At 68.0% G+C, this 57,129-nt stretch carries 45 protein-coding genes; 25 read left to right on the forward strand and 20 right to left on the reverse strand.

Translation table 11 applies throughout. The annotated features are described in order from the left end of the window. Positions 1-59: 59 nt before the first annotated feature. The 8 genes from AVMA1855_RS16020 to AVMA1855_RS16055 all read right to left on the reverse strand — a co-directional run bounded on the left by AVMA1855_RS16020 (position 60) and on the right by AVMA1855_RS16055 (position 14,498). The gene (locus AVMA1855_RS16020) at positions 60-2,153 is read right to left on the reverse strand and encodes an RHS repeat-associated core domain-containing protein (protein WP_284426472.1); all 2,094 of its coding nucleotides are present in this window, start codon (positions 2,151-2,153) and stop codon (positions 60-62) included. A gap of 309 nt (positions 2,154-2,462) precedes the next feature. Further along, positions 2,463-3,248 (reverse strand): hypothetical protein, encoded by a 786-nt coding sequence (locus AVMA1855_RS16025; protein ID WP_284426473.1) that lies wholly within the window; start codon positions 3,246-3,248, stop codon positions 2,463-2,465. Beyond that, positions 3,245-8,011, reverse strand: a complete 4,767-nt coding sequence (locus tag AVMA1855_RS16030) for an RHS repeat-associated core domain-containing protein (protein WP_284426474.1) — start codon at positions 8,009-8,011, stop codon at positions 3,245-3,247. The genes AVMA1855_RS16025 and AVMA1855_RS16030 overlap by 4 nt, the downstream gene beginning before the upstream one ends. 63 nt (positions 8,012-8,074) lie before the next feature. Further along, positions 8,075-9,187: a hypothetical protein gene (locus tag AVMA1855_RS16035; protein WP_284426475.1), complete on the reverse strand. Its 1,113-nt coding sequence runs from the start codon at positions 9,185-9,187 to the stop codon at positions 8,075-8,077. Positions 9,188-9,223: 36 nt separating this feature from the next. Beyond that, positions 9,224-10,255, reverse strand: coding sequence for a DUF2169 domain-containing protein (locus AVMA1855_RS16040; RefSeq protein ID WP_284426476.1), 1,032 nt, complete (start codon positions 10,253-10,255; stop codon positions 9,224-9,226). 2 nt (positions 10,256-10,257) lie between these two features. Then, entirely contained in the window at positions 10,258-11,490 is a 1,233-nt protein-coding gene (locus tag AVMA1855_RS16045) for a hypothetical protein (RefSeq protein WP_284426477.1), read from the reverse strand. A 130-nt stretch (positions 11,491-11,620) separates the two neighbouring features. Next, positions 11,621-12,103: a hypothetical protein gene (locus tag AVMA1855_RS16050; protein ID WP_284426478.1), complete on the reverse strand. Its 483-nt coding sequence runs from the start codon at positions 12,101-12,103 to the stop codon at positions 11,621-11,623. Positions 12,104-12,146: 43 nt separating this feature from the next. Beyond that, entirely contained in the window at positions 12,147-14,498 is a 2,352-nt protein-coding gene (locus AVMA1855_RS16055) for a type VI secretion system Vgr family protein (RefSeq protein ID WP_284426479.1), read from the reverse strand. Positions 14,499-14,720: 222 nt separating this feature from the next. On the opposite strand from AVMA1855_RS16055, the gene AVMA1855_RS16060 reads away from it, so the two are divergent. Beyond that, a complete protein-coding gene (locus AVMA1855_RS16060) occupies positions 14,721-15,377 on the forward strand; it encodes an SGNH/GDSL hydrolase family protein (protein ID WP_284426480.1) in 657 nt (218 codons plus the stop codon). 178 nt (positions 15,378-15,555) lie between these two features. Then, positions 15,556-16,374, forward strand: coding sequence for an HDOD domain-containing protein (locus AVMA1855_RS16065; RefSeq protein ID WP_284426481.1), 819 nt, complete (start codon positions 15,556-15,558; stop codon positions 16,372-16,374). Between the two features lie 109 nt (positions 16,375-16,483). On the opposite strand, the gene AVMA1855_RS16070 is transcribed toward AVMA1855_RS16065, so the two are convergent. Together AVMA1855_RS16070 and AVMA1855_RS16075 are read right to left on the reverse strand one after the other, a co-directional pair. Further along, positions 16,484-17,836 carry a dicarboxylate/amino acid:cation symporter gene (locus AVMA1855_RS16070; protein WP_284426482.1) on the reverse strand — a complete coding sequence of 451 codons (1,353 nt, stop codon included), beginning with the start codon at positions 17,834-17,836 and terminating at the stop codon, positions 16,484-16,486. Between the two features lie 286 nt (positions 17,837-18,122). Then, on the reverse strand, positions 18,123-18,731 hold the full coding sequence (locus AVMA1855_RS16075) for a glutathione S-transferase (RefSeq protein WP_284426483.1): 609 nt from the start codon (positions 18,729-18,731) through the stop codon (positions 18,123-18,125). Between the two features lie 187 nt (positions 18,732-18,918). Here AVMA1855_RS16075 and AVMA1855_RS16080 point away from each other — a divergent pair, with 187 nt between their 5' ends. From AVMA1855_RS16080 to urtE, 6 genes are all read left to right on the forward strand, one after another. Beyond that, positions 18,919-19,377, forward strand: coding sequence for an Lrp/AsnC family transcriptional regulator (locus tag AVMA1855_RS16080; protein WP_284395294.1), 459 nt, complete (start codon positions 18,919-18,921; stop codon positions 19,375-19,377). Between the two features lie 161 nt (positions 19,378-19,538). Beyond that, positions 19,539-20,807 carry an urea ABC transporter substrate-binding protein gene (gene urtA / locus AVMA1855_RS16085; protein WP_284395293.1) on the forward strand — a complete coding sequence of 423 codons (1,269 nt, stop codon included), beginning with the start codon at positions 19,539-19,541 and terminating at the stop codon, positions 20,805-20,807. Positions 20,808-21,006: 199 nt separating this feature from the next. Then, positions 21,007-22,584, forward strand: coding sequence for an urea ABC transporter permease subunit UrtB (urtB, locus tag AVMA1855_RS16090; RefSeq protein ID WP_284426484.1), 1,578 nt, complete (start codon positions 21,007-21,009; stop codon positions 22,582-22,584). Between the two features lie 65 nt (positions 22,585-22,649). Next, positions 22,650-23,810: an urea ABC transporter permease subunit UrtC gene (urtC, locus tag AVMA1855_RS16095; protein WP_284426485.1), complete on the forward strand. Its 1,161-nt coding sequence runs from the start codon at positions 22,650-22,652 to the stop codon at positions 23,808-23,810. Next, positions 23,807-24,682, forward strand: a complete 876-nt coding sequence (urtD, locus tag AVMA1855_RS16100) for an urea ABC transporter ATP-binding protein UrtD (RefSeq protein WP_284426486.1) — start codon at positions 23,807-23,809, stop codon at positions 24,680-24,682. Before urtC ends, urtD begins: the two co-directional genes overlap by 4 nt. Before the next feature lie 738 nt (positions 24,683-25,420). Next, positions 25,421-26,125 (forward strand): urea ABC transporter ATP-binding subunit UrtE, encoded by a 705-nt coding sequence (gene urtE, locus AVMA1855_RS16105; protein WP_284426487.1) that lies wholly within the window; start codon positions 25,421-25,423, stop codon positions 26,123-26,125. A gap of 49 nt (positions 26,126-26,174) precedes the next feature. Here urtE and AVMA1855_RS16110 read toward each other — a convergent pair whose 3' ends face one another. After that, positions 26,175-27,101, reverse strand: coding sequence for a LysR family transcriptional regulator (locus tag AVMA1855_RS16110; protein ID WP_284426488.1), 927 nt, complete (start codon positions 27,099-27,101; stop codon positions 26,175-26,177). A gap of 222 nt (positions 27,102-27,323) precedes the next feature. On the opposite strand from AVMA1855_RS16110, the gene AVMA1855_RS16115 reads away from it, so the two are divergent. From AVMA1855_RS16115 to AVMA1855_RS16130, 4 genes are all read left to right on the forward strand, one after another. Beyond that, entirely contained in the window at positions 27,324-28,337 is a 1,014-nt protein-coding gene (locus tag AVMA1855_RS16115; protein ID WP_284426489.1) for a porin, read from the forward strand. After that, entirely contained in the window at positions 28,327-29,358 is a 1,032-nt protein-coding gene (locus tag AVMA1855_RS16120; protein ID WP_284426490.1) for a Bug family tripartite tricarboxylate transporter substrate binding protein, read from the forward strand. Before AVMA1855_RS16115 ends, AVMA1855_RS16120 begins: the two co-directional genes overlap by 11 nt. Before the next feature lie 21 nt (positions 29,359-29,379). Next, complete coding sequence (locus tag AVMA1855_RS16125; RefSeq protein WP_284426534.1) at positions 29,380-31,296, forward strand: CocE/NonD family hydrolase; 1,917 nt, start codon at positions 29,380-29,382, stop codon at positions 31,294-31,296. A gap of 268 nt (positions 31,297-31,564) precedes the next feature. Continuing rightward, complete coding sequence (locus tag AVMA1855_RS16130; protein ID WP_284426491.1) at positions 31,565-32,560, forward strand: adenylate/guanylate cyclase domain-containing protein; 996 nt, start codon at positions 31,565-31,567, stop codon at positions 32,558-32,560. A gap of 37 nt (positions 32,561-32,597) precedes the next feature. Here AVMA1855_RS16130 and AVMA1855_RS16135 read toward each other — a convergent pair whose 3' ends face one another. Both AVMA1855_RS16135 and AVMA1855_RS16140 read right to left on the reverse strand, forming a co-directional pair. Continuing rightward, positions 32,598-32,774 (reverse strand): hypothetical protein, encoded by a 177-nt coding sequence (locus AVMA1855_RS16135; RefSeq protein WP_284395278.1) that lies wholly within the window; start codon positions 32,772-32,774, stop codon positions 32,598-32,600. 627 nt (positions 32,775-33,401) lie between these two features. Next, the gene (locus AVMA1855_RS16140) at positions 33,402-34,112 is read right to left on the reverse strand and encodes a haloacid dehalogenase type II (RefSeq protein WP_284426492.1); all 711 of its coding nucleotides are present in this window, start codon (positions 34,110-34,112) and stop codon (positions 33,402-33,404) included. A 172-nt stretch (positions 34,113-34,284) separates the two neighbouring features. Here AVMA1855_RS16140 and AVMA1855_RS16145 point away from each other — a divergent pair, with 172 nt between their 5' ends. Next, on the forward strand, positions 34,285-35,526 hold the full coding sequence (locus tag AVMA1855_RS16145; protein ID WP_284426493.1) for an MFS transporter: 1,242 nt from the start codon (positions 34,285-34,287) through the stop codon (positions 35,524-35,526). A gap of 8 nt (positions 35,527-35,534) precedes the next feature. On the opposite strand, the gene AVMA1855_RS16150 is transcribed toward AVMA1855_RS16145, so the two are convergent. Then, the gene (locus AVMA1855_RS16150) at positions 35,535-36,380 is read right to left on the reverse strand and encodes a phosphatase PAP2 family protein (protein ID WP_284426494.1); all 846 of its coding nucleotides are present in this window, start codon (positions 36,378-36,380) and stop codon (positions 35,535-35,537) included. A 353-nt stretch (positions 36,381-36,733) separates the two neighbouring features. Here AVMA1855_RS16150 and AVMA1855_RS16155 point away from each other — a divergent pair, with 353 nt between their 5' ends. The 5 genes from AVMA1855_RS16155 to AVMA1855_RS16175 all read left to right on the forward strand — a co-directional run bounded on the left by AVMA1855_RS16155 (position 36,734) and on the right by AVMA1855_RS16175 (position 43,665). Beyond that, complete coding sequence (locus tag AVMA1855_RS16155) at positions 36,734-37,822, forward strand: diacylglycerol/lipid kinase family protein (protein ID WP_272564678.1); 1,089 nt, start codon at positions 36,734-36,736, stop codon at positions 37,820-37,822. Positions 37,823-37,845: 23 nt separating this feature from the next. Next, on the forward strand, positions 37,846-38,655 hold the full coding sequence (locus AVMA1855_RS16160) for a metallophosphoesterase family protein (protein WP_284426495.1): 810 nt from the start codon (positions 37,846-37,848) through the stop codon (positions 38,653-38,655). A gap of 48 nt (positions 38,656-38,703) precedes the next feature. Continuing rightward, positions 38,704-39,675: a magnesium/cobalt transporter CorA gene (gene corA, locus AVMA1855_RS16165; RefSeq protein ID WP_272564676.1), complete on the forward strand. Its 972-nt coding sequence runs from the start codon at positions 38,704-38,706 to the stop codon at positions 39,673-39,675. Between the two features lie 199 nt (positions 39,676-39,874). Next, on the forward strand, positions 39,875-40,990 hold the full coding sequence (locus tag AVMA1855_RS16170; protein WP_502870341.1) for a TRAP transporter substrate-binding protein: 1,116 nt from the start codon (positions 39,875-39,877) through the stop codon (positions 40,988-40,990). Further along, positions 40,990-43,665 (forward strand): bifunctional diguanylate cyclase/phosphodiesterase, encoded by a 2,676-nt coding sequence (locus tag AVMA1855_RS16175; protein WP_284426496.1) that lies wholly within the window; start codon positions 40,990-40,992, stop codon positions 43,663-43,665. The genes AVMA1855_RS16170 and AVMA1855_RS16175 overlap by 1 nt, the downstream gene beginning before the upstream one ends. Positions 43,666-43,810: 145 nt before the next feature. Here AVMA1855_RS16175 and AVMA1855_RS16180 read toward each other — a convergent pair whose 3' ends face one another. Further along, positions 43,811-44,719, reverse strand: a complete 909-nt coding sequence (locus AVMA1855_RS16180; protein WP_284426497.1) for a DMT family transporter — start codon at positions 44,717-44,719, stop codon at positions 43,811-43,813. 134 nt (positions 44,720-44,853) lie between these two features. Between AVMA1855_RS16180 and AVMA1855_RS16185 the strand changes: the two genes are divergently transcribed. From AVMA1855_RS16185 to AVMA1855_RS16195, 3 genes are all read left to right on the forward strand, one after another. Continuing rightward, a complete protein-coding gene (locus AVMA1855_RS16185; protein ID WP_284426498.1) occupies positions 44,854-45,840 on the forward strand; it encodes a quinone oxidoreductase family protein in 987 nt (328 codons plus the stop codon). Next, positions 45,837-46,658 carry an NUDIX hydrolase gene (locus AVMA1855_RS16190; protein WP_284426499.1) on the forward strand — a complete coding sequence of 274 codons (822 nt, stop codon included), beginning with the start codon at positions 45,837-45,839 and terminating at the stop codon, positions 46,656-46,658. The genes AVMA1855_RS16185 and AVMA1855_RS16190 overlap by 4 nt, the downstream gene beginning before the upstream one ends. A 251-nt stretch (positions 46,659-46,909) precedes the next feature. Continuing rightward, complete coding sequence (locus tag AVMA1855_RS16195) at positions 46,910-47,230, forward strand: hypothetical protein (RefSeq protein ID WP_284426500.1); 321 nt, start codon at positions 46,910-46,912, stop codon at positions 47,228-47,230. Positions 47,231-47,283: 53 nt separating this feature from the next. On the opposite strand, the gene AVMA1855_RS16200 is transcribed toward AVMA1855_RS16195, so the two are convergent. Then, positions 47,284-48,228 carry a LysR family transcriptional regulator gene (locus tag AVMA1855_RS16200; RefSeq protein WP_284426501.1) on the reverse strand — a complete coding sequence of 315 codons (945 nt, stop codon included), beginning with the start codon at positions 48,226-48,228 and terminating at the stop codon, positions 47,284-47,286. Positions 48,229-48,324: 96 nt separating this feature from the next. On the opposite strand from AVMA1855_RS16200, the gene AVMA1855_RS16205 reads away from it, so the two are divergent. Further along, positions 48,325-49,395: a bile acid:sodium symporter family protein gene (locus tag AVMA1855_RS16205; protein ID WP_284426502.1), complete on the forward strand. Its 1,071-nt coding sequence runs from the start codon at positions 48,325-48,327 to the stop codon at positions 49,393-49,395. Positions 49,396-49,758: 363 nt separating this feature from the next. Next, positions 49,759-51,222 carry a YopJ family acetyltransferase gene (locus AVMA1855_RS16210; protein ID WP_284426503.1) on the forward strand — a complete coding sequence of 488 codons (1,464 nt, stop codon included), beginning with the start codon at positions 49,759-49,761 and terminating at the stop codon, positions 51,220-51,222. A gap of 54 nt (positions 51,223-51,276) precedes the next feature. Here AVMA1855_RS16210 and AVMA1855_RS16215 read toward each other — a convergent pair whose 3' ends face one another. Beyond that, a complete protein-coding gene (locus tag AVMA1855_RS16215) occupies positions 51,277-51,432 on the reverse strand; it encodes a hypothetical protein (protein ID WP_284407664.1) in 156 nt (51 codons plus the stop codon). An 83-nt stretch (positions 51,433-51,515) separates the two neighbouring features. Further along, complete coding sequence (locus tag AVMA1855_RS16220; RefSeq protein WP_284395245.1) at positions 51,516-51,875, reverse strand: HPF/RaiA family ribosome-associated protein; 360 nt, start codon at positions 51,873-51,875, stop codon at positions 51,516-51,518. Positions 51,876-52,423: 548 nt separating this feature from the next. Here AVMA1855_RS16220 and AVMA1855_RS16225 point away from each other — a divergent pair. Beyond that, entirely contained in the window at positions 52,424-53,260 is an 837-nt protein-coding gene (locus AVMA1855_RS16225) for a BclA C-terminal domain-containing protein (protein WP_284426504.1), read from the forward strand. Positions 53,261-53,305: 45 nt separating this feature from the next. Here AVMA1855_RS16225 and arsC read toward each other — a convergent pair whose 3' ends face one another. Together arsC and AVMA1855_RS16235 are read right to left on the reverse strand one after the other, a co-directional pair. Continuing rightward, the gene (gene arsC, locus AVMA1855_RS16230) at positions 53,306-53,698 is read right to left on the reverse strand and encodes an arsenate reductase (glutaredoxin) (protein ID WP_284426505.1); all 393 of its coding nucleotides are present in this window, start codon (positions 53,696-53,698) and stop codon (positions 53,306-53,308) included. A gap of 80 nt (positions 53,699-53,778) precedes the next feature. Beyond that, positions 53,779-55,449: a Na/Pi cotransporter family protein gene (locus AVMA1855_RS16235; RefSeq protein ID WP_284426506.1), complete on the reverse strand. Its 1,671-nt coding sequence runs from the start codon at positions 55,447-55,449 to the stop codon at positions 53,779-53,781. A gap of 266 nt (positions 55,450-55,715) precedes the next feature. Between AVMA1855_RS16235 and AVMA1855_RS16240 the strand changes: the two genes are divergently transcribed. Continuing rightward, positions 55,716-57,113 (forward strand): hypothetical protein, encoded by a 1,398-nt coding sequence (locus AVMA1855_RS16240; RefSeq protein ID WP_284426507.1) that lies wholly within the window; start codon positions 55,716-55,718, stop codon positions 57,111-57,113. The last annotated feature ends 16 nt before the right edge of the window (positions 57,114-57,129 follow it).

Below are 57,129 nucleotides of genomic sequence, written 5' to 3' on the forward strand. Positions count from 1 at the left end.
CTTGTGTTGGCGCGAGGCCTCAGCGAACAGGTCGAACTTCAGGGCGCTACGGGGAGTGATCATGGCAAAGGATGGAGCACGCGTTCTCGATCAACAAGGGACCGGATGGGTTTTGAGAGGTTCCCAATAGGATCTTGGCTAACAAACCGTCCAACCACCGGGTCGTAGTACCGGAACCGGTTGTAATGCAGCCCGGTTTCCTCATCGAACTGCTGGCCCTGGAAGCGGAGGGGTTGATCGATGGCAGGGCTTGGAGTGGGGTCCGCCGCTTTCCCTCTATGCCACTGGCTGGTACTGCCCACCGATGCGCCATCCGTCCCGGTACGAAACAGCGTCTCCCTGACCCGTGCCTCGCCCCAGACCTTGTAATCCGCAGCCCAGGCAATGCGCCCCTCTTCATCGGTCAACTCCTGCGGCGTTCCGATCTGGTCGCATTGATACCAGTAGGTGCGGGTGTCGCCCAGCGTGCCCTGCACGGTCGCCAGCGGCACGAAGCTGCCCGGCTCGTAGATGAACAGGCTGCTTTTGCTACCGCGCTGGCTGTTCACCATGAGGTCGCCATCCCACAGATACCGCGTGGTGCCAAAGGCATCGGCCTTGGCCACCCTGCGGCCCAATGCATCGTAGGCGTAGCGGGTTGCCTGGATCACCCCGTGGCGTTCGGTGACGGCTTCGACCAACTGATGGTCGGCGTTCCAGCGAAGCTCGGTGACCTCCTGATGGCCCGCACGCTGATTGCCCCGGGTGCGCTTCGTCACATTGCCGTGCACGTCGTACTCGAAGTGCAGGTCCTGGTAGAAGCGCAGGCGGTTGTCCTGGAGGGCGCCCAGTGTTTGGGATGCGCGGTTTTCCTGCTGGCGCTCTATCTGCGCCGGGCTGGCCTCCAGCAGGTTGCCGGCCGGGTCGAAGGCGAACAGCTCGCTCGGTTGGTGACTGCCCTGGCCGGGCAGGGCGGCGAGGATGCGGCCTACGGGGTCGTAGCGGAAGTCCTGGCGGCCGCGCAGCGTGTCGGCCCGGGCGATGAGCTGGCCCAGGGCGTCATAGGCGTAGGCGCGCTCCAGCACCGGGCCTGCTGCGGGCTGGCCCCGCGTGGTGACGGCGGCAGCCGAGGGTGAGTCCATCGCTGCCCGGTGGCGCACCAGCCGCCCGGCCGGGTCGTAGTCGTAGCGGCTTTGCAGCGCCCCCTGGCTGCGCTGCGTCTCGCGGTGCAGCGCATCGCGCTCGATGTCGGCGATGACGGCGCGGGTGCCTTGCGTACCAGCGGCTGCTCCTGTTTGCGCAGGCTCGGTCAGCCCGATCTGGTGCAGGTGGCCCGAGCCGTAATGCAGCAAGTCGAGCGCCCGACCATCGGGCAGGGTGGTGCGGGTGCGGTGGCCCAACTCGTCGTACTGGTGCGACAGCGTGCGCTCCAGGGGCTGTCCGTCCTCTCTGGCCTTCGCCGCGCCCGCATCCAGGCCCCAGGGCTTGAGCGTCTGCACCTCCTGCAGGATCTGCCCGACCGGGTCATAGCGCCAGGCGATCTGCGCGGCCGGGTTGGTGGCCGCCGTCAGCCGGCCCAGCGGGTCGTAGGTGTAGGTGGCCGTGCTGGTGGCCGCGCCATCGTCGGCAGAACCATCGCCCCGCGCCCGCTTGCCCACCAGCCGCCCCAGCACATCGCGCTCCAGGTGGGTGACCTTGCCCGGCCCGGCATCGCTGCCCCCGGCCTCGATCACATGGGTCAACTCGCCCGCCGCGTTGTATACGTAGCGCTGGTGGCGGCCGTCAAAGCCGATCTCGTCGGTGAGGCGGTCGGCCGCATCGTAGGCAAAGCGCGTCTGCGCGCGGTTCTCGTTGTCCAGGGCGATCAGCCGCTCGGCGCGGTCGTAGTGGTAGCGCAGCACGCCGCCGCGTGCATCGGTGCGCTCGGCCGGCTGTCCCGAGCCGTGGTAACGGTAGCGTGTGGTGCCCGCCAGCGGATCGGTGTAGGCCAGCAACTGGCCCTCGCCGCCCCACTCGTAGCGGTGGGTGGCGCCCGTGGGCTCGGTGACCTCGCGCAGGCGGCCCAGGGCATCGTGGTGGTAGCGCGTGGTCTGGCCCAGGGCATCGACGCTGGCGGCCAGGTGGCCCAGCGCATCGTAGGCGTGGGTCCAAGTCTGGCCCAGGGCATCGGTCACGCCTTGAAAGCGAGAAAGGGCAGATTCAATTAGCGTTTAGAGTCAAATCAAGCGGCAGTGCAATAAAAACTAAGGTATTGTGCTATGAAAAATATAGCGAATTTGTTTAAAAAAATTTGCGATGTTTTCATTTGGGAAAGCAGTTCAAACCAAATCGGGCTCCAGCGCAATTGATACTATGGCAGTGCGCTATAAAAGAAGGAGCGCTTTCTTGTGGACCAAGTGTTGGCACTTCACTTTTGAATTCGCTAAGTGCGTCTGCGCGCGGTTATCGTTCATCGCCGCCTGAGTTCTGAAAGAATGTGCTCTTCAGATTTGAGGCCGCCCCTGCCGTCCTCTATTTTTTTGCTGAGATTTCGATGGTAACTTGATGTATCTTTCTAGATGTGTCTTGGCTATTTCGTTGAGTTCATTAGGTTTAATTTTTTCTTGAGCTTCAATTTCTAAAATTACGAAATTTATTATTTTGAAGAATTCTGTTTCTTGCAAATTTTCATGGCATTTTTCAATGAATTTTAAAGTGGGATTTATTTTTAATGCTCTGTATAAAATCAAACAGGGGAAATTATCAATATCTTCAAACATTGATTTTTTTTTCATGAAGAGATCCCACTCGGAATCTGCCCTTGTCCAATCACGTTTTATTTCTTCTCTGTCTATTTCTGTTTCTTGAATTGAAATGCCGAGCGAGTCTATTTTTGATATTATTTCTAATAATTCATAATCAATGGGCTGGGAGAACTCTTCGTGTGTCAACCATAGTAGATCTGATAATATTGATGTTATTATGAAATCGATATTTGATGAGGATTTTTCTTCAATTTTATTTTGAATTTCTTTTATGTAATATGTTTTGATTTCTCCTAGGGATTCTGATATTTTTTCATAAAAATCATCTTGAGTTTTTTTTAAGCGAGTAGGGGAGAAGTCCGCATTCATAAAGTAGTTATCTTCTCCATCAAGTATTATTTTGAATTCTTGCCTGGCGGTACTTTTTATAAATGCAATTTCCGACTCTTTTTCTCCCTCCCAAAGATATTTGGTAAAACAATCAAGACTTAAAATAATTAAGAGTTCGTCAATGCTGTGTCTCACGATTTGCCTCTAGGTGCTTGCGGTATTGGGGTGCTTGCAATTATTTTAACTGCGCCGGGTATTTTTTTGAATCTATTGCATCCACCTATTTCGTAGCTAATAATGTCGCTTCTAATGCTTTCTTGTAGACCTTCTGCTTGATATATATGCCCGTCATATGAACCCTTGCCCGCCAACGGTCCTACAGTGCGTTTTGATGCCTTATCCTTTGCCCAATCAAAAAGATTAAATTTGTCTTCTAGTAATTCTTCAATTCTTTCTTGTAGTCCGCGAGTCCCTGTGTTTGATTTTCTCTGGTAAGTTTTGTTGTGAATGTCTTTCCACAGTTCATCGCATTCGGATGCACATTTTGGACATACTTCCTTTTTTAAGCCAGTGGGATCAATCCATTTTTGCGGGTTAGGCGCATACAAGAAAGGATTATTTCCCCCAGCTAATCCAATAGGATCTTGGCTAACAAACCGTCCAACCACCGGGTCGTAGTACCGGAACCGGTTGTAATGCAGCCCGGTTTCCTCATCGAACTGCTGGCCCTGGAAGCGGAAGGGTTGATCGATGGGCGGCGGTGCAGAGCGGCGCTCTGTCTCGCCGTTGGCCTGCCAATCCACCCCCGGCCCATGCCCGATGCGCCGCTGGCTGGGCAGGCCATCGGTCCCTGTCCCCGCCACGGCCCGCAGCGTGGCCTCCCCCCAGACCTTGTAATCCGCCGCCCAGGCAATGCGCCCCTCTTCATCGGTCAACTCCTGCGGCGTGCCGATCTGGTCGCATTGATACCAGTAGGTGCGGGTGTCGCCCAGCGTGCCCTGCACGGTCGCCAGCGGCACGAAGCTGCCCGGCTCGTAGATGAACAGGCTGTTGTTGCCCCCGCGCTGGCTGATGACCATCAGATCGCCATCCCACAGATACCGTGTGGTGCCGAAGGCATCGGCCTTGGCCACCCGGCGGCCCAACGCATCGTAGGCGTAGCGGGTTGCCTGGGTCACCCCGCGGCGCGTCGTGGTGGCCTCGACCAGTTGATGGTCGGCGTTCCAGCGAAGTTCGGTGACATCCTGATGGCCTGCACGCTGGTTGCCCCGGGTGCGCTTCGCCACATTGCCATGCACGTCGTACTCGAAGTGCAGGTCTTGGTAGAACCGCAGGCGGTTGTCGCCCACGACACCCAGGCCTTGCGATGTTCCCTGTGCTGATCGATCTTCCTGCTGGCGCTGCATCTGCGCCTGGCTGGCATCCAGCAGGTTGCCCGCCGGATCGAAGGCGAACAACTCCTTGGGCATGTATCCGCCCTCGCCGCCGTGGCCGGGCAGGGCGGCGAGGATGCGGCCTACGGGGTCGTAGCGGAAGTCCTGGCGGCCGCGCAGTGTGTCGGCGCGGGCGATGAGCTGGCCCATGGCGTCATAGGCGTAGGCGCGCTCCAGCACCGGGCCTGCTGCGGGCTGACCCCGCGTGGTGACAGCGGCAGCCGAGGGTGAGTCCATCGCTGCCCGGTGGCGCACCAGCCGCCCGGCCGGGTCGTAGTCGTAGCGGCTTTGCAGCGCCCCCTGGCTGCGCTGCGTCTCGCGGTGCAGCGCATCGCGCTCGATGTCGGCGATGACGGCGCGGGTGCCTTGCGTACCAGCGGCTGCTCCTGTTTGCGCAGGCTCGGTCAGCCCGATCTGGTGCAGGTGGCCCGAGCCGTAATGCAGCCAGTCGAGCGCCCGCCCATCGGGCAGGGTGGTGCGAGTGCGGTGGCCCAACTCGTCGTACTGGTGGGACAGCGTGCGCTCCAAGGGGTCTGCCTTCGCTGCTCCAGCGTCCGGCCCCCAGGGCTTGAGGGTTTGAACCTCCTGCACGATCTGCCCGACCGGGTCGTAGCGGTAGGCGATCTGCGCGGCCGGGTTGGTGGCCGCCGTCAGCCGGCCCAGCGGGTCGTAGTTGTAGGTGGCCGTGCTGGTGGCCGCGCCATCGTCGGCAGAACCATCGCCCCCCTCTCCCCTTGCCCGCTTGCCCACCAGCCGCCCCAGCACATCGCGCTCCAGGTGCGTGACCTTGCCCGGCCCGGCATCGCTGCCGCCGGCCTCGACCACATGGGTCAACTCGCCCGCGGCGTTGTATGCGTAGCGCTGGTGGCGGCCGTCAAAGCCGATCTCGTCGGTGAGGCGGTCGGCCGCATCGTAGGCAAAGCGCGTCTGCGCGCGGTTCTCGTTGTCCAGGGCGATCAGCCGCTCGGCGCGGTCGTAGTGGTAGCGCAGCACGCCGCCGCGCGCATCGGTGCGCTCGGCCGGCTGTCCCGAGCCGTGGTAACGGTAGCGCGTGGTGCCGGCCAGCGGATCGGTGTAGGCCAGCAACTGGCCCTCGCCGCCCCACTCGTAGCAGTGCGTGGCGCCGGTGGGTTCGACCACCTCGCGCAGGCGGCCCAGGGCATCGTGGCGCAAGCGTGTGGCCTGGCCCAGGGCATCGACGCTGGCGGCCAGGTGGCCCAGCGCGTCGTAGGCATAGCGGCTGGTGTGGCCCGAGCAGTCGGTGTAGGCCACCAACAGGGCGGCGGCATCCCACTGCAGGCGCCGGGTGCGGCCTGCGGCATCGGTCACCGCCACGGGCAGGCCCCGGCTGTCGTAGTCGGTGCGGGTGGTGCGGCCCAGCGGGTCGGTGGAGCGGATGCGGTTGCCACGCGTGTCGTAGGCATGGGTCCAGACGTGGCCCAGGGCATCGGTCACACGCACGGGGCGGTCCCGGGCACCGCCTTCGGTGCCGTACTCGATGCGTGTGGCGTTGCCGGCGGCATCCAGGTGCAGCGTGAGATTGCCCCGACGGTCGAACACGGTCCGCGTCTCGCGGCCCAGGGCATCCACGGTCGCCTCGGGGTGGCCGTTGGCATCGAAGGGCGTGCGGCTCACATGCCCCAGCGCATCGCGCACGGCCACGATATCGCGGCGCTCGTCGAAGGCAAAGCCCAGGGTGCGGCCCAGCGCATCGTGCATCCAGGTGCGGTGCCGCTCGTAGGTGAACTGTTGCGCCGCGCCGCTGTCGATGTTGTGCGACAGGGTGACGCGGCCTTGGGGGCTGGGTTCGTCGTACTCGTTGCGGTGGCGCGCGCCGCCCGCCAGCGTGTAGCCCACCAGCAGGTGATGGCTCCACTCGAAGCGGCGCACCTGGCCCTCGGCGTTGGTGTGGGCCACCAGGTTGGGTGGGGCTTGTTCGCTGCGTGGGTCTTGGGCGTCGGGGGCGTAGTGGTAGCGCGCCAGCAGGGTCTCCTGGCCCTCCGCATGCAGGGCGTGCACGGTTTCCAGTTGGCCGTCCGCGCTCCAGCCCAGCCGCAACCAGCGGCCCGCGCTGTCGGTGATGCGTTGCGGGCGCGGCGGGATGCCGAAGGGGTCGAAGCCTGCGGCTGCGCTCTGGGCGGCGTTCCCCAAGCCGTTTGCAGCGCGCTCTGCGAAGTCGCTTGCCTCAAAGTGCAGTTTAAGGCGGTTGCCGTTGCGGTCGGTGAGCGCCAGTAGCGGCAACCGCCATTGGCCTGCCGCCTGCCGCGCGAAGTGGTGCGTTCGACCGTCGGTGTGAACCAGCTGCCAAGTGTGTGGGCCGGCGCGGCGCACGGTGAATTGTTCGTAGGCCTCGAAGTGCTCTTGCCCTTCGGCCAACAGCGGCAGGCGCACCGCACGCCCCTGCGCGTCGTGGTACAGCAACTGGTCGGCCTGCAGCCACAGTTCGGTGGCCAGCGGGTGGCTCCAGCCCTGGCCGAACCAGCCGCCGGTGCGCGCGTCGCCGCTGCGGTATTGGCGTATCCAGGCCAGCGCGATGGGGCCGGAGAGGCGCAGGTCGGTCTGCGTCAGGGACTTCTCGCCGGTGGCGATGACCACTGGGTGCTTGCTGGCGCAGGGGCACTGCGTGGGCTTGTCGCCGGGTTTCTCCGATGTCTTGACTTTGTCCTTGTCGTTTTCTTTCTTTTTTGCGTTTCGCGAGATTTTGCGTTTGGCCAGCAGCGAGGCGATCAGACCAGCCCCGGCGCCTGCCAAGAACCTTGCAGCGCGCTTGGCCAGCTCCCTTTGCTCCTCGGCCGTCAGGTCGGGCCGAGAAAGTTCGGCGATCAGACCCCCCAGTTCCTGCCGGAGTTCTGCGGCGGTCTCCACCGCAGATTGGGCGCGCTGGCCCACGCGCGCGGCGGTGGCCGCACCGGCCGCGACGGCGCCTGCACCTGTGCCGCCCAGCGTGGCGGGCGTGGCCGCCGTCAGCACCGCGGTGCCCAGGGCCATGCCGCCGTCGATGGCCAGCTCTTTGAGGGTTTCCAGCGTGAAGAGTGCCTTGGCCGCCTCCACGACTTCCTCGCCCGCTTCTTCCGCCATCTCGCGGCCCAAGTCGCCATCGAGCTGGCCTGCGATGCCCTTGACGTTTTTGGCGATGTTCTCCAGTGCAGGAAAGTAGCTGAAGACCGCTGTCGTTCCTACGTCGGTCAGGTGGCGCACCGTCTGCTTGGTTTCGATCCAGACCTGCTTGCCCCACTCGCCGGTGAAGATCCCGGGGCCGTCGCGCACCATGGTGTTCACGCCGCCTTTGTCGGACACCTGCGGTGCGTGCTGGCCGTTCATGAGCGCGCTCTCGGCTGTCGCCACGTCGGTGCCCGAGTGGAAGGTGGAGCCTGCCGGGTTGCCGATGGCGCCACTGTCGTTGCGGTAGGGCGCGGTGCCCGGCGTGTCCTTCTTGCGCAGGAACACGAAGTCGTCCGGCTTGTTCACCGTGCCGGCCGCAGCTTGCGACACCACCTCTTTACCGTCGATATAGACCTTGCCCACGCTGTGCTTCCCTTGAATTGTCTGGTCGTGCCGTTCTGATGCCGTCTGGCTGCCCCGTGCGCGTCAGGCGCTGGTGCCGCATTCCATGGTGCCGGCGCTGCAGCGCCCGGCGATGTCCTGTGTGGTGCAAAGCGCTTTGCCCATGCGGATCAGGCCGTGGCGCCGCAAGCCTTCCGCCAGCGCCCATTGCACCGCTCCCCAGGCCGCGCCGAGCTGTCCGAGCAGTTCTGCGGGCTGCAGCGATTCGGCGTTCCATTGCGCGGGTGGCACGGCGGTAAGGCGGGCGAGGGCGGCGGTTTCGTCTTCCATGCGCCAGCGGCTACCGTCGCTGTCGCTCAGGTGCCGATCGATGTGTTCCGGGCGCAGGCCAGCGGCGCCGAGCGCGCCTTCCATGGCCTGTTGCAGTGCCCGGCCGTCGCCCTGCCAATCGCTGGGCCAGCGAGGCGACTGCACGGGCGTATCGCTGATGCAGGGCGCGTGCAGCGCCAGGGCGTTGCGCGCTACCGCGTGCACGCCCGCCGATGGCCTAAGGAGCAGGCAGGCGGCGGCCTCGCCAGGCACCCAGCCGCTGCCGTGGTCACGGTCGTAAATACGGCCGGCCCGGTGGTCGCGCAGCAGGATGTCGCGGTCGCACAGCGAGTCCGCGGCGATGAGGACGATCTGCGCGGGCGGCAGGTCGTGGCCGAGTGTCCGGAAGGCGCGGGCCAGGGCGGTGTGGCAGGTTTCGGCGCCGCCCGAGAAGGCATGCACTGCCAGCACGGGCAGCCCGGCACGCCTGCATTGCGCCCCGAATGCATCGATGGCGCCTTGCAGTGGATCGGGTCCGGGTGGCTGCCCCGTTGCCGACGATGCGGTGGTGTGCGCGGGCGGGGCGGCCATCCAGTCGGGCAGGGCGAGCAGGTACAGCGTCTGGACGGACGGCAGCGTCTGGAGCCACGCTGCCATGGGGTTCCACGCGGCGCGCAGGAGTTCTCGCAGGCGCGCAGGCCCCCGGGATTCGCCGGCCACGTCGCGCGCGGGCGCGGTCAGCAGCTTGGTGCCATCCAGCTCCGCGTACCGGAAGTTCTTGCGCCGCGCCGTGAAGGCGGCCACGCTGGTCAGCCAGTCGTCCCCAAGGCTGGTGACCAATGTGGCGTGCTCGATCTGCAGAACGGGGCTGGGGCTGTGGAGGGACATTGGAGGGGGGCGGGAAAGGGCTGCGGTGTGGCCGCCTCAGGCGTTGGAGGCGCGCACGGTGATGGCCCCGGCGGGTGGCAGGATGCTGCGCCAGACGATGGCGAAGCGGCCCTCTTGCGGGGCCACGACACAGGTGTCCGCCACCAGCGGCGGTGCGGACTGGCGACCGACGGTGGCGTGGGGGCGCACGCTGGGCCAGATGGCGCGCGTGAGCCCCTCGGGCGTGAACTGGTGCAGGGCGATGGTGTCGCCCGGGGTCGGGGCGCGGCTCCATTGCAAGCGGGGCTCGGCCTGGTTGTGGAACAGCGCATGAAAGTCTTTGGGGCGGTGGGGCGCGCGCTCGCGCTGCCATGGCAGGTCCCGGGTGCCCATGTGGGGCAGTCGGAATCCTGCGTTTTCCGGCCAGGGGCCGAAGCCGGCGGCCAGGGGGTGGCGGGTGAGGTCGGTCACCGGATGGTCCGGATGCTCGACCCACGGCAGCGCGACGCGTTCGATGCCTGCGCCGCTGTGGCCTGCCGCGCTGCCCATGCCCTGGGGGTTGTAGAGCGTTTCGCCCCCGGCGCTTTCCCCACCATAGGCAAAGCAAGGATGTACGGGCACGCGGCGCACAGCAGCCAAGTATTCGCCGGGCATTCCACCCCCGCCCTGGAGCAGGGTTCTGCGCCAGAAACGGGGCGCGCACAGCGTAAGGCCCACGATCCGAGACCCATGCGCCACGGCGGCCATGAACCGATGCTCGGTTTTTCCTGCCGCAGCGTGGGCATAGCCGCTGACGATGAGGTCGAAGCGGGGTTTGGGCGGCACGGCGTCGGATGGCATCCAGTCGATCTCTTGCGCCTCGCGTTCGCCGAGCGCTTCCCGCTGTACAGGTTCCAGGTCCAGGTCGCCGATGGGCAGGGTCAGTGCCCGGTCACGCAAGCCCAACAGGCCGGGTCCATCGGCCAGCCGGTCGGCTCGGTCCAGGTCCCAGACGCCTTTGACGATCAGCAGCCGGGCATGGCGGCCCTGGTCGTCCACGTGGGGATAAACGGCCGTGGCGAACGGGGTGAGATTGAACAGGTCGGCCATGTTCAAAGCGGTGCGGCTTGCGCCTCGCCGAGCCATTCGGACAGCCCGATCACATGCATCTGGTGGCGCGTGCTGGCGTATGCCGACAGAGCTGCGCCAACGGGCTGGCGAGCCTGCACCGATTGCTCGATGTAGAGCGCCTGCCGCATCAGGGATCCGAGTTGCTGCACCGGGGCCTGCAGGGCGCAGCCTCTGTCTTCCCGAGGCCGAGCGGCGCGGCCGAAGCGAAGGCGGCGATTGCGGGCAGGGTCCGGCTCGGCCGGCATGCGGGTCGCCTCCCATGCGCAGGTCTTGGCGTTGTTGGAGACCGCAATGTGTGCGTCACGGAACACCTGCAGCACGCGCTGCCGCAGGGCTTGTTCCCGCTCTTGTGGCAACACGTCGTTGGCGCGCACCTGCATCGGCACGTCACCCAGTAGCACGGACAATGCATCCATTTGAGAGGCGGTGACCGGACCGGTTTGGGATGTCACTTCGCGCGCCACGGCGATGAGTGCGTGTGGAAATCCTGCCAGGGCCAGCACCTGCAAACGTAACCCGGGGTCCATGGCGGCGTGTGCTTCGGCCCGATGGTGGGCCTGAACGGGGTCGCAAAGCGTGGCCAAGCACCATCCCAGGCGCTGTAGCGCGGGGTGCGGCATCTGCGCGCACCGCAGATAGCCTTCCAACTGTGCCAAGTCCAGATGACCGCTCGCGGCGATCAGGCGCAGCGCGTGCAACAGATCCTCCGCTGTGCCACTGCCGCGCCGCTGAATGCGCGCCGCCAGGTCACCGGGCGCTTGTCCCAAGCGGCACAGGGCCAGTTCGCTCGCGCGCAGCAGGGGGCCATCGGGAGCGGCGCCGGCGATGGGAGAAATCAAGGGAAGGCATGCTTGCATGCCGCATCGCCCCGCCAGTTCGATGCCGAGCGTGCGGGCAGGCTCGTGCGTGCTGCGCAGCAGCGCCGCCACGCGTGCCGGGTGGCGCGCGGCGCTGGCTCGGTCCAGGGGGTAGAACCACCATGCGTCGCGCAGCGCGGTGCGATGGGCTGCGCCGTAGCGCTCAAACCATTGCGCCAGCAGTACAGCATCGTCTTGCGGGGCCGCTGTCTGCACCGCGCAGGCTGCGGCCACATGGATCAGTGCGTTGGTCGTCGGAGCGTGGTTGGACGCTGCAATGGCTTGCTCGGCGGCCTGGAGCGCATCTTGGCCGAAGACCGACATCGCGCGCAGGTTGCGATCGATCTTGTCGTCCACCGTTTGCAGCGCGAGCAGTCGAAAGTTCATTGCCCCGGTGATGTGAAGGCGCCGCCGGCGCGCCCGCGTGGTGTCTTCCAGAAGCTCGGCAATGAGTGTTTCGCGTCGGGGCATGAAGGGATGGCGCGGCTCAGTTCAAGTCGATGGACGCACCTTCGATCTGGTAAGGACCGATGGCGGACTGCGTGATGGCTTGGGCGTGCAAGGCCACGTTGCCCTGCGCGGTGAAGCGCAGCACGGCCTCGCCGCAGCGGATTTCTACCGAACCCAGGGCCTGCAGATTCAATTGCTTGGCCTGGATGTTGAGCGTGCCGGTTGACGGGTCGAAACCGATGGCCGCCTCCATGCGCTCGCCCGAACCCTGCTGGGCGCTCACCCCGGCCGCCAGTGGGTACGCCGCCGTGATGAGCGGAGACTCGTCCTCGGGCAGCATCACCGCCACACGCTGCCCAGGCAGCAAGGGGGGCAGATGGGTGGCGGCTTCGGCGGCGACGGGCTTTCCGTCGAGCTGCACGGTCACTTGGCCCTTGGTGTCGGTAGACAACACCTTGGCGATGCGGATCAGGGGCTGTCCGTGTGTTTGGGTCAGTGCGTTGCGTTGGGGGATGGCCATGGGGGTTTCCTGAAAGAGGCAGCGGGAAGGCGTGTGTACGCCTTCAATCGTTGTCGCGGACCTGTGGGCTGACCGAAAGAATCTTGTTCTCGCCGAAGAACGTGATGTCTTTGCCGTTCAGCGTGATGGTGCCGTCTTCCTTCAGCACCAAGCTGCTGCTACCGACGGAAATGGACACGCTTTGGGCATCCATGGTGATGTTGGAGCCCCCGGAACCCCCTCCCGATTCACCACCCGACGGGGCGACGATGTTCTTGGCACCACCCGCGCCTGCGGGCGCACTGCCACCGCCTGCGCCGCCCACGGTCAAGGTGTATTTGGTGCCGACGGTGGTGGACTGGTCGCTGCCTACCTGGGTGCTTTGCGTGCTGCCGACCACCGTGGCCATGATGGCGCCCACGTTGAGGTTGTAGGCCACGCCCACGTTCTCCATGCGGCCGACGCCCACGTTCTGCATGTAGGCGATGCCGATGGTTTCGGTCTTGAATTTGCCGACCTTGATCGACCAATTGCTGCCGATCTTGTCCTTCTCGTTCTTGCCGATGGTCTTGGTTCGGTTCTTGCCGATGCTCACCGTTTCGTCGATGCCGACGTCTTCGCGCCGGTTATCGCCGATGCTGATTTTTTCGTTATGGTCCACCCGCTCGGTACGGTTGGAGTGGATGGTGATGGTTTCGTCGCCATCCACTTCCTCGGCGCGCCAGCCGTGCACGGTGATCTTTTCGTTGCGGTCCACCGTCTCGGTGCGGTCGCGGTGAATGACGTTGGTCTCGTCCCGGTCGATGGTCTTGCGCCGGTCGTTGCCGACCCACTTGTCCTCGTCGTTCTCGACTTCGGTGAGCTGGTCCTTCTGCGCATGCAGCCACAGCTGCTCGGCCCCGGCCTTGTCTTCGAAGCGCAGCGCGTTCGCGTCGCCGGCGCCGTTCTTGAGGCCCGGGCCGAAGGCGCCGCCCTTGCTCGATTTGGTCTTGATGCCCGACTGCGTCGCGTTGCCGGGCAGGCCCCAGGGGGGCATGTTGTCGGCGTTGTAGACGCAGCCCAGGATGATGGGGTAGTCCGGGTCGCCGTTCAGGAAGTCGACGATCACCTCCATGCCGATGCGCGGGATGAACACGTTGCCGAACTGCGGCCCCGCCCAGGTGGAGGACACGCGCACCCAGCAGCTGGAGTTCTCGTCCATGGCCCCGATGCGGTCCCAGTGGAACTGCACTTTCACCCGGCCGTACTGGTCGGTCCAGATCTCCTCGCCCGGCGGGCCCACCACCACGGCCGTCTGCGGGCCCGTGGTGCGAGGGCGGGGCGTGGCGACGACGGGGCGGTAGGGCATGGCGGTGGGGTGCACCTCCATCGAAAAGCGCTGGATCGAGCCGCCCTGGGTCTGGCCCACGCCGTTCAGGCCCAGGCTGGCCTGGGCGTTTTCTTCCAGGTAGTACTCGACCGACACCACCAGGTACTGCTGGTTCTGGTCTTCGCGTGGGTAGTTGTCCAGCACGATGGTGTAGCCGGGGGCGATGCTGCGCTTGTTCAACTTCGCTTGGGCGCGGTGGTGGCTGGCCAGGCCGGTTTCCATCTGCAGCCGGGTGTAGGTTTCCCCGTCGGAAAACTCGGTGTAGCCCCCGGGCCATTCGTACCTCTCGTAGCTGTCTTGGGCATGCCCCGGCGGGGACTGGCGCATGTCGGACAGGTCGGCGCGCGGCTTCTTGAAATCGTAGTCGTCCAGGTAGGCCCGGCCGGGCTGCACCTGCTGGCCCATGTGCCAGGAAAAGATGTGTTCCCGGTCGGCCAGGGCGGCCTTGCCCGGCGGGTGGAAGGGAATCACGTGGCCGCCCGGCAGCGGGCTGTGCGAGCCCATCACGTCGTCGGCGAACACCAGCGTGTGGCTGCCGGGCTGGTGCTCGAAATACCAGTAAATGCCTTCGGATTCGCACAGCCGCGCGATGAAGGCGAAATCGGTCTCGTGGTATTGCACGGTATAGGGCCGCACGCGATAAGCCCGGGAGAGCTTTTTCTGCATCGGCTGGCCATATTTCTGCAGCACGCTCTCCACGATATCCGGGACGGCCATTTCCTGGAAGATCTTGAAATCGCTGCGCCGCGTGGCCAGCCACAGCCAGGGGCGCAGCACCATGCGGTAGGCGTAATTGGCCGAGGTGTCCTGGCCTTGCATGCCAAAGCCCGTGGCAATACCGTCAAGGTAACGCCGGCCCAGTCCCTCGGTCTCCACCACGACCGTGCTGGCGAGGCCCAGCAAGGCTTTCGGGTCGATGCCCTTGTTCTTGGAGATCAAGTCGATCTCGAATTCAAACAACGCGGACAGCGCCTCGCTTCCCTTCAATTGCCTGAATTGCAACGCCTCTCCCAAAGGCGTTTGAATTGTTACGCGGCGATTAGTCATGCGAGAAATTGTTTCTTAGCTTTGAATCGGGTCCGCATTATGCTGGCGAGGCCTGCCCATCAGCACCGCGCGTTTGTGCGGCGCAACAGCCTAAATTGCATCCAGATGTTCGTGGGGTTATCTGCCACTGCGTCCGTTGTGGTTTCAGCGGGGTTGTGGTGGACTGCGAAGTGATCCGGCAGCAGTCGCCGGGTGCTACGCAACCAGATAAAAAGGGAATCCATGGGAGATGCAGTTTTCGGCCCGCAGCGGCCATGCTCGGTGGAGCTTGACGGCGACAGCATTCTGTTCGGCTTCGACCCCGCGTCCACGACCTGGCGGCACGCGCAAACGCCAGCGCAGCGCATTTTGGCCAGGCGCCCGCGCTGGGTGATCGACGACCGCACGGCGGCCGGCCTCCAGGCGTACGACCTGGTGCGGGGCTACGACGCGCCTTTCGACAGCGCGCCGCCCGAGCTTTTCCCCCGCGGGCCGCAGGGCCCGTTCGATACCGAGCCGCACCCGTCGCGCATCGTGGTCCTGCAGGTGGGGGTGAACGACCACGCACGCCCCGGCTTCGACATCGAGGCGTTCGAGGACGATTACCGCGGCCTCATCGGCTTCGTGCATTCGCTGGGGCATGCCGCCGTGGTCACCGGGATCACCCCGGTCTCCGACAAGATCTTCGGCCCCGCGGCGCTCGCCACCATGCAGGCGATCAATGCGGCCATCCGCCGGGTGGCGGCCGACACGCGCACGGTGCATGCGCACTGGGATTCGATGCCGTTCTCGGTGGACAGGGACACGACCGACGGCATCCACCCCACGCAGGCCGCCTCGAACCGCCTGGCCGACCGCCTGACGGTGGCGCTGGAGCGCACCTTCCGGCTGGGCGCATAGCGCAGGCGGCCATGGCCTGCAAGGGCGTGGGCAGGGCTGCGGGGTCCGCCGTTGCCAGGGCAGCACAAACCCGCGGGCTGGTGAATTCCCTGCCCGGCGGGCGCCGAGACGGTGATACAAAAACACCAGCGGGCTGGAAGGCCGGCCTGCACACCCCCTTCAAGAAAAGGTCGTCCGCATGCCCGCACTCGCCGCTTTCCTCCAGGAGGTCAAGCTGCCCACCATGCCCGAGGTGGCCCACAGCCTGATCCAGACCCTGCACGACGACGACATCCCCTTCGAGAAGGTGCGCACCGCCATCTCCAAGGACCCTTCGCTCGCCGCCAAGCTGGTCCGCATGGCCAACAGCGCGCGGTTCGGGCTGCCGCGCCAAGTCTCCTCGCTCGACGACGCCATCAACATGGTGGGGCTCAACCAGGTGCGCACGCTGGCCCTGGCGGCGTGCATGACGGGCTCGTTCGCCGACGCGCCGGGCGTGGACCGGCAGGAGTTCTGGAAGGAAAGCATGGCCTGCGCCGGCTACGCGCAGTGGCTGGCACGGGCGCTGGGCACCGATGTGCAGCAATCGTGGCTCACGGGCTTCATGGTGCGGCTGGGCGAGCTGATCATCGCCCAGAAGGCGCCGAGCGAAATCGTGGAGATCGAACGCCTGCCGCATCTGCCCGGCGGCCGCTGGCAGCGCGAGCAGAGCCTGCTGGGCTTCACCGAAGGGCAGATCACGGCCGAATTGGCGCGGCAGTGGAAATTCCCCGACGAGGTGGTGCGTGCGCTGGAGACGGCCTCCGACCCGCTGGCCAGCCCCTCGTTCTGCCGCCTGGGCGCCATCGTGCACGTGGCCACGCTGCTGGCGGAGATCGCCGTCGGCCCCAAGGCGAGCGTGGCGGAGACGATCGGCGCGTTGCCGGACGAACTGCTGCAGGCGCTGCAGCTCGATCCCGGCTGGCTCGCCGACCACCTGCCGGACCCGACCGTGTTCACCGACACGTCGGCGCTGTAAACCGATCCATCCATCCACCCGTCAGCGGCGCCCACGGAGACGCCAATGAAAAGGCCGGCGAAAGCCGGCCTGACGGGGTGGGGCGCAAGGCCCCATGGAGCCTGCCGCCTCAGCGGTGGCCGCTCGTGTCCATGCGTTCGGTCTTCGCGTCCAGCAGCACCTCGGGCTCCTGGGCGTCCACCCAGTTCGGGTCGTTCAGGCGCTGCTTGAGCTTGTTCTCGTCGAGGTCACCGGTCCACTTGGCGACCACGATGGTGGCCACGCCGTTGCCCACCAGGTTGGTGAGCGCGCGCGCTTCGGACATGAACCGGTCGATGCCCAGGATGAGCGCCAGGCCCGCCACCGGCACGTGGCCCACCGCCGACAGTGAGGCCGCCAGCACGATGAAGCCGCTGCCCGTGATACCGGCCGCGCCCTTGGAGGTGAGCAGCAGCACCAGCAGCAGCGTGATCTGGTGCGTGATGTCCAGCGGCGTGTTGGTGGCCTGCGCGATGAACACGGCGGCCATGGTCAGGTAGATGGAGGTGCCGTCCAGGTTGAACGAGTAGCCGGTGGGAATCACCAGGCCCACGGTGGTCTTCTTGGCGCCCAGGTTCTCCATCTTTTCCATCATGCGCGGCAGCACGGATTCGCTGGAGGACGTGCCCAGCACGATCAGCAGCTCTTCCTTGATGTACTTGATGAACTTCCAGATCGAGAAGCCGTGGAAGCGCGCGATGGCGCCCAGCACGATGAAGATGAACAGCAGGCAGGTCAGGTAGAACGAGCCCATCAGCTTGCCCAGCGACAGCAGCGAGCCCACACCGTACTTGCCGATGGTGAACGACATGGCGCCGAAGGCACCGATGGGCGCCACCTTCATGATGTAGCCGACGATGGTGAACAGCACGTGCGAGGTCTTCTCGATGAAGTCGAACACCAGCGTGCCGCGGCCGCCGAAGCGGTGCAGGGCGAAGCCGAACATCACCGCGATCAGCAGCACCTGCAGGATCTCGCCCTTGGCGAACGCATCGACCACCGTGGTGGGGATGATGTTCATCAGGAAGTCGGTGGTGGTGCCCATCTTGCCGGGCGCGGTGTAGGCGGCGATCGACTTGGTGTCGATGGTGGAGGCATCCACGTTCATGCCGGCGCCGGGCTGCAGCACGTTGACCACGATCAGGCCGATGATCAGCGCGACCGTGCTCACGATCTCGAAATACAGCAGGGCCAGGCCGCCGGTGCGGCCGACCTTCTTCATGTCTTCCATGCCCGCGATGCCGATCACCACCGTGCAGAAGATGATGGGCGCGATGATCATCTTGATCAGCTTGATGAAGCCATCGCCCAGCGGCTTCATCTGCTCGCCCAGTGCGGGGTAGAAGTGCCCCAGCAGCACGCCGACGACGACGGCGAAGAGCACCTGGATGTACAGCGAGCGGTAAAGGGGTCTCTTGGGGGGGGGCGTGCGTGTCTCTTGCATAGGTCTGCGCGTACCGTCGCCAGCAGCGCTCATTTTGGAGGTGCGTGAATGTATGCCTCCGCCATGGCCTGCGCGATTGTGGAAATCCACATGGTGGGAAATACGTACACGCAGCGCGCGCTGGGGTGGCGGGAGGCCGCGCGCACCCTGCCACCGTGGCGGAATGCGCCGGTTTTCGGGGGCGATCCGGTCCATGCCGACCGCGCGGGCGGGGCCGCCGGATCGCCGAGATGTCAGCCAGGTGACAGACTTTGCAGCCGGTGGCGCGTGCGCCGGCGCGCGGCCCTCAACGGGCCGGACAGGCGAGAAACGCCGGCAGCCGCTCCGCCTGTTTCGCATACGCGGCCAGGGCGGGGTGGTCGGCGGCCAGGACGGTATCGGCGACCATGCTCTGCATGAAGTCCCACGCCACGGCGATGGTGACGCCCGCATCGGTGATGGCCTGCTCGGGCGCCGGCAGGGGTGTACGGGCCAGTTCGGCTTCGAGCTGCCCGCAGGCCGCCAGCAACTGACCGCTCACGCGGTCGATCCAGGGGGCATGCTGCTTGTCCGCAGGACGCAGGTTCTGTTCGTACACCCGCTGCACGGCCTTCTCGCAGGCGGCCAGCGCCAGGCCGGTGAGGCGCAGATCGCGCAGCAGCGCGGGCCCACCGAGCGGCTGAAGGCGGTGGCGCGACAGGGTGCCGGCCCACTGCAGGATCAGCCCCGAATCCATCAGCACCGTGCCGTCGTCGGCCACCAGCGTCGGGGCCTTCACCACCGGGTTGATGCGGCCGAAGGCCTCGAAGGTGCTGAACACCGAGAGGGGCAGGTGCTCGAAGGGCAATTCCAGCAGCCGCAGCGATACGGCGACACGGCGCACATAGGGGGAGTCCAGCATTCCAACCAGCTGCATGGGAAGGGTTCCTTGAGAAAAGGGGCCGAAGAAAGCCAGGGCGCGGTCCGCGAGGACGCCGGTGGCACGGCCTTGCACGATAGGCGCGCAGCCCCTGCCGGCGAAGGGCAGGGCATCGGAAATGCCGCCTCCAAACCGATGGATGATCGGAACCTCCCTTCCCGACCCCGCAACCCGGAGCGCTGGCATGACCCTCGACAAGAAAGACTGGCTGATCCTGGAGGCCCTGCAGACCGATGCCCGCCAGAGCCTGGCCGCGCTGGGCAAGCGCATCGGCCTGTCCCAGCCCGCCATGAGCGAGCGGGTGCGCAAGCTGGAGGACGCGGGCGTGATCGAGGGCTATGGGGCGCGGGTCAACCTGCGCGCCATCGGCGTGCGGCTGCAGGCCATCATCCGAGTGCAGACCGACCACGCCGGCATCGCGCCCTACGTGAAGCTCTTCGAGTCCATGCCCGAGGTCCTCGAGGCCGATCGCGTGACGGGCGAGGACTGCTTCATCGTGCGCTGCGCCATCGCCGAGCCCGAAGACCTGCAGTCCGTGGTCGACGCGCTGGCCCAGCACGGCGCGGTGACCACGTCGCTGGTGCTGTCGAGCCCCGTGCGAAAGACCACCACGGTGCACGCCCTGCGGTCCCCGCGGCGCTGAGCGGGCCAGTCGGGCCAGCCCCGCGGCATCGGGGCCGTGTACGCCACTTGGCGTATTGGCGGCCCGGGGGGCAGTCTCCAGAATCCATTCCATCGACCGAACACAGCCCCTATCCGGGGCCCCGGGCGAGCGGTTTGAACCCCATTCATCGGAGCTGCACCATGCAACGTCGTTACTCTCTCAAGGCCCTCGCGGCCATCGCCACGCTGGCCGGCCTGTCGGCGCTGCCGGCCCATGCCGCCGACACCATCAAGGTGGGCGTGCTGCACAGCCTGTCGGGCACCATGGCCATCTCGGAGACGGTGCTGAAAGACACCGTGCTCATGGCCATCGACGAGATCAACGCCAAGGGCGGCGTGCTCGGCAAGAAGCTCGAGCCCGTGGTGGTGGACCCGGCCTCCAACTGGCCCCTGTTCGCCGAGAAGACCAAGCAGCTGCTGGGGCAGGACAAGGTCTCGGTCATCTTCGGCTGCTGGACCTCGGTGAGCCGCAAGTCCGTGCTGCCCGTGGTCGAGGAAATGAACGGCCTGCTGTTCTACCCCGTGCAATACGAAGGCGAAGAGCTGTCCAAGAACGTGTTCTACACCGGCGCGGCGCCCAACCAGCAGGCCATTCCCGCGGTGGACTACCTGATGAGCAAGGACGGCGGCGGTGCCAAGCGCTGGGTGCTGCTGGGCACCGACTACGTGTACCCCCGCACCACGAACAAGATCCTGCGCGCCTACCTGAAGTCCAAGGGCGTGAAGGACAGCGACATCGACGAAAAGTACACGCCCTTCGGCCATGCCGACTATCAGACCATCGTGGCCGACATCAAGAAGTTCAGCCAGGGCGGCAAGACGGCGGTGGTCTCCACCATCAACGGCGACTCCAACGTGCCCTTCTACAAGGAACTGGGCAACGCGGGCCTCAAGGCCAAGGACGTGCCGGTGGTGGCCTTCTCGGTGGGCGAGGAGGAACTGCGCGGCGTGGACACCAAGCCGCTCGTGGGCCACCTGGCGGCATGGAACTACTTCATGTCCATCAAGAACCCCACCAACACCGCCTTCATCAAGCAGTGGAGCGACTACGCCCGCGCCAAGAAAATCCCCGGCCACATGGACAAGCCGCTCACCAACGACCCGATGGAGGCCACCTACATCGGCATCCACATGTGGAAGCAGGCCGTCGAGAAGGCCAAGAGCACCGATGTGGACAAGGTCATCGCCGCGATGGCCGGCCAGACCTTCCAGGCGCCCAGCGGCATCGTGAGCAAGATGGACGAGAAGAACCACCACCTGCACAAGAGCGTGTTCATCGGCGAGATCAAGGCCGACGGCCAGTTCAACGTGGTGTGGAAGACGCCCGGCCCGGTCAAGGCCAAGCCTTGGAGCCCGTACATCGAAGGCAACGACAAGAAGAAGGACGAACCGGACGGCAAGTCGAAGTGACACCCCCCTGAGGCGCTGCGCGCCTTCACCCCCTCTCTCGCTTCGCTGCGCTGCGCTGCGCGGGAGGGGGGACGACGCCAGCGGCCCGGCAAAGCCGGTTCCGCGGCGTCTGCTGGCTTGGGCCGCGCTGGTGCACGTGGCATGACGAAGCAGTCCGTGATCGCAATCCTTTCTTGTTCGTGACGACCTTCCCCTCACCATGCTTCCCACCTTCTTTCACCGCCTGATCGCCTGCCTGCTGCTCTGCGCGGCGGTGCAGGCGCACGCGCTCACGCCGCAGGCCGCGCGTGCCATGGCGGCGGGCGAGACCGACGAGCGCATCGCCGCGCTGCAGCAGGCCATCGCCACGCCCGACGATGCGACGCTGGCCTTCATCCGCGCGATGGCTGACGATGCGGTCAAGATCGCGGGCGACCGTGCCATCACCATCAAGGACGGCAAGGGGCTGGACCCCGCCATCGGCGCCGAGGTGCCGGTGCCCGACGATGCGGAGGACATCGTCAACAACAACCGCATGCGCGGCGAGTTCGACGCCGCGCTGGCCTCGCTGCAACTGCTGTCGCCCGACGCAGCCCAGCGCCGCGCCGCCATCGAGTCGCTCAAGGAAGAGACCGACGCCGCGCGCCTGCCCCTGATCGAAAAGGCCCTCGCCGCCGAGAAAGATGCCGGCCTGCGCGGGCGGCTCGAAGCCATCCGCGCGCGCATGCTGCTGGCCGACAGCGACGCGGCCCACCGCCTGGAGGCCGCGCAGTACCTGGCCGCCAGCGGCACCCCCGCCACGCGCACCGTGCTGCTGGAGCAACTGCGCCAGGAGGCCGACCCCAAGGTGAAGGCGGCCATCCAGTCCGCGCTGGCCTCGGTGGAAGGCCGGCTGCAGTGGGGCGAGAAGCTCGCCGCACTGTTCTCGGGTGTGAGCCTGGGGTCCATCCTGCTGCTGGTGGCGCTGGGGCTGGCCATCACCTACGGGCTGATGGGCGTCATCAACATGGCGCACGGCGAGCTGATGATGATCGGTGCCTACGCCACCTACGTGGTGCAGGGCCTGTTCCAGAAATACCTGCCCGGCGCCTTCGACTGGTACCTGGTGGCCGCTGTGCCGGCCGCGTTCTGCGCCTCCGCCCTCATGGGCGCGGCGCTGGAGCGCAGCGTGATCCGCTTTCTCTACGGCCGGCCACTGGAGACGCTGCTGGCCACCTGGGGCATCAGCCTGATGCTTCAGCAGCTCGTGCGCACCGTGTTCGGCGCGCAGAACGTGGGCGTGGAAAACCCCGCGTGGATGAGCGGCGGCGTGCAGCTCATGGACAACCTGCAACTGCCCTGGAACCGCGTGATCATCGTGGCCTTCGCGTTCGCCGTGCTGGGTGGCGTGGCCTATCTCATCGGCCGCACGCGGCTGGGCCTGTTCGTGCGCGGCGTCACGCAGAACCGGCCCATCGCGTCGTGCATGGGCGTCAACACCGCCCGCGTGGACACCTATGCCTTCGCCCTCGGCTCCGGCATCGCCGGCCTGGCCGGCTGCGCCCTGAGCCAGGTCGGCAACGTGGGGCCCGACCTGGGGCAGGGCTACATCGTCGATTCGTTCATGGTCGTGGTGCTGGGCGGCGTGGGCCAACTGGCGGGCACCGTGTACGCGGCGCTGGGCCTGGGCGTGCTCAACAAGTTCCTCGAAGGCTGGACGGGCGCCGTGCTGGCCAAGATCGCCGTGCTGGTCTTCATCATCGTGTTCATCCAGAAGCGGCCGCAGGGCATCTTCGCGATGAAGGGGAGGGAGGCATGAGCGCCCGTCGTCGTCTTCATCGCCGCCTGCCGCGCCACCTGCCTCTGCCTGCCTAGAAGAAGCCCATGCCCCATCGAGACATCTCCCTTCCTGCGCCAGCGCCGCTGCTCACGCGGTCCGGCTGGTCGGCGTTCATCGTCGCGCTCATCGCCGTGTGCGCGGTGGCGCCCGTGCTCAACCTGTGGCTGCCCGCCGGCAGCCCGCTGCACCTGTCCGACTACGCGGTGGCGCTGCTGGGCAAGATCATGTGCTACGCCATTTGCGCGCTGGCCATGGACCTCATCTGGGGCTACACCGGCATCCTGAGCCTGGGCCACGGCCTGTTCTTCGCCCTGGGCGGCTACGTGATGGGCATGTACCTCATGCGCCAGATCGGCCGCGACGGCAACTACCAGAGCGACCTGCCGGACTTCATGGTGTTCCTGGACTGGAAGGAGCTGCCCTGGCATTGGGCGCTGTCGGACAGCTTCGCCGCCACCTTGGTCCTCGTCGTGGCCGTGCCGGGGCTGGTCGCCTTCGTGTTCGGGTACTTCGCCTTCCGCTCGCGCATCAAGGGCGTGTATTTCTCGATCATCACGCAGGCCATGACGTATGCCGCCATGCTGCTGTTCTTTCGCAACGAGACGGGCTTCGGCGGCAACAACGGATTCACCGATTTCAAGCGCATCCTGGGGCAGCCGATCGCCACGCAGAACATGCGCATGCTGCTCTTCGTGCTCACGGGGCTGGCGCTGCTGGGCTCGTTCCTGCTCGGGCGCTGGCTGGTGCGCAGCAAATTCGGCCGCGTGCTGCAGGCGGTGCGCGATGCGGAGACGCGCGTCATGTTCTCGGGCTACTCGCCGCTGCCCTACAAGCTCACCATCTGGACCATCAGCGCCATGATGTGCGGTGTGGCCGGCGCGCTGTACGTGCCGCAGGTCGGCATCATCAATCCCGGCGAGATGAGCGCCGCCAACTCCATCGAGATCGCCGTGTGGGCGGCCGTGGGCGGGCGCGCCACGCTCATCGGCCCCATCGTGGGCGCCTTCCTGGTGAACGGCGCCAAGAGCTGGCTCACCGTGACCGCACCGGAGTTCTGGCTGTACTTCCTGGGGGCGCTGTTCATCGCCGTCACCCTGTTCCTGCCCAATGGCATCGTGGGCCTGCTGCGGCGCCCGCGCAAGGTGGTGGACGACGCGCGCCAGCCACTGCGCGGCAGCGCGAAGCCAAAGGAGGGCGCGCAATGACCCCCGATCTGATGGAAGAAGGCGCGCGCCGCATCGCGGGCGACGCCCCGGCGGCACGCACGGGGCAGACCGAGTCCGGGGGCCGCTCGGCCGGCTTCTCGCGCGTGGCCGTGCCCGGCGAGGTGGACGTGGCCCACGGCCGCATCCTGTACCTGGAAGACGTGCACGTGAGCTTCGACGGCTTCAAGGCCATCAACGGCCTGAACCTGGACATCGCGCCGGGCGAGCTGCGCTGCGTGATCGGCCCCAACGGCGCGGGCAAGACCACGATGATGGACATCATCACCGGCAAGACCCGCCCGGACCGCGGCACCGTGTTCTTCGGCAGCACGATCGACTTGCTGCGGCACAACGAGCCGGAGATCGCTGGCCTGGGAATCGGCCGCAAGTTCCAGAAGCCCACGGTGTTCGAGCAGCTCACCGTGTTCGAGAACCTGGAGCTGGCCTTGAAGACGCACAAGGGCGTGGCCTCGAGCCTGTTCTTTCGCCTGGATTCCGCGCAGGCGGACCGGCTGGCCGAGGTGCTGCACACCATCCACCTGGCCGGCAGCGTGACGCGCATGGCGGGCAATCTGAGCCATGGGCAAAAGCAGTGGCTGGAGATCGGGATGCTGCTGATGCAGGACCCGAAGCTGCTTCTGCTGGACGAGCCGGTGGCGGGGATGACGGACGAGGAGACGGCGCGGACGGCGGAGCTGTTCCTGACCTTGAAGGGGCGGCACTCGCTGATGGTGGTGGAGCATGACATGTCGTTCATCCGGACGATTTCGGAGAAGGTGACGGTGTTGTGCGAGGGGGCGGTGTTGGCGGAGGGGACGCTGGATCAGGTGCAGGGGGATGAGAGGGTGATTGAGGTTTATCTGGGGCGGTGATGGGTCGGGTTGTTTTTTTCGTTTGCTGTTCAGTTACGTTCCGGGGCCGGGAGTTGCGCCCGGCGGCGCACTCACTTTCTTTTGCTTCGCCAAAAGAAAGTAAGCAAAGAAAAGGCGACCCTGCTGGCTGCGTCCCTGCGCTTCGCTCCGGGCAACCTGCGGTGCTCGTGCACGGGGTGCGCCGTGGAACTCGCTTCGCGCTGCGCGCTGCGCTCGGACAACCACGGCGAGTCAGATCACGAAGCAGGTGTGTCCTGCGGCACACCTGCCACCCCGCGCCCTGCGCGCCGCAGGCGCATCCAGAAGGGAACCCGCCATCCGGGCCATCGCTGCGCTCGGCCCAGTGTGCGCGGCGCACAGCGCCTGCGCACCGGAGGCCGAGCGAAGCAATGGCCCGTGTGGGCAGTTCGGCTGTCGGGTTCCCTTCTGGCCGTGCCGAGGAGCGCAGCGGCTGGCGGAAAAAGGGCCGCGCGCTGTTTGAGCGCAACGCAGTGGAGCGAGTTTGCGCGGACCCCGCCAGCCGCGAGCACCGCAGGTTGCCCCGGAGCGCAGCGCAGGGGACACGGACAGTAGGGTCGCCTTTCTTTTGGGTACGTTTCTTTGGCGAAGCAAAGAAAAGTACCTCGGCCGCCGGGCCGAGACCCGGCCCCGAAACCCAAACCAGCAAGCTACTATAAAAACAATAGCATCCAGACCAATGAACACTAGGGCATCAAGCCCAAAAGACATCAAAAACCCATGCTCACCGTCCAAAACCTCCACCAGTACTACGGCGGCTCCCACATCCTGCGCGACGTGAGCCTCACCGCCCCCCCCGGCAAAGTCACCGTCCTCCTCGGCCGCAACGGCGTCGGCAAGACCACCCTGCTCAAGAGCCTCATGGGCCTCGTCCCCATCCAAAGCGGCACCATCACCTGGGAAGGCCAACCCATTCAGGCCAAAACCCCCTACGACCGCGCCCGCGCCGGCATCGGCTTCGTCCCGCAGGGCCGCGAGATCTTCGGCCGCCTCACGGTCGAAGAAAACCTGCGCATGGGCCTGGCCTACAAGAGCGGCGCCACCCCCGTGCCGCCCCATCTGTACGAACTCTTTCCGGTGCTCAAGCAGATGCTCGGCCGCCGCGGCGGCGACCTGTCGGGCGGGCAGCAGCAGCAGCTCGCCATCGCGCGGGCGCTGGCGCCCAGCCCGCGCCTGCTGATCCTGGACGAGCCCACCGAAGGCATCCAGCCCAGCATCATCAAGGACATCGGCCGGGTCATCCGCCAGCTGGCCGACCACGGGCTGGACGGGCACCCCGTGTCCATCCTGCTGTGCGAGCAGTACTACGACTTCGCCGAGGAACTGGCCGACGAATACCTCGTGATGGAGCGCGGCGAAGTCATCGCCCGGGGCCCGGGCAGCGAGATGCAGGCCAAGGGCATCCGCCACCTCGTGGCGATCTGAACCGGAGCGCTGGCGGGCGATCGCCGCTGCCAGCGCGTGAACCCGCGCCCTAGGCCGGCTGCGCCGTGGCCGCCCCGGCATCCCCCGGGGGCGAAACCAGCCCCTCCACCAGGAGCTGCGTGAACGTGTCGTGCAGGGGCGATGCCGCCGCCTGGGCCACCGTGGCGATGCCCAGCTGGTAGGCGATGCGGGGGCGGAACGGGCGCGAGGCGATCGCAGCGTGCGGGCAGTGCTGTGCGAGCAGGGCGTTCACGATGGAAACGCCCAGCCCCTGGGCCACGTGGGCGCAGGCCTCGCTGATGGAGTGCACCTCCAGGGCCACGCGCGGCTGCACCCGCCGCTGGCGAAACGCCATGTCGATGTCGTGGCGTATCTGCCGCTGCCGGCCCAGCAGGATCAGGCTGGCGTCGATCAGGTCGGTGGCGCCGACCTCGTTCAGGTTTTCCAGCGGGTGGCCCTTGGGCATGATGCACACGGCCTCGGAGTCGAGGCGGGCGCGGGTGGCGAGCCCGGGCATTTCCATGGGCAGCCGCACCAGCCCGATGTCCGCGTCGCGGCTGAGCAGTGCGCGCTCCGCGTCGTTGTACGAGCCCGACAGCACTTCCAGCACCACATCGGGATGGGCCTGCATGAAGCGCCGGGCCAGCACGGGCATGAGCGTGGTCGCCAGGGTGCTGGGCACGGCCACCTTGAGCAGCCGGCGCTTGAAGCCGCCCAGGCGCAACTGCTCGGCATGGCGGCGAAAGCACTGGGCCGAATCCATCAGGCCCTGGGCGTCGTGCAGCAGCGCGTGGGCTTCGGCGGTGGGGCTCAGGCGGCCTTTCTCGCGCACGAACAGGCGCAGGGCCAAGTCCTCCTCCAGCTGGGCCAGCAGCCGGCTGATGGCGGGCTGCGACAGGCCCAGGCGCTCGGCCGCGCCGGTGGTGGAGCCGCTGAGCATGATGGCGTGGAAGGCTTCGAGTTGCTTGAAGTTCATGGGCATGGACGGTGCGCCGGCCCCCGGGATGCGCGCGCCAGCCAACGGGCGCGTGGGGCCGTCCCGCATCTTTGCACCGGTCGCGGCGCGGCGCAAACATGCGACCGGATGCATAGGGTCATCCGCCTTTGTCATAGCGTTGTGGCGAAGGACCCCGCTCCACAGAATCAGCAGCGTCATCCGCCAACACCGGCACGACGCCACCCCAAGGAGCAAGACGTTATGAGGCCCCCATTTCCCTTCGCACTGGCTGCCAGCGGCCTGTTCTTATCGGCCGCGCCGCCCGCTTGGGCGCAGGACCTGCAGGCGTACGGCCAGGTGCGACTGAGCATCAACCATGTCAAGACCGGCAATGCGGGCTCGGTGACGGAGGAGCGCGACAACGCGTCGCGCCTGGGCTTTCGGGGCAAGGAGGACCTGGGCGACGGCATGGCCGCCCTGTTCGGCGTGGAGATGGGGCTGGACGCGGACACCGGAGCCGCCACCACGCCCGCCTACCGCAACAGCTACGTGGCAGTGCGCGGCAGCGCGGGGACGGTGGCGCTGGGCCGGCTGGATTCCGCCAATCCGACCGGATCGCCCCTGTATTCGCAGGTCACGCGCATCACCTCGTTCGCCGCCAACGACGCCGGGGCCACGGCCATCGGCACGTCCATTCTTAATGCACGCAACCGTACCTCCAACGCGGTGGGCTACCAGAGCCCCACCTGGGGCGGCGTCAACGTGCGGGCCCGCTACTACCTGCGCGGCGACACCCGGACGCCCGATCAGGAAAACGGCGCCAAGTCGCTCGACCTGGGGCTGAACTACGCGGCCGGGCCCTGGTCGGCGGGCATCGGCTACGGCCGGGACACGCGCCCGGGCGGCCTGCTGGCCAACGAGTTTTCGAGCAAGTGGCAGGTGGGGGTGCGCTACGACTTCGGTGCCATCGAGCCCTATGTGCTGCTGGGCCGCGATGCGTATGCGAAGGCCTCGGCCACCGCGCGCACCGATGTCGATTACTGGCTGGTGGGCAGCCGGTTCTCCGCCGGCCCGCACGCGCTGGTGGTCAACGTGATGCAGCGGGACGTGCAGGCCTCCGTGCGAGGCCTTCGCAAGCGCCAGCAGGTGGCGTATACGTATGCGCTGTCCAAGCGCACGGAGTTGCAGGCGTTCTTCGACCGCGACGGAATCGATTCGAGCCGCAGCAATGTGGCGGTACGCGCCGTGGGCGCAGGAGTGCGACATGATTTCTAAGGCCAGCTGTGCGGCCCTGCGGGCCTTCCTTTCGCGCCCCGTTTCCGGGCACCGGGCCCGGCCGTTGCTGGCGGCCGGTCTGGCGGGCCTGGCCCTGTGGGGGGCGGGCGCCCATGCGGCGCCGGCCGCCGAGTTTCCCGACAAGCCGGTGCGCATCGTGATTCCGTTCCCGGCGGGTGCCGCGGCCGACACGGCCATGCGGGTGGTGGCACGCAAGATGTCGGAGCAGTGGCGCCAGCCGGTCATCATCGACAACCGGCCCGGGGCGGCCGGCTTCCAGGCGGTCGCATCGGCACCGCCCGACGGCCACACGCTGCTGATGGGGGCGGGCTCGGGCATGGTGACGGCACCGCTGCTGTCCAGCAAGCTCACGTACAACCCGTCGCGCGACTTCGTGCCCGTGGGGCGGGTGGTGGTCAACGTGCCCATCCTCACCACGCACCCGAGCCTCAAGGTCCGCACGGTGCAGGAACTCATCGCGCTGGCCCGCAAGGACCCCGGCGCGCTCAACTACAGCACCAGCGGCAACGGCAGCCCGGGGCACCTGTCGATGGAGTTGTTCCAGGCCGCCACGGGCACGCGCATGGTGCAGATCCCGTACAAGGGGGGTGGCCCGGCGGTGAACGAGCTGGCGGGCGGGTACGTGCAGCTGGGCATCAACGCCGTTCCCAGCGTGGCGGCGCAGATCAAGGCCGGCAAGCTCGTGCCGCTGGCGGTGGCCAGCGCCAAGCGTTCGCGCGCCTTCCCCGAAGTGCCGACCATGGCCGAGGCCGGTTTGAAGAACTTCGAATACGACATCTGGTATGCGCTGTTCGCCCCCGCGGGCACGCCGGCGGACCGGGTGCAGAACATCAGCAAGGTGCTCGGCGCAGCGCTGAATGACGCCGAGGTGACCGCCCTGCTCGTGGCGCAGGGGGCCGAGCCCGCACCCACCACGCCGCAGGAGCTGGCGCGCTTCATGCAGGAAGACACGGCCCGCTGGGCCAGGCTGGTCAAGGACCGCAACCTCAAACTCGACTGAGGCGAGCCGTCCATGAACACGATGACGATTCCGTCGGCGGACGCCGCCGCCAGCGCCACCACCACTACCGCCGCAGCCAGCGGCGTGACCCGGCACACCTGCTGGGTCCCCATGCGCGACGGGGTGCGCCTGGCCACCGACGTGTACCTGCCGGCCCCCGGCGCCGGCCCGCTGCCGGTGTTGCTGGAGCGCACGCCCTACGGCAAGGATGCCGAAACCCGGCGCGAGCGCACGGCGGCCGACCCCCGGCCGATGCGGCGCGGCGAAGTGGCCGAGCGGTTCGCACGGGAGGGCTACGCGGTGGTGGTGCAGGACTGCCGCGGCCGCTTTGGCTCCGAAGGGCAGTTCACCAAATACCTGGGCGAGGCCCACGACGGCGCCGACACCATGGCGTGGATCACGGCGCAGCCCTGGTGCAACGGCGCGGTGGGCACCTACGGGCTGTCGTATGCCGCCCACACCCAGACCGCGCTGGCCAGCCAGCGGCCGGCGGGGCTCAAGGCGATGTTCCTCGAATGCGGCGGCTTCGCCAACGCCTACCGCGGCGGCATCCGCCATGGGGGCGCGTTCGAGATGAAGCAGGCGGTCTGGGCGCTGCGCAATGCCCTCAGCGGCAGCAACCGCATCGGGGAAGCGGCACGCCAGGCGCTGGAGCAGGCCGACATCGGCGAATGGTTCCTGCGCCTTCCCTGGACGCGGGGCGACTCGCCCCTGCAGTGGGCGCCCGAGTACGAGGACTATCTTTTCGGGCAATGGGAGCGCGGCCGCTTCGACGACCACTGGCGCCAGCCCGAGCTGTATGCGGCAGGGCACTATGGCGCGTTCGAGGGCGTGGCCGTGCTGCTGATGTGCGGCTGGTGGGACCCGTACGCCCAGACCACCACCGACAACTATCTCGGCCTTTCGCAGCGCAAGCACGGCGACGTGCGCATGGTGCTGGGCCCCTGGACCCACGGCGAGCGCAGCGTGCCGTATGCGGGCGACGTGGACTTCGGGCCCGATGCGGTGCTCGACGGCACGCTGGCACCCGACTATGTGCAGATGCGGCTCGCCTGGTTCAACCACTGGCTGCGCGGGCAGCCCCTGCCCGAGGGACAGGCCGGTGCCGTGCGCTACTTCCGCATGGGCGGGGGATCGGGGCGGCGCACGCCCGAAGGCCGGCTCGACCACGGCGGGGCCTGGCGCCGTGCCGCCGACTGGCCCCTGCCGGGCACCACCCTGGCGCCGTGGTACCTCGCGCCGGGCGGGCTGCTGACCCGGGCCATACCGGAGCGCGCGGGTGAGGCGACCTTCCGCTTCGACCCCGCGAACCCGGTGCCCACCATCGGCGGCTCGGTCACCTCCGGGGAGCCCCTGATGGTGGCCGGCGCCTACGACCAGTGCACGCACGGCGGCGTGTTCGGCGCGCGGGCGCCTTTCGGGCCGCTGGCCGGACGGGACGACGTGCTGGTGTTCCAGACGCCGCCGCTCGAGTGCGACGTGGAGGTCACCGGCCCCGTGGTGATCGAGCTGTGGGTTTCGTCCACCGCGCCCGACACCGACTTCACGGCCAAGCTGATCGACCAGTACCCGCCGAGCGAAGACCATCCCGAGGGGTATGCGATGAACCTGACCGACGGCATCCTGCGCTGCCGCTACCGCGACTCGTGGGAGCACCCCGGACTGATGGTGCCTGGCGAGGCCGTGCAGATCACGATCGAGCCCATGCCCACGTCCAACCTGTTTCGCCGGGGCCACCGGATCCGGCTCGACATTTCGAGCAGCAACTTCCCGCGTTTCGACGTCAATCCCAACACCGGTGCGCCCGAGGGGAGCGCGGGGCCCCGGGTGGTGGCGTTCAACACCGTGCACATGGGGCCGGGGCGCGCGTCCCGCGTGGTGTTGCCGATGCAGGCCGTGGGTGGGGCGCCTGCCGCGGGGGCCGGCACGGGCGGATGACGCTGGCCCGGCAGGGGGCGAAGGCGCCATAGGGGAGAATGGCCGCCCGCCTTGACCATGGCAACGCGGGCCCTCTATGCTTGCCGTGCGAGCGCCTGCCGCGCGGCCGGGTGCCCTCCCGCCCTCCCTGCGAAGAAGGCCGGCGCGTCGCCCGCAGTTCCCAAAGGCCACCCCGAAGAGAAAGCACCGCGCCCCCATGTCCTCTTTCCCCCCTGGCGACGCCCCGGCACCCCCCCTCCCGCACCCGCAGACCTCCGTTCCCCCTTCCTTGCCCCCCGCCGCCGGCCCGCACCTGCAGCCGCGCGAGGTGACGCTGCTCAAGATCGGCCTGCGCGACTTCTCCCAGCTGGCCGCCCAGTTGCCGCCCGACCAGTCCCTGGCCTGGGTGGAGCGCATCCTGGCCTGCCTGCACGGCGTGCTGGCCCGCTACGGCGCCGAGGTGGACCACCTCACCGGCGATGCCGGGGCAGTGGTCTTCGGGCTGGCAGCGCCCGCCGAGGCACCGGGCGCCGATCCGGCCAGGAGCGGTGGCCCTGACGACGACGTGCACCGCGCCGCCATGTGCGCCCTGGCCCTGCAGATGGCCACGCGCGATCTCAACGACGCCTTCCTGCAAGACCGCCTGCCGTCCATCTACCTGGGCATCGGCATCGCCTGCGGCCCGGCCCTGGTGGGGGGCTTCGGCGGTGCGCCGGGCGTGCGCCAGTCGCCCGTGCTGCTGGGCGACGTGGTGGTCGAGGCCCAGCAGCTGCGCACCTTCGCCCTGCGCGGGCAGGTGCTGGTCAGCGAGTCCGTGTACCAGCGCTGCTGGAGCATGGCCTCGGTGGCCCCGCCCATGCAGGTCTTCGTGAAGGGGCGCGACGAGCCGCTGTCCATGCGCGAACTGGTGGCGGTGCCCAGCCGCAAGCTCAAGGTGCCGCGCCAGGAGTTCCGCCGCAGCCACCGCGTGGAGGCGCGCCTGCCGTGCAGCTGGCAACTGGTGCAGGACGGCATGGTCATGCCCCATGCCGTGCCTGGCATCCTGCGCGACATGGGCTACCACGGCGCGCTGCTGGAGCTGAACGGCACCGTGCCGCTGCATGGCGAGCTGCGCCTGGCCTTCGACCTGCCGCTGGTGCACTACCCGGCCCGGGACGTGTACGCCCGCGTGGTCACCCTCAAGCCGGTGGGCGATCAGGTGCTGGCGGGGGTGGAGTTCACCGCGACCAGCGCGGAGTTCGATGCGCGCGTGCGGCGGTTCGTGCAGGGGATGGTGGCGGGTTGAGCATTCGGTAATCCCGAAGAGGCTGCGGCCTGGCGATTCATCCGCCGTCTTTGTCTTGGTCCAAAAGGTGGCCGAAGCTCTGCGAAAGAAGATAAGGAACCATGGACCCCGCCACCCACCACCAACTCGATTGCCAGTAGGCGATGGCCCAGCAGGCCCAGGCAAACCAGATTGTTGCCGTTTGAAGATAGTCGGAGGGTTTCCGTTTGCTCATCGGATGACCTTAAGCCGTTGAGTCCCCATCTCACCTACACCAGGTAAGGGAGGATACGTGCCGTGCCCGCTGGCGTGGCCAGCATGATCGGAACCCGGGCCTGCGCTGCCACGATCAGATTGATGGGCGCCCGATGCGCGCCATATAGACACCTGGGCCATAGATGCCATGACGGGGGAAAGCGCTGGCTCGGATCACTGCGGTGCGCGCTATCCCTGCAGCACCGGCTGTCGTAGTGAAGTGAATCAGGTTCTTGGGCAGAGCGGCGAAGCCATAACCTGCCGTTCCGAGCGTGAGTGCGGTGGTTGGTGCTATTTCGGGTGTCCATAGCACCGCGACGGCGCCGGGGACGTGTGCCAATGGAGCCCAAGGGCTCTGGAGTTCACCGCGATGTCGGCCCCATACTGCGCCGCGTTGTCACCGGCCAGCGTCGAGGCCCGGTACAACTGCTGGAGTTGGAGGATGAACCGGCGCATCGGGCCTGGATCGGATATTTCGACGGGCTTGCTGCAGCCGTCGCGTCGACACATCAACGTTTGTTCGGTCATCCATCCCTCGGCACTGTGGTTATACGGCGAGCTTACCTGCCGCCGTCCCCCGTGAGATGCTGGCGCCTCGCGTGCCGGCTTACGCGCCCAGTCGCTCCGCCAGCCCCACCAGACTCTCCGCATGCCAGTCGTTTCCCGCCTGCGGTGACACGTCCTTCGGTCTCGCCCTGCCGAACTCCCACGGCCGCTCGATGTAGGCCGTCCGCAGCCCGCATTCCCGCGCCGCCCCCAGGTCCTCGTGGTGGGCCGCCACCATCATCACCTGCCCCGGCGCCAGGTCGAACGTGCGGGCCACGCCCTGGTACACCGAGGGATCGGGCTTGTACGCGCGGAACACCTCGGCGCTCAGGATGCAGTCCCAGGGCAGGCCGGCGCGCTTGGCCATGTTCGTCAGCAGGCCGATGTTGCCGTTGGAGAGTGTGGTGATCGTGTAGCGGCGCTTCAGGCGCTGCAGGCCCTCCACGCTGTCGGGCCAGGGGTCGAGCCGGTGCCACACGCGGTTCAGGTGCTGGCGCTCGGGCTCGGTCAGGTGCTGCAGGCCAAAGCGGGGCAGCAGGCCGTCCAGGATCAGGCGGTGCAGTTCGTCGATGCGGGTCCAGCCCAGTTCGCCGCTGCGCACGCGCTGCATGGCGGGCTGGTAGCCCTCGCGCCAGGCCAGCGCGAAGGCGTCGGCGTCCACCTGCGGATAGAGGGCCTGCACCTCGCGCACGATGCTTCCGTGCCAGTCCACCACGGTGCCGAAGATGTCGAATGCCAGCACGCGCACGCCGTGCCAGGGTTGGTCGTTCATGGGGGCTCCTTGGAGGGGATGGATGCGAGGTGGCTCACCCGAGGGGCAGGCCGATGCAGCCCCAGCATAGCGGGGCGTTCTGCGATGTCCCCCGGCCTGCGGAGCGCGGCGGAGCGTGATATGGTCTCCGGCCTGCGGGTTAACCCTGATTCGCCCCGCCGGCCATTGCTTCATGACCACGCCTTCCATCCCTTCCCCATCCCCCGACGCCCTGGCGGCCACGCCTTCTCCCGCCGCCCCCGCCAGGGACGACCGCACGCTGCTGCGCGCCGTGCTGGCGCTGGGCCTGGGCGGGTTTTCCATCGGCACCGGCGAGTTCGTCATCATGGGCCTGCTGCCCGAGGTGGCGCGCGACATCGGCGTGAGCATTCCGCAGGCGGGCCATGTCATCAGCGCCTATGCGCTGGGCGTGGTGATCGGCGCGCCGGTGCTGGCCGTGCTGGCGGCGGGCTGGGGCCGGCGGGCGTTGCTGATCGCGTTGATGGGGGTGTATGCGCTGGGCAATTTCGCCTCGGCGATGGCGCCCGGGTATCTGTCGCTGAACGTGCTGCGCTTCGTGACGGGGCTGCCGCACGGCACGTATTTCGGCGTCGCGGCGCTGGTGGCGGCGTCGCTCGCGCCACCGGGACGGCGCGCCCACGCGGTGGGGCTGGTGATGCTCGGGCTGACCGGGGCCACCCTGCTGGGGGTGCCGATCGCGGCGTGGCTGGGGCAGGTGTTCGGCTGGCGCGCGGCGTTCGTCTTCGTGGGGCTGATCGCGGTGGCCGCCATGGCCATGGTGCGCCGGGGCGTGCCCTACCAGCCGCCGGCCGAAGGCGCCAGCCCCTGGCGCGAGTTGGGCGCCCTGCGGCGCAAGCAGGTGTGGCTCACGCTGGGCATCGCGGCGATCGGCTTCGGCGGCATGTTCTCGGTGTTCAGCTACATCAAGCCCACGCTGACCGAGGTCGCCGGGTTGCCGCTGGCCGGTGTGCCGCTGGTGCTGGCGCTGTTCGGCGCAGGCATGGTGGCGGGCAACCTGGTGGGCGCCCGCCTGGCGGACAAATCGTTGATGCGCACGATCGGCGGGCTGCTGCTGTGGTCCATCGTGGTGCTGGGCGGCTTCGTGTTCGCGGCGCACCATGTGGTGACGGCGGCCGCGGCGACGTTCCTGCTGGGCACGATCGTCGCCATCGGCCCGGCGCTGCAGATCCGGCTGATGGACGTGGCCGGCGAGGCGCAGACCCTGGCCGCGGCCCTCAACCACTCGGCCTTCAATTGCGCCAACGCGCTGGGAGCCTGGCTGGGCGGCGTGGCGATCACGGCCGGGCTGGGCTGGACCTCCACCGGCTGGGTGGGCGTGCTGCTGGCGCTGGGCGGGCTGGCGGTGTTAGGCTGGTCTCTGGCGGCGGACCGCGCGGGGCGTGCGGCGGGCTGAACACGTTCTCAGGCCACGGGCGTGGCGCGGGAGCGCCGCCAGTGGCCGATGCCCGACATCACCATCACGCAGCACACGAGCCACGCCCCGCCGGTGAGCCATCCGGCGAGCACGTCGCTGGCAAAGTGCATCTGCAGCACCACGCGGCTCCAGCCCACGGTGAACACGGTGGCCACCGCCAGCAGCACGGCCGGCAGGTGCCAGCGCGCGGGCAGCAGGCGCAGCGCCAGATAGGCCAGCATGCCGTAGGCCACCAGCGAGCTGCTGCTGTGCCCGCTCGGAAAGCTGAAGCCGTCGGCCACGGCGATCTCGTGCGTGTGCACCGGCCGCACGCGTTCGAAGGTGTGCTTGAAGCCGCGCGTGAGCAGCCCGTTGCCGGCCAGTGCCGCCGTCCAGCCCAGGGCCAGCAGGCGGTAGCGGCGCAGCCAGAGGGCGGCGGCCACCGCCACGGCCAGCACCGTCAGCACGGCGGTGTCGCCGGCGTGGGTCAGGTTCGCGAACAGGGTGAGCGTGGCCACGCTGGCGGTGGCGCGCAGCGTGGCGGCCAGGGTGTCGTCGAACAGGGCCCACGCGGTGGGCGCGGCCCATTCCTCGGCGATGGCGTCCAGCGCCTGCGCGCACGCCAGCAGCAGCAGGGCAGCCACGCACAGGGTGGCCAGCAGCCGCGCGCCGGCGTTTTGCGGCGCGCCCCAGCGCTCGGCCCAGGGGGCGACCCACCGGGCCCCGTGGGTGTGCAGCGGCCCGTTGGCCGCCCAGGCCGCAATGGCGGCCACCAGCGCGATGACCAGGCCCCCGGTCCAGACGGTCAGGGGGTGCGATCCGGCCCACAGGGCCATGGCCTGGACGTCCATCATGCGCGGGCCTCCGGCGGGGCGGGCCGCGGGTTCGGGCGTGGCTGCGCAGGGCGGGCAGGGCAGGGATGGCGGCGGGGCAGTGGCATGGATCGCGCAGCAAGGGAGTGGATCAGGGCGGCAATGGTGGCAGGCGCGTGGCGGGCGGCCAATCCCATTTCCTGGCGATCCGTCGGGGTTTGCGGGCGGCGCCGAGGCGTGTCGGCCATGGCTGACAAGGGGTGCGCCTGCCTGCCGATGCCCCCTTGCCCGGGCCGTGTGCAGAATCGGGCGTCCCGCGGTGCGGGCACCGCCCCCCGAGCCCGATCGGATCCAGCCCTGCGCAGGGTGATACTCCCCTCGAAAGCCTTCCCGACATGCCATCCAACGACCTGCCAGCGTCCATGCCAAAGGGCCGTGGCCCGATCCATCTGGTGGTGCCCCACCGGCCCGGTGCCGACCATGGCCAGCTGCGAGCCCGCCTCGAGGGCCTGGCGCCCCTGCAAAGCAACGCCGTGCAATGGCACGTGCCCGCGCAGCGCGCCGGCATCGTCCAGGCGGCCGAAGAGGCCGCGCTCGCCGCCCAGGCCGACGGCGGCCTGGTGGTGGCCGCGGGCGGGGACGGCACCATCAACGCGGTGGCCACCGCTGCCTGGAAGCACCAGGTGCGCATGGGCGTCATTCCGGTGGGCACCTTCAACTATTTCGCGCGCGAGCAGAGCCTGTCGCTCGACCCCGAGCAGGCGGCCAACGACATCCTGGCCGCCATGGACTCGGGCGATGCACGGCCGGTGAGCGTGGGCTTCGTCAACGACCGCATGTTCCTCGTCAACGCCAGCGTGGGGCTGTACCCGCGCCTGCTGGAGGAGCGCGAGCTGGCCTCGCGCCGCTTCGGCCGCTCGCGCTGGGTGGCCATCGTGTCGGCGGTGTGGAGCTTCTTCCGTCCTGCCTCGGCGCGCCGCTGGCGCGTGGCGCTGCGCCAGCACCGGGTGGCCGATCCCACGCGCGAAGAGTTCTTCGCCTCCACGTTGTTCGTCGGCAACAACCCCCTGCAACTGGAACGCCTGGGCATTCCGCAGGCCCAGGACGTGGCCGACGGCGACCGCCTGGCGGTGCTGCTGCTCAAGCCCCAGAGCCGCGCTGCCACCGCGCGCACCGTGTGGAATGCCGCCGTGGGCCAACTGGCGCGCGACGAGGCCGTCATCAGCCTGGCCTGCGCTGAGATGGTGGTGGAGCCCACTTGGCGGCCGCACCGCGTGAAGGTGGCCTTCGACGGCGAGCGCGAATGGATGGCGCCGCCGCTGCGTTTTCGGGTGGAAGAGCGCCCGCTGTGGCTGGTGGCCCCCACCGCCACGGCGCGCGACGACGATCCCGCCGCCGAGGGTGCCGTGCCCGTGGCCGCTCCGCCCCCCACCGCCGTCCCGGAAGGCGCCCCGGTGGCCGTGCCCGGCCTGGCGACCGGCTGAGCCGCCCGCCCCGAAGGCCGCCCATGAGGGTTCTCATGCACCTGTCGGACCTGCACTTCGGTGCGCACGATCCGCGCGTGTGCGCGGCGGTGGCGCGTCTGGTCAAGACGCTGGACGTATCGCTGCTGGTGGTGTCGGGCGATCTCACGCAGCGCGCCACGGCCGAGCAGTTCGCGCAGGCGCACGCGTTCATCGCCGGGCTGGGCGTGCCGCGCCTGCTGGTCATGCCCGGCAACCACGACGTGCCGCTGTTCGCCTGGTGGGAACGGCTGGGCCGGGCCTACCGCCGCTACGAGCGCTGGTGGGGGCGCGACCTGGAGCCGGTGTGCGACGTGGACGGCTTCCTGGCCGTGGGGGTCAACACCACGCGCCCCTGGCGGCACGAGCGCGGCAGCCTGTCGCATGCCCAGATCGACGCGGTGGCGCAGCGCCTGGCCGCGGCCCCGCGCGACCGGTGGCGCATCGTGGTCACGCACCACCCGCTGGTGGTGCACCCCACGAGCGACACCGAGCACCGGCCCCACCGCGCGGGCGAGGCCCTGGCGCGCTGGCGGGAGGCGGGTGCACAGCTGCTGCTGTCCGGCCATGCGCACGAACCGGGCCTGGCCGAGGTGCTGCCCGGCCTGTGGGCGGCCCGGGCGGGCACGGCCGTGTCGGTGCGCCTGCGCGCCCATGCGCCCAACAGCCTGGTGACGCTGGAGCACCCGGCGCCCGTGCGGTCCGGCACCGAGGCGCTGCCCGCGCGCCACCGGCTGACGCGCTGGGACTACGACGCGCGGCTGCAGGCTTTTTTGCCACTGCCGCCCCGGGACCTCGGGAGCGCCGCAACGTAGCGCCGGCATGGCAAGATCCAGGCCGTTGCCGTCGACCTGAATTGCCCCATGCTGATCAATTGCGTTGCCTACCAAAACGGTGCCAAGCTGGCCGATATCTCGGTCGACCACATCAGCGATTACGTCTCCCTGCCGGGCTGCTTCGTCTGGGTGGCCCTGGCCGATGCCACGCCGCAGGAGCTTGAAGAGATGCAGCAGGAGTTCGGCCTGCACGAACTCGCCGTGGAGGACGCCCAGCACGGCCACCAGCGCCCCAAGATCGAGGAATACGGCAATTCGCTGTTCGCCGTGCTGCATCTGGTCGAGCCCGACCCGGAGCAGGGCGGCATCAACGTGGGCGAGGTCGATGTCTTCGTGGGCAGCAACTACGTGCTGTCGGTGCGCAACCGCAGCAAGCTCGGGTTCCTGGGCGTGCGCGAGCGCTGCGAGCGCCAGCCCGAACTGCTGCGCACCGGGTCGGGCTTCGTGCTGTATGCCCTGCTGGACGCGGTGGTGGACCGCTACTTTCCGGTGATCGACGCGCTGGAGGTGGAACTGGAGCAGATCGAGCAGCAGATCTTCACCAAGGGCGCGCCGCACAACAACATCCAGCGCCTTTACGAACTCAAGCGCCACGCCATGGTGCTCAAGCGGGCGGTGGCGCCGCTGATGGAGGGGGTGGGCAAGCTGCACGGCGGGCGCGTGCCCCAGGTGTGCATGGGGTCGCAGGATTATTTCCGGGACGTGCTCGACCACCTGAGCCGCATCAACGGCTCGATCGACGCCATGCGCGACACCATCGGCACCGCCATCCAGGTGAACCTGTCGATGGTGACGATTGAGGAGAACGAGATCACCAAGCGCCTGGCGGCCTGGGCCAGCATCTTCGCGGTCTGCACCGCGTTCGCCGGCATCTGGGGCATGAACTTCGAGGGCATGCCCGAGCTGAAGTGGACCTACGGCTACCCGGCGGCGCTGGTGCTCATCCTGAGCGTGTGCGGCTACCTGTACTACCGCTTCCGGCGGGCGGGCTGGCTCTGAGCCGCGGGTCGGTGAACGCGTCCCGGCGGCGGCCGGCCGCGGGGCATCCGGTGGCGCGCCGTGCCGGGCGCGCGGGTGTTGTCAAACGGATCGCTCCTGGGTCGCTGCCCATTGGTCAAATCGCAGCAAGATGGTACAAAAGCCGGGGAGGGAGAAATCTCTGGCGGCGACACGGCAACAAGAACCACGGCGTTCCTTCATGCAACACCTTTTCCTGACCCGCGCACTGTGCCGACTGGCACTGGCCTGGCTCTGCTTCGCTCCCCTGGCAGGGCACGCCCAGAGCCCCCCGGCCGCCGGCGGACCGGGCGCATCGGCCCCGGCCCCGACCCCCGCGCCGTTCATGCTGCGCGTGGTCGGCAGCCTGGGTGCCCTGTCGCAGTACACGCAGCGCGAGGCGCCGTTCTGGACGCAGGAACTCGCCCGGCTCAGCAATGGCCGGTTCTCTTCCACCATCGTGCCGTTCGATCGCGCGGGCGTGCCGGGCATGGAGATGCTGCGACTGGTCGAGCTGGGTGTGGTGCCGTTCGGCACCGTGTTGATGAGCTCCCTGACCGCGCAGTACCCGCAGTACACGGCGCCCGATCTGCCGGGCCTCAGTCCCGACATCGCCAGCCTGCGCACCACGGTCGCCGCGTTTCGCCCCTATCTGGAGGCGTCGCTGCGCCAGGAGCGCAACATGGAGATGCTGGCCATCTACGTCTATCCGGCCCAGGTGATCTTCTGCAAGAACGCCATGACGGGCCTGGCCGACCTGTCCGGCCGGCGCATCCGCGTGGCCTCGGCCTCGCAGGCGGACTTCATCAGCGCGGTGGGCGGCATTCCGGTGCACACGGGCTTCGGCCAGATGGTGGCCAGCCTCAAGGCCGGAGACAGCGAATGCGCCGTGACCGGCACCATGTCGGGCAACACCATGGGGCTGTACGAGGTGACCCAGTACGTCTATCCCATGCCGCTCACCTGGGGCCTGTCGATCTTCGGGGCCAACCGCGATGTGTGGAACTCGCTGCCCCCCGACCTGCGCACCCTGCTGCAGCGCGAGGTGCCCCGGCTGGAGGCCGCCATCTGGGCCGATGCCGAGCGCGAGACGACCGAGGGGCTCGCGTGCAACACGGGCTGGCCCACCTGCGTGAAGGGCGCCAAGGGGGCCATGGTGGTGGTGCCGGTGTCGGCGGCCGACGATGCGCGGCGCGTGGAGATCCTGCGCACCACCGTGCTGGCGAACTGGCAGCGGCGCTGCGGCCCCGCCTGCGTGGATCTCTGGAACCGCACCGTCGGCCCTGCGCGCGGCATCACCGCCCCCCGGGCCCCGTGATGCCGTCCATTTCCAGGCGCATCCGCATCGCCGTCGGCAGTGTCGTGGCCGTGTTTCTGCTGGCCCTGGCCGGGGCGGCCGCATGGCTGGTGTGGAGCACGCGGCACTCCGCGCTGGCCGAGAGCGAGGCGCAGGTCACGCGCTTTGCCACCGGCGCCGAGGCTGCGGTCAACCGTTCGCTGCTCGGCCTGGATGTGCTGCTGGCCAGCACCGCCGACCTGATGGCGATGCGCGAGCAGGTACACGAATCCCGCGATCCCGGCGCGGTGAGCCAGCTGCTGCGCGCGGCCGCGCGCCAGAACCTCATGGTGCGCTACGTGGCCCTGCTGGACGGGCAGCGCAAGGTGGTCGCCTCCTCGGACACGGCCGGCGGGCGCGTGGGGATGGAGCTGCCCTCGGGCTTCTTCGAAGAAGTCATGGGCCAGCCCGTGCCCACGCTGGCGATCAGCGTGCCGACCATCAGCTTCGCCAGTTCCGAGCGTGTGCTGTACGTGGCCCGCCACGTGCGCGCGCTGAACGGCGAGCGTTTGATCGCCGTGGCCCAGGTGCCCACCAGCATGCTGGTGTCGGTGCTCACGCAGGCGGTGGACATTTCCGGGCTGGAGGTCACGCTGGAGCGCGGGCAGGGGCAGATGCTGCTGGGGTTCTCGGGCCGGGGCGATGCGCGCCACCGTGCGCGGGTGCATCCCCTCAGCGAGGTCGGCGTGCCCATCAGCGCCTGGGGCCAGGGCGCGCGCATCACCGGCGTGTCGTCGCTGGTGGTGGCGCGGCCCATTCTGTACCCGGATTTCTGGATCTCGGCCAGCCTGCCCGAAGCGGCGGCGCTGTCGGCCTGGCGCAGCGAGCGCACGGCCATCGTGCTCGTGGCGCTGTTCTTCGGCGTGACCGTGGCCGTGGCGGGCCTGTTCACCATCGCCTACCTCACGCGCATGAACCGCGCGCGCATGGCGCTGGCCAGTTCCAAGTCCACGCTCGACCAGGCGCTGGGCTCCATGGTCACCGGCTTCGTGCTGCTGGGCCGCGACCTGGAAGTGCTGCAGTGGAACCGCCGCTTCGAGGACATGTTTCCCTGGCTGCGCGGCGTGATGACCAATGGCCTGCCGTTCCGCGCGCTGCTGGAGGCGACGGTGCTGCACCACCTGCCCGAGGCCAGCGAGCGGCAGCGCCGCGAATGGGTCGACCAGCGCCTGGCGCTGCAGCGCCACCCGCAGGGCACGCACGAACAGATGCTGCCCAATGGCCACTTCATCCAGATCACCGAGCGCGCCACGCCCGAGGGCGGCCTGATGATCTCCTACCACGACGTGACCGACCTGCGCCTGGCCAGCGCCGAGATCGAGAACCTCGCCTTCTACGACCTGCTGACCGGCCTGCCCAACCGGCGCCTGCTGCTGGACCGGCTCAACCAGGCCGCCGCCACGGCGGCGCGCTCGCGCGAGCTGGGGGCGCTGCTGTTCCTGGACCTGGACCATTTCAAGACCCTCAACGACACGCAGGGCCACGAAGTGGGCGACCTGTTGCTGCAGCAGGTGGCGGTGCGCCTGAAGGATTGCGTGCGCACCACCGACACCGTGGCGCGGCTGGGCGGCGACGAGTTCGTGGTCATGCTGTGCGACCTGGCGCGCGATCCGCAGGAGGCCGCCACGCTGGCGCGGCGCATCGGCGAGAAGATCCTGCTGGCGCTGAGCAAGCCCTACCAGTTGCGGGCGCAGACGCACCACAGCAATTGCAGCATCGGCGCCACCGTGTTCGGCGACTCGCGGCAGTCGGCGGCCGAGCTGCTCAAGCAGGCCGACATCGCCATGTACCAGGTCAAGGCCCGGCGCGGCCACGGCCTGTGCTTCTTCGATCCGCAGATGCAGGTGGTCATCACCCAGCGCGCGCAGCTCGAAGTGGACCTGCAGGTCGCCATCCAGCAGGGCCAGTTCGTGCTGCACTACCAGCCGCAGTTCACCTTGCCCGGCACCATGGTGGGCGTGGAGGCGCTGCTGCGCTGGCAGCACCCCGAGCGCGGCCTGGTGGCCCCCGGCCACTTCATCGCGGTGGCCGAGGAGAGCGAGCTGATCGTGCCCATCGGCATGTGGGTGCTGCGAACGGCCTGCGAGCAACTGGCCGAATGGCAGCGAGATCCGCGCCTGCGCAACGTGCACGTGTCGGTGAACGTGAGCGCACGGCAGTTCCGCCACCCCGACTTCGTGGCGGGCGTGGTCGAGGTGATCCAGGAGACCGGCATCCGCCCGCACCTGCTGGAGCTGGAACTGACCGAGTCGCTGGTGCTGGACAACGTGGAAGACTCGGTCGCCAAGATGCACCTGCTGCGCACCAAGGGCGTGCGGTTCTCGGTGGACGATTTTGGCACCGGCTATTCGTCGCTGGCCTACCTCACGCGACTGCCGCTGCACCAGCTCAAGATCGACCAGTCGTTCGTGCGCAACCTGGGCGTGCGCCCCACCGACGACGTGATCGTGCAGACCATCATCGGCATGGCGCGCAACCTGGAGCTGCAGGTGATCGCCGAAGGCGTGGAGACCGCCGAGCAAAAGGACTTCCTGGCGCTGCACGGCTGCGACCTGTACCAGGGCTACCTCTTCGCACGGCCCCTGCCGGTCGAGGAGCTGGTGGAGCGCTTTGCCGGCACCGCCGCGCCGAGCGCGCCCCTGCCCGGGCCGCTCTGAGCCGCTCTAAACCAGCCGCGCCTGTGCTTCGGGCCGGCCGCGTCAGCGACCCGGCCCACAGGCGGACTGCCGGTTTGCTATATTTTTAATAGCGGTATGCCCTAGTATCGATTGCGCTGGAGGCCGTTTTGCCTCGTATGGCCGTTCAGGCCTTGTGGGGCCGGGACGAGGCGACGATGCCGCCCACGATCAACAGGAACGCCGCCGCATGGTAGGGGCGCGGCGTCTCGCCCAGGAACATCGCCGACATCACGGCGGCGAAGAGCGGCGTGAGGTTGATGAAGAACCCCGCCACCGCCGGGCCCGCGCGCTGCACGCCCACGCCCCAGCACCGGTAGGCCAGGATGGCCGGCCCGAGCGCGATGAAGGCCAGCGCCGCGGCCAGCGGCCAGCCCCATTCGATGTGCGTGTGGCCCAGGGCCCATTCGCCGCTGGCGAAGGCGCCCGACCAGGCCAGGCCGAACACCATCTGCGCCATCAGGAACGCCGCCCAGTCCGAGCGCACCGTGGCCGGCTCGTGCGTGCGCGACAGCAGCCAGCTGTAGAACGCCCAGGAGATCGTCGCCAGCACCATGAACAGATCGCCGGGCACCAGGCGCAGCGCGAGCAACTGGCCCCACTCGCCCCGGCTCAGCACCAGCAGCACTCCGGCCATGGACAGCACCGCGCCGATCAGCTGCGGGCGCCGCACGGGCGCGCCGAAGCACAGCGCGCCCACCGTCAGCATCCACAGCGGCAGGCTGGAGCCCACGAGCGTCACGTTCAGCGGCGTGGAGGTCTGCAGCGCCATGTACTGCAGCGCGTTGTAGCAGCCGATGCCCAGCAGCCCGAGCGCCGCATAGCGCCGCCAGTGCGGCCACAGCGGGCTTTGCGGCCCCAGCACGCGGAACGCCAGCGGCAGCAGCACCAGGAACGCCAGCGCCCAGCGCATGAAGTTCAGCGTGACGGGCGGCACCAGTGTGTGGACCAGCCGGCCCACCACCGCGTTGCCGGCCCACAGCAGCGGCGCGGTGGCCAGCAGGGCGATCGTGCCCGGGGTGAGTCGTTGCGTCATGGGCGAGGACTGTAGCGCCTCGCTCCGGCAGGCCGCGGCAAAACATGGCAGGATTCACCCGCTTTCCGTCAGCCGGTCGCCCGCTTTTCGTTCTCTCGTTCCTTCCCCCTTCTCAGCTTGCAGGAGTGTTCCCCATGAGCCTTGCCGTCCAGATCCGCCAGCATGGCGGCCCCGAAGAACTCCATGTCGTCGATGTGGCCGTCGGCGACCCCGGCCCGGGCGAGATCCGCATCCGCCACCATGCGGTGGGCCTGAACTTCATCGACGTGTACCACCGCACGGGCCTGTACCCGCTGCCCATGCCAGCCACCCTCGGCATGGAGGGCGCGGGCATCGTCGAAGCCGTGGGCGAGGGCGTCACGCACCTGAAGGCCGGCGACCGCGCGGCCTACGCCAGCAACCCGCCCGGCAGCTACTCCGAAGTGCGCGTGATGCCCGCCAAGACCGTCTGCAAGCTCCCCGACGCCATAAGCTTCGAGACCGGCGCGGCCATGATGCTCAAGGGCCTCACGGCGCAGTACCTGCTCAAGAAGACGCTGCCCGCCGAGGGCCTGCAGCCCGGCGACCACGTGCTCTTTCACGCAGCCGCCGGCGGCGTGGGCCTGATCGCCTGCCAGTGGGCCAAGGCCCTGGGCCTGCAGCTCATCGGCACGGCCGGCAGCGACGAAAAATGCCGCCTCGCGCTCGCCAACGGCGCGGCGCACGCCATCAACTACCGCACCGAGGACTTCGCCGCGCGCGTGAAGGACATCACCGGCGGCAAGGGCGTGAAGGTGGTGTACGACTCCGTGGGCAAGGACACCTGGGAGAAATCGCTCGACTGCCTGCGTCCCTTCGGCCTCATGGCCACCTTCGGCAATGCCTCGGGCCCGGCGCCGGCGTTCCCGCCCGGCCTGCTGGGCGCCAAGGGTTCGCTGTACGTCACGCGGCAGACGCTCTTCACCCACATCGCCACGCGCGAGGCCACGCAGGCCATGGCGGACGACCTGTTCGCAGTGGTGCAAAGCGGCGCAGTCAAGATCCACATCGAGCAGCGCTACCCCCTGCGCGACGTGCAGCAGGCGCACCGCGACCTGGAGGCCCGCAAGACCACAGGCTGCACCATCCTCACCCTCGAATGAGCGGGCAACCCGTGCCGGGCTGGGTGCCCGCCGCGCGCCGCCAGGCGCAGCAGCCCCCCGCCGCGCCGCGCCTGCCGTTCCTGGTGGCCGGATATGCCGTGGGCTCGGTGGCCGAGGGCGTTCTGGATGAAATCGCCCTCACGCCGGTGGATTCTTTGCCTTGTTTGCTATTAAAAAAGGAGCATTTCGGTGCGCCTGCATGGCACCTCGATGCCCCGGCGGGCGACGCGACCGCCGCCCTGGCGGCCCTGGCGCAGGCGCTGCGCCAGGCCGGCCGCTGCGGGGCCTGGCGCGACGAGCAACTCGCCGTGCGCAACGCCGCCGGCGAGCGCATCGGCACCGTAGAGCGCGGCGCCGTGCGCCCCTTGGGGCTCGCCACCCAGGCCGTGCACCTGGTGGGCAGCATGCCGGGGGGCTGCCTGTGGGTGCAGCAACGCGCCTTCGACAAACCCACCCACCCTGGAAAGTGGGACACGCTCATGGGCGGCATGGTCAGCGCCGCCGACACGCTGGACACCGCCCTGGAGCGGGAAACCTGGGAAGAGGCGGGCCTGCGCATCGGCGCGCTGCACGCCGTGGCGCACGGCGGCCACGTGGACTTCGCCCGGCCCAGCAGCGATGGCGAAGGCGTGGGCTACATGGTCGAGCGCATCGACTGGTTCCACGCCACCGTGCCCGAGGGCCTGGTGCCAGAGAACCAGGACGGCGAGGTGGAGCGGTTCGAACTGCTGCCCGCCGCCGAGGTGCATGCGCGGCTGGCGCGGGGCGAGTTCACGCCCGAAGCGGCGCTGGTGCTGGCGGGGTTCTACGGCTGGTGATCCCGGAGCGCTGCGTTCATTGAAATCTTGCTTCGCATCATGGTCTGCGTGGGCAGACTGCGGGACTATCTGGAAGCTCTTCAGGAAAAACATCGCGCCATTCGCAGGCCGCTCTGTCGGGAATGCCTGCGTCTCGTGCCCAATCGGGCGCCACTGCGTCGGAGCAGGGCGCTCGCCCTCGCACGCGGATCGGTGGGGAGTCGTCTTCGGCCCGCCCACTCAGCGTCAAGGAGCAGCGGCACCAACAGTTGATGGCGCAAGCGGCCGCGCAGGGCGGTGTCTATGCACAAGGCAGCTACACGCCCAAACCGAAAACGGAAAAACCGCCAGCCTCTGTGTCTTCTCCGTCCTCGAGCTTCACGCGTCAGGAGTCTTTCGACCCCGACATGCAAACCATGATGTTCAACACGCCCGATGCGAAGGAGTTTTATCAGCACATGGTGAACCCTGGCGCGCACGCCCAAAGCAGTGCGTCTGCCGACGCTGCTGCGCCACCGAGCGGTCGTGTTCTTGGACGCAGCGGGCCGATCCAGAACCGCGATTACAACGCTGGGCCGGCGCCTCAGCGTTAGGGCGCTGGCGCAAGCCGCTGAGAGCGGGTTTCGAAGGCTTGGCGATGCAAGTCTTATGACGTCGCTTCGGTCGAGTGCCTTGGCTCTGCACGGGTCGGACTTCTTGTCTGCCGCTCCTGAGCCACCGTCCGCACCAAGTCCCACGCGGCCTGGGCCACCGGCGCCAGCGCCCGGTTGCGGCGGTGGACGAGCACGATTTCGCGGTCCACGCGCGGGCGCAGCGGGCGCACGGCCACCCCGGGCAGGCCTTCCGGCGGCAAGGCCAGGGTGGGCACCACGGTGATGCCCAGGCCCGCGGCCAGCATGCGGAAGATCGTGGTCGGGTGGCCGACCTCCTGCGCCACGGTGGCGGCCACGCCCTGGGCGGAAAACGCCTGGTCGATGAGGCGGCGGCTGCCCGAGGCATGGTCGAGCAAAACCAGCGGCTCGCCCGCCAGATCGGTCCAGCGCACGCTGCGCCGGCGCGCCAGGGGATGGCTGGGCGGGCAGGCCACGCAAAAGGGCTCGGTGAGGATGGCCTCGCAGGTGAGCGACTCGCGGTCGCCGGGATCGATCACCACGCCGAAATCCACCTCGCCCGACAGCACGCTCGCCAGCACGTCGTTCTGGATGCGGTCCAGCAGCACGATCTGCAGGCCCGGAATCTCGCGCTGGCAGCGGGCGATGCAGTCAGGCATCAGGTGGGCCGAAAGCGTGGGGCTGCTGGCCACGCGCACCCGGCCCCGCCGTTCGGACGCCATGCCGCGCACGTCCAGCAGCACCGCGTCCAGGTCTTCCAGCACGCGCTCCAGGCGGGCGGCGAGGCTGCGGCCCGCCTCGGTCAGCTCGACCTCGCGCGTGGTGCGGTTGAGCAGCTGCAGGCCAAGTTGCGCCTCCAGTTCGGTGATGCAGCGGCTCACCGCGGGTTGCGTCAGGCCGATCTGTTCGCCTGCGCGGCTGAAATGGCGCGTGGCGGCGACCGCGCGAAAGACATGGAGCTGGCGCAGCGTGACATTCATGATTTCCAATCATAAAACCATCAGATAAATCCATTTCTCTTTGGATCGTGCGCCGGGCCTAATGGCGGCCATCCGATTGCAAAGGTTCAGTGTTCCATGGCCCGCTCCCGTTTCCTTCCCGACAATTTCACCCTCGCGCTGCTCGCCACCGTGGCGCTGGCCAGCCTGCTGCCTGCCTCGGGGCGGGTGGCCCAGGGCTTCGAGCAGGCCACGCTGGCCGCGGTGGCGCTGCTGTTCTTCCTGCACGGCGCCAAGCTGCCGCGGGAGGCCATCGTGGCCGGCCTGTCGCACTGGCGCCTGCACCTCGTGGTGGTGGCCTCCACCTTCGTGCTCTTTCCGCTGATCGGCTGGGCCCTGCGGCCGGTGCTGCAGCCGCTGGTCACGCCCGAGCTGTACCTGGGCGTGCTCTTCCTGTGCGTGCTGCCGGCGACCGTGCAGTCGGCCATCGCCTTCACCGCCATGGCGCGCGGCAACATGCCTGCCGCCGTGTGCGCGGCCTCGGGCTCGACGCTGCTGGGCATCGTGATCACGCCGCTGCTGGTGGGCTGGCTGCTGCCGGGCGTTCCCATGGCGCATGGCGCGGGCGGCGCAGCGGGTGGGGGCACACACGATCTGCTGGCCAGCATCGGGCGCATCACGCTGCAATTGTTCGTTCCCTTCCTGTCGGGCCATCTGCTGCGCCCGTGGATCAGCGGCTTCGTGCAGCGCCGTGCCGCGGTGCTCAAGTTCGTGGACCAGGGCTCGATCCTGCTGGTGGTCTACACGGCCTTCAGCGCGGCCGTGATCGAGGGGCTGTGGCGGCAGATTCCGCTGCCGGCGCTGGCCGGGCTGTTGGTCGTGTGCGCGGTGATTCTGGCCATCGCCCTGGCGGCCACGACCTGGATCAGCCGGCGGTTCGGGTTTTCGAAAGAGGACGAGATCACAGTGGTGTTCTGCGGCTCCAAGAAAAGCCTGGCCAGCGGCGTGCCCATGGCCAAGGTGCTGTTCGCCTCGCACGCGGTGGGGGCCATCGTGCTGCCGCTGATGGTGTTCCACCAGTTGCAGCTCATGGTGTGCGCCGTGCTCGCCCAGCGCTACGCGCGCCGGCCCGAGGGGCTCGCCCCCGCGGATCGCATCGCTGCCCATGCGGCAGCGGCCCGCGCGGCCGAGACGCCGCGGGTTCCGTAGGGGCGACGGAAGGGGGCTGATGGAAGGCGTTGCGGGGCCGGGTGGCTGGCAGAGACGGCGCACCCCCCGCTTCGCTCGGCGCGCAGCCGGTTCGCGCGGGTGGGCGCGATGGCGCCCGGGGCGTGCCATCTTGCCCTGTGCCCGCCGATGGCCGGGGGGCGTCCCTCCTCCCCCGACCCCATGCCCAGCCCCGTTCCTTCTGTTCCTTCATCGTCCCGCCGGCCCCGTCCCGCCACTGCGCAGGAAGCCGCGACTTCCGCGGATCAACGCCCCGCGCAACGACCGCGCCTGACCGGTCCCTCGTCCCTGCCAGGGCAGGCCGTTCCGCCTCTGCCGCCGCGGCGTTCCGGGCCTGCGCTGCCGATGACGCCCGCCCGCACTGCCCTGTGGCGCTGGGTGAGAGCCCATGCGGATGCGCCGTTGCTTGACAATGCGTCCGCCCTGTCGCGCATGGGCATCGAGCCCGAAGCCCGCCTGCTGGCGCCCGTGCCCGACCGCCCCAGCGTGCCCACCCCGTCGGTCTCCCCAGGCGGCCTGTGTCTGCCCATGAGGCTAGCCCTTCCCCCGGCTCCCCGTGTCGCCCTGCCGGAAGGCGACACGGCTGCCGTACAGAGGCGCCAGGTGGTCGATTGGTTGAGAGAACTGCGCGCGGTGGCTGCCGACCTGCACGACGAGGGCGTCAGCCCGGACGATGAGCCCGATGCCACCCGCAAGCTCGACAAGCTGGCCATGCCGGCCATGCCGGCCATGGTGGCTGCGCTCAATGCGGAGGACCCGCGACTGCGCCTGGTCTATGCGCACGTCAACGAGCCCGACGACCGGGGCGTGCTCCCCGACAACGAGGGCTTCGGCTCCGCGGAGTGGACGCAGTTCCTGAAGGCTGCGCCGCCGGGGCGCTGGCGGGTCGTCCTGGACAACTCGACCCACAACCTTGCGCTGGACGTGCGGATTGACGGGTTGCCGGGGCAGCCCGGCCGCCGCGGATCCATCGTGCACCTGAGCCCGTCCTTGGCGGGGAACGCCGAGCCACTCATCACGGCCGCCGAGATAGCGAGCCATCTGCACCTGCCGGACGATTGGCCTTTGCTGCTTGCGGACGTGCCGGCGCAAAAGAGCCTGCGTTCCTGCAGGATCTTTGCCCTTTCGATGGCCCTGAAGTGCCACAAAGATGCCTCCATCGACGCCCTGCATGACCAGCGCCTGCGCGGCGCGCCGCTGCCGTTCGCCGCGGTGCCGGTCGAGGCCGAGTTGCTGCAGCCGGCCGAATACTCCAGCGACGACGAGAGCTTCGGCAGAGAAAGCGATGGTGACGGCGTGGCATCTTCGGATTCAGAATCCGATGCCGATTCTTCCTCGCGGCTGCGGAGGGACGCCGGCAAGCGCGGTGCGAGCGCTGTTGCGCAACACCGGCACCTTGCGCCAGCCGACCCTGCCGTGCCTCCGCAGGGGCCGCGGACCGGCCTGTTGGGGCACTATGCCCTGGACGCAGCGGCCTGGGTCGGTCTGCCATTCATGAAGCACGCCCAGTCCCGCAACGAGGTGCTGGCCTATCTGGCCCGGAGCCCGATGAACCCATCGGATCCCTTGAACCGCAAGGGGCAAACGCTGGTGCAGCGCCATGATGCCCACCGGGTCGCGCGCTGGCCGCAAGCCGATGCGCGGCACTCCGGCCCGCTGATGCAAAGCGCATCGATCGAGCTCAAGCGCATCGCCTTCCTCGACAAGGCCTTGCAGCATGCCGCCATTTGCCCGCCGGGAGAGGTGCAGGACTTGTGCGCGTTCATGGACGGCGTGGACCGCCGTTGGCAGGACCGTTACCGCAATTGAACGCGCTGCGGCGCCCATCGCCGCGCGGGCGGGCCCGGGTGGCGGGCACCGGCCTCATTCCTTTTCTTCGCCGGGCGGCACCTTCAGGCGGTCGTTGCGGACCTCCTTCATCATGGCTTCGCCATCGGGGTCTGTGTCGTCCACCGGCACGCTGTCTTCCTGGGTGATTTCCGGCTCGTCATCGCCGTGGGGGTGCTTGGGGGTGTTCATCGTGTCTCCTGGGACGGAAATACAGGCCGGGCAGGCCCTGGCAGGGCTGGCCCGGGCGGTCGGCGAGCGCCGACTGTGCTCGATCAAGGCTGCAGCAATTCCGGCTGCGTGCGGATGGAGGTGCGATCGCGCTGGTCCTTGAGCTTGCCGAGGGCGCTGTCCAGTGCGCGCTGCAACTTGGCTTCGGCGCCGCGGAAGGCTTCGTCCACCGTGGGTGCGTTGTGGGTGGCAACGACGGGTGCATGCTGGGGCACCAGCGCTTCGATCACGCAGCGCTTGTCGTCCGCGCCGCCCCGGTCATGGTTGACGTCCGACAGGTGCACCTCGACGCGCCGCACGCCTTCGTTGAACCGCGACAAATTCTTGCGGATCTCCGCATCCGCCCAGCGTTCCAGGCTCTCGCGGTTGTCCATGCCATTGCCCGTGTTGATGTGAATTTCCATGAGATCTCCTGATGCAGATAAGAGCGCCCAGAGTGCCTTGGGCGGTCCCGCCGCCCTGTAGGCCGAGGGAGCATGGGGCCGTGCGCAGGGTCCTTTGTCACGTTGCGTGACACCTGGGCTGAAGCGCCCCTCACATCGCTCAGCCGTGGCGCTGTGCCCCGTGGAAATCGAAAAAAAAGCCATGCGGGTGCCTTGGCATGGGGCGGATTCGCCTGTTAAATTTCGTAAGAGGGGTGAGAGGTGCTGCAGGCGTCGAGCCATGCACCAGGAGCGGAAGACGCAGGCGGTTTTCCGGACAGCGGCCCCGAGTCTTTGCCGTGACCCGAGCGTCGTTGCACGCCCTGTGTCCCGGTTCGGGAAGGGGCATCCGGCAAAGAAGTCGTTTCTCAAAAAATCAGAACGGGTTGCGCCATGCACACGATTTCCTCTTGCCCGCGGCATCGCCGCCATGCCATCGCGGCGTTGATCGCCTGTACGGCTTCCCTGCATTTCGCCGCGGCGAATGCCGCCGATGTCAGCATCACGCTGCCCCTGGCGGCGGCTTCAGTGTGCGCAGCAGTGGCGGCACCGATGAGCGCCTTCGGGTGCAGTCCGATGGCGCGGTCCTGTTGCCCGCGCTGCCTGCCTCGCCGCAGCAGGGCCAACTGGCATGTTTCGACGGCGCTTCGGGCCGCCTGGGGAGTTGTTCCCCGGCCGCTGCTTCGGCCTTGGCGGGGCCCACCGGCGCGACCGGTCCGGCCGGGCCTGGCGGAGCGACAGGTGCTACGGGCGCCACGGGCGCGCAGGGGGCGACCGGCGCAACCGGGTCATCGGGCGCGACCGGCGCGACGGGGCCCATCGGATTGGCCGGCGCCACCGGTCCGGCGGGCCCGCAAGGCCTTCAGGGCGTGATGGGGGCCACGGGCCCGACCGGTGCGGCGGGCGCCACCGGCACGGCGGGTGCGACCGGGGCCACCGGCCCTGCGGGCACTGGTGGGGCGGTGAGTGCGGTGTCGATGGCCGCGCACAACACGGCCGGCTCCACCATCGCCGTCCTGCTGGGGGGCACCAATGTGCCGATGCCGCAGGCGCAGAACCTCGGCGGTGGCTTTGTCGCCAATGGTTCCAACGACGTCTTCACGGTGCCCACCACGGGCCGCTACCGCGTGAAATACGCCATGCGCACCACCGCCGCCACCCTGGCGAGCGCCCGGGTGCTGATCAATGGCGCCTCCTATCCCGCCTTGACCGAGGTGCCCAGCACGTCGACGAACCGGTATCTCGGCGAGACCATCGTGACGCTGATCGCGGGCTCCACCTTGCAGGCCCAGTTCTATGGGATGTTGGGCTCGGTGACCTTGGACGGCGGGGCGGGCGCGACCCTGATCGTCGAACAGATGGACTGACCCCATCCGATGGGCGCACGGGCGGGCGCCGGGCCCACCGCTTCGCTAGCGGGCGGGCAGAAGATCCGCCACCCGTTCGGCGGGCCGGCACAGGCGCACGCCCCGCGGCGATACCACGATGGGTCGGTTGATGAGTACGGGGTGGGCTGCCATGGCATCGAGCAGCCGGGTGTCGTCCAGGGCCGGATCGGCGAGTCCCAGTTCCGCATGCAGCGGGTGCTTCTCGCGCAGCATGTCGCGCGCCGGCACGCCTGCCCGCGTGACCAGCCATGCCAGCATGGCACGCGAAGGCGGGGTCTTCAGGTACTCGACCACATGCGGCTCGATGCCGCTCGCACGGATCAGCGCCAGCACGTTGCGCGAGGTGCCGCATTCCGGGTTGTGATAAATGACGACGTCGGGTTCGAAGGCGCGGTCGGGCAGGGCAGGGGAGGTCACAGGCGGGGCTTTCGGCAAGGGGTTTGGGCGCCGCAATGACGCGGCACTCGGAAGGGGCGCGTGCGTGGGCGGCGAGCCCGTCATTTTCCGATCGTGGCGTCCTGCGCCGCGCCGGTGGCCGAGCGCAGGCGGTTGGGCGCCAGGGCACCGGCCGAGTCCAGGATGGGATAGGCGATCGAGCAGATGTGCGAGTTGATGCGCTTGAGTTCGCTGATCAGGTCGATGTGCAGCGAGCTGGTTTCCATGCTCTGCACCGTCTTGTCCGCCAGGCGCACCAGGTGGGTGGCGGCGTAGGCGCGCTCCAGGTCGCGAAAGCGCGCTTTTTCTTCGAGCAGCTTCTGCGCGTCGCGCACCGTGCCGTTGAGGAACACGCTCATTCCCAGGCGCAGGTTGTTGATCAGGCGCTCGTGCAGTTCCGTGATCTCGGCCATGCCGGCGTCGGAGAACTGGCGGCCCTTCTTGATCTTCTTGTCTTCGATGTCCAGCAACACGCGTTCGATGATGTCGCCGATCTGCTCCATGTTGATGGTGAAGCTGATGATGTCGGTCCAGCGCCGGCTCTCGTCCTCGCCCAGCGCCTCGCGGGAGATCTTGGTCAGGTAGTACTTGATGGACGAATACAGATCGTCCACCTCGTCGTCCATCTTGCGCAGGCGTTCGGCCAGTTGCACATCATTCTTCTTGATCACATCGAGCACACCCAGCAGCATGGTCTCCACCACGTCGGCCTGGTGCAGCGCCTCGCGGGCGGCGCAGGAAATGGCCAGCGACGGGGTGGACAGGGCCGACGGGTCCAGGTGGTGGGGCCGCAGGCTCTGCGCGCCCACGGGCTTGGGCAGCAGCCGGGTCACCCAGGTGGCCACCCATTGCGTGAAGGCGATGAACCCCAGGCTGATGACCACGTTGAAGCCCAGATGGAACAGCACCACGCCCTGCGCGGTACCTGGCATGTGGGGCTGCACATAGCGCAGCCACAGCCCCGCGAACGGGGCCACCAGCGCCACGCCCATCAGCTTGAAGACCAGGTTGCCCACGGTCACCTGCCGTACCTCCACGGCCGATTTGGCCGTGGTCAGCACGGCCAGCAGGCCGCTGCCCAGGTTGGCCCCCAGCACCAGGCCCAGGGCCACGTCCAGCGGCACCACGTGCGAGGCCGCCATGGCCGAGATAAGCAGCACGATGGCCAGGCTGGAGTACGCGATCACAGCCAGCACCGCGCCCATGACGATCTCCATCACGATGTCGCTGTTGAGCGAGCCGAGCATGGCCTTGATGATGGGGGAGGCCAGCATGGGGCCGCTGGCCTGCACGACCATTTCGAGCGCCAGCAGCATCAGCCCCAGCCCGATGAGCACGCGCCCCACGCGCCCGGCCGAGCTGGACTGGCGGGTGATGAACAACACCACGCCCACGAAGATGAAGAGGGGGGACAGCCACGACAGGTCGGTGGAGAACAGCACCGACATGAGGGCCGTGCCCACGTCGGCCCCGCGCATCACCGCCAGCGCGGCGGGCAGGGTGATGAGCCCCTGGCCCACGAACGACGAGGTCATGAGCGAGGTGGCCGTGCTGGACTGCACCAGGGCCGTCACGCCGATGCCCGACAGCGCTGCCGTGAAGCGGTTGCCCATGCTGCGGGCGAGCATGGTGCGCAGGTTGGCGCCGAACACACGCAGCACGCCCGTGCGCACCAGGTGGGTGCCCCAGACCAGCAGTGCCACGGCGGCCAGCAGATTCAACAGGTGCTTCATGAAAGGGATCGGATGCTTCACCCGGGGGCGGGGCACAGGGCTCCTGGCCTGCCTGCCGTTCCGGGAGTGACAGCATACTCCTGAATCCATAGCAGCCCGCCAGCAACCACGGGCCTGGGCGGGTCGGATCGGTGTGCCGGGTGGCCTGGATGGCACGGGATGGCCCGGGTTTCGCGCGCCGGGCAAGGGCTTCGGGCGCTGCGGCGCGGTGGGTCAGGCCCGTTCCTACCCTCGGCCCTTCCATTAAAGCATTCAAGGGAGAAGCCATGGTCCACATCAAAGAAATCACGTCTCCGCCGCGCGTTGCCCGTTCCGTTGAGGAGCGCATCCAGGAGGGCGCACCGCAACGCAGGTCCACTTCCATGTCCGCAGCGACACTGGGCTTGCAGGGCAGAGCGCTGGCCCTGCAAACCAAACCCGAGGATTCGGGGCCGCCGCCCACCCGCCGTCCCCCTCCGCCGAAACTTTCCCGACCAGCCGGGGCGCGTCACCGCGAACCGGCCGTATCCGGCACCGCTGCGTCAGCCTCGGCGACCCGTGCGGCGGCGCTTGCCGAGGCGCGTGCCGGCAAGGCCAAGGCTGTCGCCGTCGCCTCTACAGGCCGCTCGGGCCCTCCGCCCGTGGAAAATACCGACGCATGGCGCGACCTCGCAGCCGCAGGGATTCTGAGGATGCAGGGGTATGTCGGCCAACCAGAAAAGTCAGTGGCCGAAAACCCGGCGGCAATGCAGATCCGGATCAAGCGTCTGCAAAGCATGGCGAGCCTCAAAGCCGATTCGCTGCGTTTTCAATCGGAAATGCGCAAGCAGATGAACGGCTTGGACGGGAGCGCGACGCCGGAGAGCTACAAAAAATGGGTGCAGGCTGCATCGGTGAACCTGGAAGCGGTGTTCCAGACAGCGGAGGCTGCGGCGCGCGAGGCGCATGCGCGGCTGGAGGTAGAACCTGAATCGGACGCTGACTCCGATACGGACGTCTTCATGGACGCGCGGTCGGATTGGGACGCGGATGTGGAAACGCACACGGAAGCAGAAACAGATGCTGCAACGGAAGCGAATGAAAGTGTGCAGATCGACGTGGAGGCGAACGTGGCGTCCACCCAGTCGGAATCTCCGAAATCGGCTGCCAGCCCCCGTGCCGGTGACGTGATCGCATCAACCCAGCCGGTGTCCAGCGCTTCTTCGACCGAGGGCTCCGCCCCGGCTTCCCCCACACACGTTGCCAGCACGGCGGCTGCCGAGTCAACCGCCGCGCTGGCACAGAGCGCGGCAGACGAAAAGCGCCACGAAACGGCGCAGGCCCTGTTGTCGCTCCGCACCATGAACATGAGATATCACGTCAGTGGCGTGCTGGAGCTCCTCGAAAACGTCCAGTCGATGGGCAGAAAGATCCAAAACCTGGAGCAGGTGCTGGCGACTAAAGATGAACTGCTTCAAGGCCATGGCGATCTGGTGGAACAACTGGCCGACGAAACGGTGAGCGCCCGGCTGGATCCTCGGCAGCTCAAGCAGTGGCGCGATGCCGCGGCCATGGACCCTGGAGCGAAATTCAATGAACTCGCGGCATCGATCAGCGACATCAAAGCCCGCATGCGCAACGGTGTGGAGCATCTGACCAGGATCGAGGACTACTCCATGGCAGAGATTTTTCCGAGGAGCCGATGAGCGAAGCCGTGCCGAG

Source organism: Acidovorax sp. SUPP1855, from assembly GCF_030158955.1.
GTDB lineage: Bacteria > Pseudomonadota > Gammaproteobacteria > Burkholderiales > Burkholderiaceae_C > Paracidovorax.

What these genes read in the sequence shown, in the direction of transcription:
- AVMA1855_RS16170 (WP_502870341.1), top strand. Translation starts at nt 39,875, where the DNA reads ATGCAACACCTTTTCCTGACCCGCGCACTGTGCCGACTGGCACTGGCC.
- urtA (WP_284395293.1), top strand. Translation starts at nt 19,539, where the DNA reads ATGCAACGTCGTTACTCTCTCAAGGCCCTCGCGGCCATCGCCACGCTG.
- AVMA1855_RS16035 (WP_284426475.1), bottom strand. Translation starts at nt 9,187, where the DNA reads ATGTCCCTCCACAGCCCCAGCCCCGTTCTGCAGATCGAGCACGCCACA.
- AVMA1855_RS16205 (WP_284426502.1), top strand. Translation starts at nt 48,325, where the DNA reads ATGGCCCGCTCCCGTTTCCTTCCCGACAATTTCACCCTCGCGCTGCTC.
- AVMA1855_RS16220 (WP_284395245.1), bottom strand. Translation starts at nt 51,875, where the DNA reads ATGGAAATTCACATCAACACGGGCAATGGCATGGACAACCGCGAGAGC.
- AVMA1855_RS16180 (WP_284426497.1), bottom strand. Translation starts at nt 44,719, where the DNA reads ATGACGCAACGACTCACCCCGGGCACGATCGCCCTGCTGGCCACCGCG.
- AVMA1855_RS16210 (WP_284426503.1), top strand. Translation starts at nt 49,759, where the DNA reads ATGACGCCCGCCCGCACTGCCCTGTGGCGCTGGGTGAGAGCCCATGCG.
- AVMA1855_RS16125 (WP_284426534.1), top strand. Translation starts at nt 29,380, where the DNA reads ATGACGATTCCGTCGGCGGACGCCGCCGCCAGCGCCACCACCACTACC.
- AVMA1855_RS16115 (WP_284426489.1), top strand. Translation starts at nt 27,324, where the DNA reads ATGAGGCCCCCATTTCCCTTCGCACTGGCTGCCAGCGGCCTGTTCTTA.
- AVMA1855_RS16065 (WP_284426481.1), top strand. Translation starts at nt 15,556, where the DNA reads ATGCCCGCACTCGCCGCTTTCCTCCAGGAGGTCAAGCTGCCCACCATG.
- AVMA1855_RS16160 (WP_284426495.1), top strand. Translation starts at nt 37,846, where the DNA reads ATGAGGGTTCTCATGCACCTGTCGGACCTGCACTTCGGTGCGCACGAT.
- AVMA1855_RS16070 (WP_284426482.1), bottom strand. Translation starts at nt 17,836, where the DNA reads ATGCAAGAGACACGCACGCCCCCCCCCAAGAGACCCCTTTACCGCTCG.
- AVMA1855_RS16075 (WP_284426483.1), bottom strand. Translation starts at nt 18,731, where the DNA reads ATGCAGCTGGTTGGAATGCTGGACTCCCCCTATGTGCGCCGTGTCGCC.
- urtD (WP_284426486.1), top strand. Translation starts at nt 23,807, where the DNA reads ATGACCCCCGATCTGATGGAAGAAGGCGCGCGCCGCATCGCGGGCGAC.
- AVMA1855_RS16120 (WP_284426490.1), top strand. Translation starts at nt 28,327, where the DNA reads ATGATTTCTAAGGCCAGCTGTGCGGCCCTGCGGGCCTTCCTTTCGCGC.
- AVMA1855_RS16145 (WP_284426493.1), top strand. Translation starts at nt 34,285, where the DNA reads ATGACCACGCCTTCCATCCCTTCCCCATCCCCCGACGCCCTGGCGGCC.
- AVMA1855_RS16235 (WP_284426506.1), bottom strand. Translation starts at nt 55,449, where the DNA reads ATGAAGCACCTGTTGAATCTGCTGGCCGCCGTGGCACTGCTGGTCTGG.
- AVMA1855_RS16240 (WP_284426507.1), top strand. Translation starts at nt 55,716, where the DNA reads ATGGTCCACATCAAAGAAATCACGTCTCCGCCGCGCGTTGCCCGTTCC.
- urtB (WP_284426484.1), top strand. Translation starts at nt 21,007, where the DNA reads ATGCTTCCCACCTTCTTTCACCGCCTGATCGCCTGCCTGCTGCTCTGC.
- AVMA1855_RS16080 (WP_284395294.1), top strand. Translation starts at nt 18,919, where the DNA reads ATGACCCTCGACAAGAAAGACTGGCTGATCCTGGAGGCCCTGCAGACC.
- AVMA1855_RS16060 (WP_284426480.1), top strand. Translation starts at nt 14,721, where the DNA reads ATGGGAGATGCAGTTTTCGGCCCGCAGCGGCCATGCTCGGTGGAGCTT.
- AVMA1855_RS16195 (WP_284426500.1), top strand. Translation starts at nt 46,910, where the DNA reads ATGGCGCAAGCGGCCGCGCAGGGCGGTGTCTATGCACAAGGCAGCTAC.
- urtC (WP_284426485.1), top strand. Translation starts at nt 22,650, where the DNA reads ATGCCCCATCGAGACATCTCCCTTCCTGCGCCAGCGCCGCTGCTCACG.
- AVMA1855_RS16190 (WP_284426499.1), top strand. Translation starts at nt 45,837, where the DNA reads ATGAGCGGGCAACCCGTGCCGGGCTGGGTGCCCGCCGCGCGCCGCCAG.
- AVMA1855_RS16215 (WP_284407664.1), bottom strand. Translation starts at nt 51,432, where the DNA reads ATGAACACCCCCAAGCACCCCCACGGCGATGACGAGCCGGAAATCACC.
- AVMA1855_RS16110 (WP_284426488.1), bottom strand. Translation starts at nt 27,101, where the DNA reads ATGAACTTCAAGCAACTCGAAGCCTTCCACGCCATCATGCTCAGCGGC.
- AVMA1855_RS16135 (WP_284395278.1), bottom strand. Translation starts at nt 32,774, where the DNA reads ATGAGCAAACGGAAACCCTCCGACTATCTTCAAACGGCAACAATCTGG.
- AVMA1855_RS16040 (WP_284426476.1), bottom strand. Translation starts at nt 10,255, where the DNA reads ATGGCCGACCTGTTCAATCTCACCCCGTTCGCCACGGCCGTTTATCCC.
- urtE (WP_284426487.1), top strand. Translation starts at nt 25,421, where the DNA reads ATGCTCACCGTCCAAAACCTCCACCAGTACTACGGCGGCTCCCACATC.
- corA (WP_272564676.1), top strand. Translation starts at nt 38,704, where the DNA reads ATGCTGATCAATTGCGTTGCCTACCAAAACGGTGCCAAGCTGGCCGAT.
- AVMA1855_RS16175 (WP_284426496.1), top strand. Translation starts at nt 40,990, where the DNA reads ATGCCGTCCATTTCCAGGCGCATCCGCATCGCCGTCGGCAGTGTCGTG.
- AVMA1855_RS16140 (WP_284426492.1), bottom strand. Translation starts at nt 34,112, where the DNA reads ATGAACGACCAACCCTGGCACGGCGTGCGCGTGCTGGCATTCGACATC.
- AVMA1855_RS16185 (WP_284426498.1), top strand. Translation starts at nt 44,854, where the DNA reads ATGAGCCTTGCCGTCCAGATCCGCCAGCATGGCGGCCCCGAAGAACTC.
- AVMA1855_RS16055 (WP_284426479.1), bottom strand. Translation starts at nt 14,498, where the DNA reads ATGACTAATCGCCGCGTAACAATTCAAACGCCTTTGGGAGAGGCGTTG.
- AVMA1855_RS16155 (WP_272564678.1), top strand. Translation starts at nt 36,734, where the DNA reads ATGCCATCCAACGACCTGCCAGCGTCCATGCCAAAGGGCCGTGGCCCG.
- AVMA1855_RS16050 (WP_284426478.1), bottom strand. Translation starts at nt 12,103, where the DNA reads ATGGCCATCCCCCAACGCAACGCACTGACCCAAACACACGGACAGCCC.
- AVMA1855_RS16200 (WP_284426501.1), bottom strand. Translation starts at nt 48,228, where the DNA reads ATGAATGTCACGCTGCGCCAGCTCCATGTCTTTCGCGCGGTCGCCGCC.
- AVMA1855_RS16150 (WP_284426494.1), bottom strand. Translation starts at nt 36,380, where the DNA reads ATGATGGACGTCCAGGCCATGGCCCTGTGGGCCGGATCGCACCCCCTG.